The sequence below is a fragment of the Achromobacter sp. 01N37 genome (assembly GCF_056399725.1).
In genome coordinates, this window is the sequence record NZ_JBFTRX010000010.1 from 1 (window position 1) to 55689 (window position 55689).

The following is a 55689-nucleotide window of genomic DNA, read 5'->3' on the forward strand; positions in this document are numbered from 1 at the left end:
AAGACCGGCCAACCCGCTCCACGCGCCGGCCGATGGCGCGCCGACGAGAAAGGATCGATCTTGTATCTTGTGCACCGTCGCTAAGGATGAACCGCTGCCGGCTTATCAAGGCCAGCCGGTGACGTGGCATTGGATGCAAGACGATACGACCACCGAGCCGACCACCCCCGTGCGCGTACGCTCAGGCCAACCCTGCCCCTACCCCGGCACCTGGACCTGCGAAGAATTCCCGACCGGCCCGCAAACCTTCATGCATCAAACCCTCATGCCCCGCATCAACGGGCAGGACGTGACGTGGGTGATGGTGAGGTTTCTACGTTGACACTCCTTCCCCCTTCAACTCCCTATCCACCACCTCCCGCGTCAGCGTAGGCACGAACATTTCAATGAAATGAAACGCATACCCGCGCAGCCACGCGCCGCGGCGGATTGCCAGGCGGGTCAGGTTGATCTCGAATAGATGGCGAGCGTCGATGGCGCACAGGCGGGTGTCGCGTTCGGCGTCCCAGGCTACCGCGGCCACGATACCCACGCCCAACTCCAGTTCGACGTAGGTCTTGATGACGTCCGCGTCCATGGCGGTCATGACGATATCCGGCGTGATGCCGGCGCGCGCGAAAGCTTCGTCGATGTGGGCGCGGCCGGTGTAGCCGCGTCCGTAGGTGATGATGGGGTAGCGCGACAGCTGCGACAGGCTGATGCCGTCGTGCTGGTGTTCCAGCGGATGGCCGCGCGGCACGATGATGCTGTGGCTCCAGCGGTAGCACGGCAGGTTCACCAGGCCGGGATAGTCGGCCACGGCTTCGGTTGCCACGCCGATGTCGGCCTCGCCTTCCAGCAGCATTTCCGAGACTTGCTTGGGCGAGCCCTGGTGCAGATGCAGCACCACATCAGGGTAACGCTGGCGGAATTCCTTGATGACGGGGGGCAAGGCGTAGCGCGCTTGCGAGTGCGTGGCCGCAATCGACAGCACGCCCTTGCGGCTGTCGGCGTACTCCGCGCCCGCGTGACGGATGTTGTCCGCGCATTGCAGAATCTGCTCGACCAGCGGCAGAATCAGTTCGCCGGGCGGGGTCAGGCCGATCAGGCGTTTGCCTGAGCGCACGAAGATATCCACGCCCACCTCTTCTTCCAGCTCACGGATCTGCCGGCTGACGCCGGGTTGAGACGTGTGCAGGCTTTCCGAGACGTCGGTCAGGTTGAAGTCCTGGCGCACGGCTTCGCGCACCGAACGCAGTTGCTGGAAGTTCATCGCGCGCCTTCAGCCCAGAAAGGCCAGTTGATTGCCGGACGGATCTTTCACATACATGACGCGCGGCAGCGCGTCGGGCAGCGAACAGACCGGGTAGTGGCCCGCCTGGCGCAGGCGCGCCAGGATCTCGTCGTAGGCGTGGGTCTTGATGGCGAGGTAATCGGGTTTGACGCTGCGGCTGACCTCGTCAACCGGAGACAGCGACAAGGTGGCGTCGCCCAGCGCAAAGAGCAGGCGCTGGTCACCAGCGCTTGCCATTTCGTCCAGGCCGATGACGCGATGATAGAAATCCCGCACGGCTTGCTCCCGATGCGACAAGAACGGAAGCTGTACGGATTCGATCGAAATAGAAGGTGTCATGCCCTGCTGCCAGCCATGGAACAGGGCAAATTCTAGTACCCGAAGGTACAACCGGACAAAGAGGTTGTAATTGCTTCTACATAGCCAGAAACCCTAAAGCGCGAGGCTTATTTGCATATGCGTTATGCGCTACGGCGCAAGGCGTCACGGGTGACGCTGAAGGCGCGTTCCAGGTCGCCGATCAGGTCCTGCGGGTGCTCCAGTCCGATGTGCAGGCGCACGACGGATGGCTTGCCCGCCCCTTGTTGCCAGACGCTGTGTTCGGCCAGCCGTTCGGGCGCAGCTTCAAGCGCCAGGCTTTCGTAGCCGCCCCAGGAAGCGCCGATCGAGAAGTAGCGCAGCGCATCGATGAAGCGAGAGGCCGCCGCTGGGTCTGCGTTGCCGAACGCGAACGACACCAAGCCGCTTGCGCCGCTGAAGTCGCGCCGCCACAAGGCATGGCCGGGGTCTTCCCGCAACGCCGGGTAGAAGACTTGGGCGACATCCCCATGACCCGCCAGATACTCCGCCACGGCCAGCGCATTGGTCTGATGCCGCGCCAGGCGCACATCCAGCGTGCGCAGGCCGCGCAAGGTCAGATAGGCGTCGTCGGCGCCCACCGACAGGCCCAATGCGTCGTAGGTAACGCCGATCTTGCGCGCGAGTGCGGCGCTGTCGACGGTGACCACGCCCATCATCACGTCCGAATGCCCGGCCAGGTATTTGGTGGCGGCCTGAATGGAGATGTTCGCGCCCAGCGCCAGCGGCTGGTAGTACAGGCCGCCGCTCCAGGTGTTGTCAGCGGCCACCAGCACGCCATGCCGGCGCGCAGTGGCGGCAAGCGCGGGCAGGTCCAGCACTTCGAACAACAGCGAGCTGGGGGATTCCAGATACAGCAGACGCGTGTTCGGGCGTATCAGGGACTCCAGCGTGTCTTGCGAGGGCGAAAAGTATTCCACTTGGACGCCGTAGCGTTGCAGCAGCGATTTATCCACCTTGCGCACCGGCGAATACACGCTGTCGGCCACCAGCGCATGGTCGCCGGGCGCAAGCGTGGCCAGCAACACCAACGTAATCGCCGACAGGCCCGACGGCGCCAGCACCGTGCGATGCCCGCCTTCCAGCGAGGCCACGGCTTCCTCCAGCGCCTGATGCGTGTCCAGGCCATGGCGGCCATAGGTGGCCACGCGATCGCCGGCGGCACGCAGCTTGTTCAAGGCGGCCTGCGCGGCGGTGTCGGCAAAACGTACCGTGCTGGTGCGCACGACGGGCACGTTGACCGGCCCAGCGCCGTTCTTCAATTCAGGCGAGCCGGCATGCACGAGCCGCGTCTGGACGTGGGCTTGTGGTTGATCGTGCGCTTTGCCATGGGCTTGGGCTTGGCCGTGCACTTGGCCCTGGGCTTGGGCTTGGCCGTGCGCCTGGCCCTGCGCCTGGCCTTGGGCTTGGCCTTGATCTTGGCTCATGCGCGCACCTCTTGGCCCGGTTTCATCTGGGTGGCGTTGTAGTTCAGGATCTGGCCGGTAGCCAGGTCGATACCAATCCGGCCTGACAGGGTCTCTAAAGGCTGACCGTACAGATGGAAATGCAGCGTAGGCGATTCGCCCGTGACGTGGATGCTGTGAATGTCATCGGGCAGAAACGACAATGACTGCCCCGGCTGCACCACCACTTCGCGCACTTGTTCCAACGTCGCCCGGCCCGCCTGCGAACCATCGTCGCTGCGGCGGTAGACGCGGTTCAGCTCTTGCCCGGACAAGGCCACGATCACCGCCCAGGTCGTGTGGTTATGCGGCAAGGTGGTCTTGCCCGGGTTGATGGAATTCAGATACAGCGCCGGCACGCCCGGCGCGTCGTCGGGGTTCAGCCGGTAGCGCGTGGACGCGCCCACGCCCTGCCCGGCTGCGGGCGGCGGGAAGTCAGACGCGGGAAACAGCTCGCGATGTTGCGCCAGTTGCTCCAGGCGCGTGGTAACCGCTGCCAGTTGTTCGCGGGTCACGATGTCGGACTTCAGCAGTTGGCGGATGTCAGACAGCGCCGCTTGCACCTGCTGGCGGCGGCGGGCGGAAATTGCGGATTCGGTGGTCATGATGAAGATCGCTCCAAAGGGGTCATACCGCCAGACGCAGCGGGTCGAACGTCAGATAGTTGGCGATGGGGTCCGGCGCCGGTTTGCGCGCGGCAGCCGCGCCGGATGAACGTTGCAGGAACGCGCGGGTGCGCTCGCTTTGTGGCGCGCCAAAGATGCGCGACGGCGGGCCGTGCTCGACGATGCGGCCGGCTTCGGTGAAGTACACGGTGTCGCTGACCTCTTCGGCAAAGCGCATTTCATGGGTGACGAGCATGCAGGTCAGGCCGTCTTGCACCAAGTCGCGAATCACGGTCAGCACTTCGCCGACCATTTCAGGGTCCAGCGCGGACGTCACCTCGTCGAACAGGATCAGTTCAGGTTGCATCGTCAACGCGCGCGCAATCGCCACGCGCTGCTGCTGGCCGCCCGAGAGTTCACCGGGATAGGCGCGTTCCTTGTGTTCCATCCTGACTTTGGCCAATAGCTCGCGCGCCTGCGCCTCGGCCTGCGCACGCGGCTGGCCGCCGACTTTGATGGGCGAGATCACCAGGTTTTCCAGCACGCTCAGGTGCGGAAACAGGTTGTACTGCTGGAACACAAAGCCCACGCGTTTGCGCAGCGCGATGAAGTCGGATTCTGTTTTCAGGGCATCGACTTGCACGCCGCCCACTTGGATGGCGCCGCGCTGCGGACGCAGCAGTCCCGTGATGCAACGCAAGATGGTGGATTTGCCCGAGCCCGACGGGCCGATGATCGAGACCGCCTGGCCCTGCTTGACCTCGACGTCGATGCCTTTCAAGACTTCGGTGTCGCCAAAGGCCAGATGTACGTCGCGCAGGCTGACCAGCGGATTAAGTTCAATGATGTTCATGGCGTCGTTCCAGATACCGCGTCCAACGCGCGATGGGATAGCAATAGGCGAAGAAAAGCGCCAATAGCGTGAAATAGACCAGGATGGTGAAGTCGCTGCGCGCGACGGTGTTGCTGGCCACGGTGGCCGTGTCGACCAGATCGTGCACGCCCACCAGCGAGGCCAGCGACGTGCTCATCGTGATGCTGGCCATCAGGTTCATCCACGACGGCAGCATGCGCCGCATGCATTGGGGCAACACGATCATGCGAAAGATCTGCGTCCGGCGAAACGCCAGCGACTGCGCGGCTTCCCACTGCGCGCTGGGTATCGATTGAATCGCCCCGCGAAAGATCTCGGCCACGTTGGCGCTGGCGGGCAAGCCCAGCCCGATCACCACCTTGATCCAATCCGGAAACGGCAAATACCAGCCCGCCAGGTTCACTTCAAACGGGAACACATACGTTGTGAAATAGACCAGCACCAGAATGGGCGCATTGCGAAACAGCAGCACATAGGCTCGCGTCAGTCGGCGCAGCACGGCGGACGGTGATAGCGACAACGCGCCCACCACCAGCCCCGCCACCGTGCCCAACGCCATCGCCAACATGCTGATCTGGATGTTCATGCCCAACCCGCGCAACAAGGCGGGCGACCAATGCCACAGCGCCTGCACGGCGGCGGGCGTGGTGCCGGTGGCGGCCCACGTCAGGCCCAGCGCGGCAAGCGCCAGCAACAGCACGAACCAGGGGTCGCGCATCAAGGCGGGCAGGAATCCGCCAGACGTGCGGCCACGGCTGGCGTTCAAGGCAAGTTCATTGGCCATAGCCGGGCATCCTCAAACGGTCTTCCAGCCACCGGCCCGCCACGCTGACCAGCCACGTCAGCAAGCCGAAATACAGCAGGATCAGCAGCAGAAGCTCAAGCACGTTGTCGCGGTGCGACCAGATCATGATGGATTCATACGTGACGTCGCCCACCGCAATGGCCGAGGCAATGGCCGTCATCTTCACCAGGTCCACCAGGTTGTTCACCAGCGCGGGCAAGGCGAAGCGCACCGCCAGTGGCAGCTGCACCTGCGTCAGGATCTGGCGGCGCGAAAACGCCAGCGAACGCGCCGCTTCCATCGTCACCGACGGCACGGCTTCGATGCCGGCGCGCAGCGCTTCGGCGTGGAACACGCCTTTGTGCAGCGCCACCACGATCACCACCCAGGCAAACGGGGTGATGGGATTGCCGCCGCCCAGCTTCTGCGTGATCAGCATGTTCAGCACCAGAAACGCGCAATACAGCTGCACCAGCGTCGGCGTGTTGCGCGTGACTTCCACAAACGCCCGCAAGGGCCGCGCCAGCCACGGGCGGCCGCTGGTCAAGGCGGCTGCGATCAACACGCCGAACAACAGGCTGACCGGGATGGTCCATGCGCACAGTTGCAGCGTCACCCACAGCCCATGGCCGAACGCGGACAATTCAGCCGGGTCCTGCACGAAGCTGTAGTTAAGGCCCAGCGGCTTGAAGAAGCCGACCCAGGCCTGCAAGACCGATTCGATCATGCGGCGGCCTCCAGCACGTCAGGCGGCGCCAAGGCCGCCACCGCGCGCGCAATGCGTGTGATGGCGGCATCGATGTTCGCGTCCGATGCGGCGAACGACAGTCGCAAATACGGCGACAAGCCATAGGCCGCACCCCGCACCACCGCCACGCCTTCGGCTTCCAGCAACCAATCGACGACATCCCCATCATGTTCGATGCGTTTTCCATCGGGGCGCGCGGTGCCGATCAGGCCCGCCACCCCAATCCATGCAAAGAACGAGCCCTGCGGCGCATGCACCTGCAAGCCCGGCACGCTGCTTAAGCCTTGAACTACCCGCTGCGCGCGCCGCTCGTAAGCCTGTCTTGCGGTATCAACGAAGTCATCCGCCACGCCTTGCAACGCCGCCAGCGCCGCGGCCTGGCCCAGTGAACTTGGGCCGGACGACACCTGCGACTGCACCGCCTCCAGCGCATGAATCAAGGCTTGCGGGCCCGTGCCCCAGCCGATGCGCCACCCCGTCATCGCGTACGCCTTGGATACCCCGTTGACGACCAGCGTACGGCCGGCCAGATCGGGCGCCACGCGCAGCAGTTGCGCGGGCGGCTGGCCAAACCAGATTTCTTCGTACATCTCATCCCACAACACCAGCACATGCGGCGCGGCGCGCAGCACGCCGGACAGGGCTTGCAGCTCGGCCGCCGAATACACCGCGCCAGACGGATTGCCCGGCGAGTTCAGGATCAGCCACTTGGTGCGCGGCGTGATGGCGTCGCGCAGGGCCTGCGGCGTCAGCTTGAAGCCGTCTTCGGCCAAGGTATTCACCACCACCGGCACGCCGCCATTGATGCGGACGGCATCCGGAAACGTGGGCCAGTACGGGGCGGGCACGATGACTTCGTCTCCATCGTCCAGCGTGGCGTTGAGCGCCAGGTAGATCACCTGCTTGCCGCCGTTGGAGATGATGACGTTGGACGCGTTGACGTCCAGCCCGTGCCGGTTGCGATAGCCGTCCGCCACCGCGCGGCGCAGCGCCGCCGTGCCCGCCGTGGGCGTGTACTTGGTCTGGCCTTGTTCCAGCGCTGCGCGCGCGGCGTCCTTGATGGGCGCCGGCGTGTCAAAGTCGGGCTCGCCAGACGTCAACACGATGATGGATCGGCCTTCGGCGGCCAGCCGCGCCGCGCGGGCTCCGGCGGCGGCAATGGGAGACAGCTCGGCGCTGCGGGCGCGGCGCGATAAGGCGCCGGGAAACAGGGTTGCGGTCATGTCAGCACCTTTCCGGGATTCATCAGGTTCAAAGGGTCCAGCGCCTGCTTGATACGGCGCATCAGCGCCAGTTCCAGCGGGCTCTTGTAAAGCGGCAACGCATCACGCTTGACCTGGCCGATGCCATGCTCGGCGCTGATCGACCCGCCTTGCGCATGCGCCTGGGCATGCACCACGTCATGGATGCGGTCTTCAAGGTCGAACAGATGGCGCACGGGGCGCGCCAGGTTGTGCGACACGTTGTAGTGCAGGTTGCCGTCGCCCAGATGGCCAAACGCCATGGGGCGCAGGCCGGCGTCCAGCGTGTGCAGCGCATCGGCCGTGGCCCGCAGAAAGGCCGGCACGCGAGAGATTGGCACCGAGATATCGTGCTTGACGTTGCCGCCGTCGCGCGCCTGCGCGACACCAATGGCTTCGTCACGCAAGCGCCAGAAGGCGGCCGATTGCTGCAAGTTGTGCGCGATCACCGCGTCGGCCAGCAGGCCGGCTTCCAGCGCTTCCTGCCCCAGCCGCAGCAATGCCGCGCCCGCGCCTTCCGGGCTTTCCGACGCCGCTTCCAGCAAGGCATACCAGGGCTGGCCCAAGCCGGGCAAGGGCTGCGGCTGCTCCGGCACGTGCAGCGCCACCAGGTCCAGTACCGGCTGGCTGATCAGTTCGAACCCCGTCAACGACGCGCCCAGCCGCTGCCGCGCCAGCGATAGAAACGACAGCGCTGCGTCGATGGACGGAAAGGCCACGAACGCGCTGCCCTGCCCGGCCGGCAAGGGATATAGCTTGAGCGTGGCAGCGGTGATGACACCCAGCGTGCCTTCGCTGCCGATGTACAAGTCCCGAAGCGAATAGCCGGTGTTGTCCTTGCGCAGCCCGCGCAAGCCGTTCCAGATGTCGCCTTCGGCCGTCACCACTTCCAGGCCCAGCGTCAGTTCGCGTGTGTTGCCGTAGCGCAGCACCTGTGTGCCGCCGGCGTTCGTCGACAAGTTGCCGCCAATGGTGCAACTGCCCTCTGAGCCCAGGCTCAAGGGAAACAGCCGGTTCGCCTGGCGCGCCGCATCTTGAACGGCGGCCAGCACACAGCCGGCCTGCACGGTGATGGTGTCGTTGTCCGTGTCCAGCGCCAGCACGCGGTTCAAGCGGCCCAGCGACAACAGCACCGCCTGCCCGCCCGCATCGGGCGTGGCGCCGCCCATCAAGCCCGTGTTGCCACCCTGCGGCACGACGGGCACGCCGGCCGCGCGGCACAGGCGCAACACGGCAGCCACTTCTTCGGCGTCTGCCGGACGCGCCACCGCCAGCGCCTGTCCGTGCAGGCGGCCGCGCTGGTCGGTCAGGTACGGCGCGGCGTCCGCGCCTGTCCAGACCCAGTCGTGGCCCAGGCGGGCGCGCAACGCGGCCAAGAGGGAATCGGCAACGGCCGCCGTCATGGTTTGGCCTGCGCCTCGGGCGGCGCGCTGTCGAACTTGCCCGTCTGCGCCTGCGCGGTGGCTTGTTTCAGGTAGTCGGCCGGCACGCCGTAGCGGTCGGCTTCCTTCACCAGCAGGCCCGTCTTCAGCCAGTCGCGAATGACGCCGTCAACAAAGGCGCGCGTGTCGGCTTCGTTGCGCCGCGTCCAGATCACCGTTGGCGACGGAATCAGCTGGTCGGATGTCGCCAGTTCAAAGTCCTTCCATTCCCCGCCATTGGGACCGTGCAGCGTTTCATACAGCGCGGGCTGGATGTGTACCGACGCGTCGCAACTGCCGCCCTTCAGCGCCAGCAACGACTCGGGAATATTGCGCAAGCCCTTGACCACCGCGCCGTACGTGTCCTGCAAGGGCTTGGCGAAGTTGCTGCCTTGCGACACGCACGCGACCTTGCCCTTCAGGTCTTCCCAACGCTTGATGCCGCTTTGCTTGGACACCATGGCCGCGCCGCCCACCAGGTTGTAGGGCGTGGGCGCATAGCTCAGGATTTCGCTGCGTTCCTGCGTCCACTGAATGTTGGCGATCAGCAGATCCACCTTGCCCGCCTGCAAGAACTGCACGCGCGTGGATGCGGTGACGGACACGGTCTCCAGGCTGACGCCCAGGCGCTTGGCGATGTCCGCGCCCAGGTCCGTCTGAAAGCCGCCCACCTTGCCGGTGGCCGGGTCCAGAATGCCAAACGGCGGGCTGGCGCCATCCACGCCGATCACGATCTTGCCGCGCTGCTTGATCTTGTCCAGGGTCGCGTCAGCATGCGCGGCGCCGGACACGGCCAACGCGGCCATACCCGCCAACGCCAACACGGCGCCCATCTTGTTGCCAAGGTGCTTCATCTTGTTCTTCCGTTCTGGTCGGGCAAGCGCTTAGCTGCCCTGCTTGAATTTCGCGTTCAGTTCTTGCAGCAGCGGTTGCGCCGGTTCGAGCCCCAAGCGCTTTTCCGTGGCGATCAGCCAGCCGCTGCGGTGCCAGTCCTGCACCACGCGATCGACAGCGGCGATGGTGTCGGCTTCACCCTTGCGGGTCCAGACCACCGAGTTCGCGGGCAGCACTTCGGTCTTGATGGGCGCGTGGTAGTCCGCCCATTCCGGGTTGTTGCGCAGCAAGGGGTGGATGAGCGTGGAGTCGTGCACAGCGGCCACGCACTGGCCGCCCCGCAGCGCCAACAACGAATCCGACGAGCTCTTGTAGCCCTTGACCACTGCGCCGTAGTCGGTCGACAAGGGTTTGGCGAAGCTGCTGCCTTGCGACACGCACACGGGCTTGCCGCGCAGGTCTTCCCACGTTGTGATGCCGCTGGTCTTCAAGGTAGCGGCCGCGCCACCCACCCGGAAGAACGGCGTGGGCGCGTAGCCCAGAATCTCGGCGCGCTCGGGGTTCAGTTCCATGGACGCGATCAGCAAGTCCACCTTGCCCGAGATCAGAAACTGCGTGCGCGTGGCCGTCTGCACTTGCACGAGTTCCGCCTTCACGCCCAATCCCTTGGCCAGTTCCCGCGCCAGTTCCGGGTTCCAGCCCACCAGCTGCTGCGTGGCGGGGTCCAGCGATCCAAACACACCGCCGTTGGCCAGCACGCCGATGGTGACGGTGCCACGCTGCTTGATCTTGTCGAGCGTGGCGTCGGCGTGGGCCGCGCCTGCCGCGAACGTCAGCGCCAGCGCCAGGGCGTGTGCGGCGCGGGGCCTGCCCGCTGTCTTCTTATGAGTAGCCATGAGGGTTCTTGTCATTTGCATTGAACGGATGTCCATGCTGCTTGCGCCGTCCCGGCAAGACAAAGAAGACTTTCAGATATCAATATGCGGGGGCCGCCGCGCGCGCCTGCATGCGCGCGCCTGCATGCGCCCGACTTCATGCGCGGACTGCGTGCGCCTGCGGTGTGCGGCCGCTGCGCGCGCCTACTTCAACTTCACGTCTGCCGACGCGATGACGCGCTGATAGGTCGCGATGTCATCACGCACGGTCTGGTCCACCGCGTCGGGCGATGTGGCGGCAATCGTGAAACCCAGGTTTTCCAGCAATGCGGCCGTTTCGGGTTCGCGTAGCACGGCCACCACATCGCGGTTGATGCGGTCCACCACGGCGCGCGGCGTGGAGGCCGGCACCGAGAAGCCTTGCCAGCTCTCCACCACGTAGTCCGCCAGCCCGGCCTCCTGGATGGTTGGCACATCGGGCAGTGCCTTCGACCGGTACGGTGTGGTCACCGCCAGCGCCACCAGCTTGCCGTTGCGCACGTTTTCCGTGGCGGCAGCCAGGGTGATCAGCATGGCGTCGACGTGGCCGCCCAGCACGTCCAGCGTGGCCGGCCCCCCGCCCGGATACGGAATCTGATTGGTCTTGGCGCCCATGCGCTCGTTCAGCAGTTCAACCGCCAAGTGCTGCAAGCTGCCTGTGCCGCCCGGCAGCGCCAGCGAAATTTCGCCTGGCTTCTGCTTCACCAGCGCCACGAATTCCTGGAAGGTCTTCACCCCCAGGCCAGGGCGCACCACCAGCAATTGCGGGTTCACAACGGCCTTCGTCACGCCCTGCAAGTCCTTGACCGGGTCATACGGAAGCTTGCCCGGTTGCAAGGCGTTCAAGGACAAGGCGTCGCCCGCCAGCAGCAAGGTGTAGCCGTCGCCGCGCGCATGCGCGACCGCGGCGTTACCGATGGCGCTGCTGGCGCCCGGCTGGTTTTCTACGACGACGCTCTGATGCCATTTCTCGCCCAGCTTCTGGGCGACGGTGCGCGCCAGCTTGTCGGCGCTGCCGCCTGCCGACACCGGCACCACGATCTTGACCGGCCGGTTCGGATAGCGGTTGGCGTCTTCGCCCGGCACGGGTGCGGAGCCCGCAAAATTGCTGAGCAGCCCGGCGCCTAACACCACGCCGCCCAACAACCCCAAGCCGGCACGCCATGCGGATTTGCGTTTGATGCTCATGCCACGGCTCCCGTGTCCACGCCGAAGGCGCTGAACGGTTTGCCCAACACGGCGTTGGAATGGCGGCCATCCACGCCCACCGGCACGTCGCCCTCAAGCGTGATGCGGTACAGCACCCGCTCCACGTCCAGGTAGGCGAAGTCGCCCGGCCCTTGATGCGCGGTGGCGCGGTTGTCCCAGAAAGCGATGCTGCCGGGTTGCCAGCGGAAGCGCACGGTGTATTCCGGCCGCGTGATTTCCTCGAAGAACAGGTTCAACAGATGGCGGCTTTCTTCTTCGTTCACGTCCTTGATGCGGCGGGTGAAGCCCGGGTTCACGAAGAGTGCGCGCTCGCCCGTTTCAGGCAGCACGCGCACCACCGGATGCTCAGACACCAAGGGGCTGGCCTGCACCCGTTGCGCGTAGACGGTTTGGTTATCGAAGTCGCCGTTGAATCCGCCAAATTGATGGCGCGCCCACAAGCCGTCAGCCAAGGCGCGCAGCGCGGGCGACAAGTGTTCATACGCGGCCACCAGATTCGTGAACAAGGTGTCGCCGCCAAAGGCCGGCACTTGCCGGCCGGCGCGCAGGATGGAGCCCGCGGGCGGGTTCACCACGCCGGTCACATCGGTGTGCCAGCGTTCGCCACGACGCCCCGTGGTGGACGCGGAAGAAATGGTGCGGATCTGCGGATAGCCTTCCGGCGGGTTGGCGTCGTAAGGATGCGCCGATGTCGGCCGCCCGAAACGCCGCGCAAAGGCCAGATGCTGCGCGTGGTCGATATGCTGATCGCGAAAAAAAATGACCTTCCAGCGCAGCAGCGCCGCCTTGATCTCGTCGACCTCGTCCTGCGTCAACGGCTGCGTCAGATCCACGCCGTGAATCTCGGCGCCGGTAAAAACGGAAAGCGGCCGGACGTCCAGCCGCGTGTGTACCAGTGTGCTCATGTGCCGCCCCTATCTGTTCGGTAAAAACAGCATAGGGGCCGCGTACTCGCTCAACAAATACCGATACGCAATGTGAAAATACTGTGTTTTTCGCGTATATCGTTAGCGCTTTTCTGACAGAAAGGCCAGCATGCGCCGAGCCAATTCGCGCGGCTGTTCCTCTGGCAAATAGTGGCCGCACGCCTCCAGCACCCCGCCTTGCAGGTGCAGCGCCAGCGGCTTCAAGGCGTCGTGCAGATCGGGCGCGCTGCCTTGCGCGCCACCCAGCGCCAGCACCGGCACGGTCAAGGGCGAATCGCGCAAGACGCGGTTTTGCGCGGCGCTTTCCTGCGCGGCCCGGTAGTAGCCCAACATGCCACGCAAACCGCCCAAGGTTTGATACACGCGTTCGTACTCGTCGATATCCGCGCGGCTGAACACGCCCGGCTTGTTCGCCGTCTTGCGTGAGAAAAACCATTCGATCAGGATGCGCTCGCGCCCCGCCAGCAAGGCTTCGGGCAGATCCGGCACGCTGTTGAACAGGAAGTGCCAGCTTTTCCAGTTGTCAGGCCCCAATTCAATGGCGGGTTTGAGCGTCACGCCGGGAATGTTCGCGTCCAGCAACACCACGCGTTCCACTTCGTCGGCGTAGCGCGCCGCATAGGGATACGCGATCCACGCGCCGATGTCGTGGCCGGCCAGCGCATAGCGCGTCAGCCCCATCGTGTGAAACAGGGAGCGCAGGCGCTCACCGGCCTTGCGCGTGTCGTAGCCATCCAGCGGCTTATCGGAATCCCCCTGCCCGGGCAGGTCGATGGCGAACACGCGATAGTGCGGCGCCAGCAACGGCATCACGCGCCGCCACGCGTACCAGCTTTGCGGAAAACCGGCCAACAGAATCAGCGCGGGGCCTGCGCCGCCCGCTACGACGTGATACCCCAGGCCGTCCACCATTACCCTGCGATGCTGAAACGCCACGCCATCCAGGGCGAACGCGTCAGCGGTGGTCAATGTCGTGTTCATCGTTTTGCCCCGATCAATGCAGCGCGCCCGCGCCCAGTTTGATGTCTCGGTTCACGGCAAGCGCCGTCGCCACCATGGTCTTCACGCCGCGCACCAGCACGTCCAGCGCCAGACTGGGCGCGCCAGGATGGCGGGTGGCCATCTCGGGCAGATACGGCACGTGGACGAAGCCGCCACGCAATCTTGGGCGCTCCGTTGCGATCAGATGCGCCAGCCCGTAGAAGATGGTGTTGCAGTTATAGGTGCCGGCCGTGGACGATACGGACGCCGGCACGCCCGCCGCACGCAAGTCGCGCACGATGGCTTTGATGGGCAGCGTCGAAAAGTACGCAGCCGGCCCGCCTTCCACGATGGGTTCGTCGATGGGCTGATGGCCTTCGTTGTCCGGGATGCGCGCATCCACCACGTTGATCGCCACGCGTTCCACCGACACATCGCTGCGCCCGCCCGCCTGCCCCAGGCAGATCACCAGGTCCGGTTCCACCTCGTTGATGGCGTGGCGCAACACGCCCACCACTTTGCCAATCACACAAGGCAACTGGCGCGCCACCACGCGAGCGCCAGCGATGATGCTGCCGTCCAGCTGGCGGGCGGCCTCCCAGGACGGGTTCAGCGTTTCGCCATCAAAAGGTTCGATTCCAGTAATCAGTACGGTAGGCACGGCCACTTCCTTGTTGGTATCCATGCGGGTCATGGTAGAAGCAGCAAGCATGATTCTTGAAATCGATAATGACTATTCGTACTATTGACCATATGAATCTATCTGCCGTAGACCTGAACCTGCTGGTCGCCTTCGAGGCGCTGTTCGAAACGCGCAATGTGACGCTGGCCGGCCAACGCATTCATCGCGCCCAACCTTCCGTCAGCAGCGCGCTGAACCGTTTGCGGCGCGTGTTCAATGATGAATTGTTCGTGCGCACCTCCGATGGCATGCAGCCCACCGAACACGCCGTCGCATTGATGCCCGCCATCAGCAGCGCACTGGACCAGATTCGAGGCGCCTTGGCGCAAGGCACGGTATTCGACCCGGGCGCGGCGCAGGGGCGGCGCTTTACGCTGGCCGCCAGCGACTACGCCGACATTGTGCTGGTGCCGCACATCGTGGCCCGGCTGCGCCGCGAAGCGCCCGGCGCCGACCTGCGCGTCGCCCGCCTGGACCGCGCCACCCTTTACGAACAGTTGGACAACGGCACGGTTGACGTCGCCATCGGCGGGCATCTGACGCCCCCCAAACGCATGCGCGTGACGCCTTTGTACGACGAGACCTTTGTTTGTATCGCTGACAAGCAGCACCCCGGTTTGCGCGGACGCAAGCTAACGCTGGACCGCTATGTGGCGCTGCCGCACGCCTTGTTCGTGCCTAGCGACGACGGCTCGGCGCGCGGGGTGGTTGATGTCAGCCTGGCGCGTCTGGGGCGCAAGCGCCGCGTGGCCTGCACGTTTGCGCACATCGTCGCCCTGCCCCATGCCGTGGCGGGCACGGACCTGATCGCCACGCTGGCGCGCCGTGCGGCGCTGCGCTTGGCGGGGCCTGAATTGAGCCTGCGCGCCTTGCCAACGGAGGTGGACCCGGGGCCATTCGCCGTCGACATGATCAGCAGCCGCCGAACATCGGGCGATGCGGCGCAGACGTGGCTACAGGGGCTGATCGAGCAGGCCGTGAAGGACATGGCGCGCTGAGTGCGACGCCAAGACGGCGTCGATGCGGCGTCGATGCGCCGTCGATTCGGCGTCAATGCGGCGTCAATGCGGCGCCAATACGGCGTCGATGCGGCGTCAATGCCGCGCTATTTCGCCAGCACCGACGCCACATCCGCACCGAACGCGCAGTATCCCGGGTACCCCGGCCGTGCGTCGCACGCCTTCAGGCACCCCGGCTTGCCGCCCGGAAAGCTTGCCGCGACTGACATGCCAAACCCGTAGGTCGGCGTAGTGACGTCGAAGGCGCTGTCGCAGACCAGCTTGTCGCTGTAGGCAAACGTCATGCCTTCCCGGCGGCCGTTGACGGCGAACGACACCTGGAAACTCTGGTAGCTGTTCCAGCCTTGTCTGGGCAGCACGACGAAGCGGTAATGCGTGGCGTCTTGGCRTACCCCAAAGATCTGCAAATGCGCCGACGTGGTTCGCGTGGCGGGCGATGGGTACGGCAAGGCGAGCAACGCCCGCGGATCGCCCACCACACCTAGGTCGAACCCGATTCCTTTTTGATAAAACGGCACATCGATGCTGGGGTAGCCGGAATACTCCACGCGCTCAGGCGTGGCCTGCCGGGACGAACCCGGCTTGGCCGGGCCGCCGAACACATTCGTCTTGGGGTCGTAGTCGGGCGCCTGCGCAAAGGCGACATCCAGCGTCAGCACCACATCGGCGGGGTTCGCGTCTTCAGTGCGGACGTGCCGTTCATAGACATCGGCGCTGCCGGCGCATCCGGCCAGCGATACCACGGCGGCGTACGCCGCGATACGCGGGACGAACGAGAACGTAAAAGGCGACATCACGTTATTGCTCCTTGCGGGACGTCGTGGACGACAGCGCAGGCAGCGCTGCAGACGTCAAGCCCCGCCCTTGCAGCCGCCATCCGTCTTTGCCTTCTTGCCAACTGAAATTCCGGTTGATCCAGGCCGCCTTCAGATTGGCATACAGGCGGCGCTGGTCAATGCGCTGGCCGGCGTCCAGCGCCTTCTTGGCGGCCTGCGAACTCTCGTCCCACAAGGATTTGAAAGCGTCGCTCTGCATTGGCTTCGTGAACGGCACCGTCGCGTACGGACCTGCGCCCGCCCGGCTAAGCCGGATCTCGTTGTCCAGCAGCAGCGCGCCGGTTCGGTTGTCGGGTGACACGGACACCAGCAAAGGGGTGCCATGCACATATTCTTTCGGCCGCGCATGTTCGAACCACAACACCTGCCCGGTCGATGTGACCAGCGCCCGCGACCCGGCGGTGAACAGCAGCAAGTCCTGGCGGCCCGGCTGCGCCAGGCCCATGTCCGGGTCTCGGATATCCACCGTGGGACTCAGCACGCGGGCAAGCGGCGTGCCGTTTTGCACGGCGATCAAGATGGTGCCGACGCCCATGAAATCGTTGGACACCGCCATCAAGATCGGCTGCCCGTCTTGCTTGGGGCCAAGCGCCTTCACCTGAACAAACTCGTACGCATTCAGGGGCCGATAAAGTTTCTCGCGGAAGAGGATCTGGCGCAGCTGCGACGCCGGATAACCCCACAGCGCGAAGTCGCCGCCGATGGGTTCGGTGACCTTCAGGTAATCCTTGGCCGGTTCGGCCGGCTGCGCATGCGCCACTGCGGGCATCCACAGCGCCAACGCCAGCGCGGCGCATCGCCAGATCAGGCGAAGGGAAAAACGAGGGGCGTTCGAAGAATGAGGCAAGGTGATTTCAGCGGACGGCGTCCCGTGCGTAAGGTGCCCGCATTCTATGACAGTCTTAGTGGGCGAGTCCTAGTCGGCACGTCTTAGTCTTCCACGCCATCCTCTCGCCTCTCACCCACCCTCTGCACGCAGTCCCCGTTGACGCCGTTCAAGTCCACCACGCCCAGCAAGCCCATATTGCGGCGCACCTCTTCGACGATCAGGCTGATGGCATGGGCCACGCCGCGTTGCCCCGCCACCGTTGCCGCGTAGTTGAACGGCCGGCCCACGAAGACGCAGCGCGCGCCCAAGGCCAGGGCTTTCAGCACGTCCGTGCCGCGCCGCACGCCGCTGTCCAGCATCACGTCCATGCCGCCGGCCGCGTCCACCACGGCAGGCAGCGCCTGTAACGGCGACACGCTGCCATCCAGTTGCCGGCCGCCGTGGTTGGACACGATCACGCCGTCCATGCCTTGCGCGCGCGCCGTGCGCGCATCGTCGGGATGCAAGATGCCCTTGATCACCATCTGCCCTTTCCAGCGGCGGCGAATGGCCGCCACGTGCTGCCAGTTCAAATGGCCCCGATCCGAAAAATCCCGCAGCACGTTGGCCGACAGGATCGGCGCGCCGCGCGTGGCGTAGTTGTTCTCGAAGTGCGGCATGCCATGGCGCCACAACGTGCGCAGAAAGGTGCCGAACAACCAGCGCGGATGTGTGATCCCTTGCCATGCCAGGCTGGCGCTGGGCCGCAGCGGGGTGGAAAAGCCCGCGCGCACATTGTTCTCGCGATTGGCGGCAACGGGCGTGTCCACCGTCAGCACCAGCGTGGTCACGCCAGCCGCTGCCACGCGGTCAATCAAGGCGGCGATCTGCGCATCGTCCCCTGGCAGATACGCCTGGAACCAGGTGCCGGGCGCCTCCTGCATCACCGTTTCCAGCCGGATCAGCGACGACCCGCTCATGATGCACGGCACGTTCGCCTCGGCCGCCGCGCGCGCCAGCACGATGTCGCCGCGGTAGCTGGACAACGCCGAAATGCCCATGGGCGCCACGCCAACCGGCGCGGCGTAGTCGCGGCCCAACACGGTTGCGCGTGTGCTGCGGCGGGACACGTCAACCAGCACCTTGGGCCGAAAACCGTACTCGGCAAACGCCTGCCGGTTGCCGCGTTCCGACTGCCCGTCTTCCACCGCGCCCGACACATAGGCATAGATGGGTTTAGGCAAGCGCTTCTTCGCGGCCGCCTCGAAATCGTGCAGGCTGAGCAGGTGGCGCAGGGGGTCAAACATCCGGGCTCCTCGCCGCGGTCGGCCCGCACTGGGGGCCGCCGCGCTGTTGTCATGGGGGTATGGGGTAATGGCGGATGACTATAGGCGGGCAGCCACTTTGAATAAAGTGACTTTATCGATATTGGTTATTACACTTTTATTCGCCCTCGCCCTCTGCACACGCCAACCCCAACGCCATGACGCTCAAACAACTCGAAGCCTTTTACTGGGCCGCAACCTGCAAGAATTTCGCCATCGCCGCCGGCCGGCTGAATATCTCGGTGTCGTCCCTATCCAAACGCATTGGCGAATTGGAAGCGTCCATTGGCGCCGACCTGTTCAGCCGCAGCGCGCGCAGCGCCACGCTGACGGCATTGGGCGAACAGTTGGTGCCGCACGCGAAAGACCTGTTGCGCAACGCCGACCAGTTCATGCAGCAGGCCAGCAACAACCTGACCTACTCCGGCCGCTGCCGCTTCGGCGCGGGCGAGTTGACGTCGATAACGTGGATGCCAAGGCTGATCGAAGAAATTCAGCGCGCGCACCCCAACCTGTTGGTGGAACCCTATGTGGGCGTGGGGGAATTGGTGGAACGCGGGCTAGAGGAAGGCGACCTGGACTTTGCTGTTATCGCGGGCCCGTCGTCGCGCGCGTCGATCGCGTCGCACCTGATCGGCAGCGCGGCGTTCGAATGGGTGGCTTCGCCGCGCGCCGTACCCAACCCCGCCACGCTGACACCCGCCGACCTGCCCGGCCTGACGCTGATCACGCAACCGCAAAGCTCCGGCGTCATCCGCATGCTGGACGACTGGCTGACCGAGCAACGCATTTCACCGGGCCGCATGCAGTGCTGCAACAGTTGGGGGGCCATTGCCGGCATGCTGCGCCAGGGACTGGGCCTGGGTTTCCTGCCCACCGCGTGGGCGCAGATTCTGATTCAACGCGGCGACTTGCACGCCTTGCCCGGCCTGCCTGCCTTGCGCCCCCTGCCCTACACCTTCCAGTGGCGGCGCGACGACACCCGGCCCATGCTGGAAAGCTTGCGCGTGCTGGCGCAAGACACGCTGGACTTCGACGCGCCCTCCGGCATGGTGTGATCGGCTGATAGTTTCTAAAAAGTCGCGCTTAGCTCAGAAAATTATTCGCTTTATCTCCGGTTTCGGCACGGGTAGAGTCGCCTCAAAAGCAGACCATCCCAGATACGGAGACAACGCAATATGCCGGATGCCGGTTACCCCCAACACGATTTCCCCAAGCGCCTGTGCCGCCTGGACCTGTGGCTGAACCCGGCGTTCGACCAGATCATCGGCAAAGAGGCGGATATTGCCTTGTCGGTGCTGCCGGCGCGTGGGGATGATGCCCGCACCTTGGCCGGCTTGAAGACGGCCCATGCCTACCACGTGTCCGCCGCGAAAGACGAGCTGCCGCGCCCCTGGTTCGTCAGCGCCGAGCTGATCGCGCAATGCCCGGATCTGGTCTGCGTGTCGTCTGGCGGCGCTGGGTATGACACGGTGGATGTGGCCGCCTGCACGGCGGCCGGCATCGCGGTCGTCAACCAGGCGGGCGGCAACGCTGCGTCGGTGGCCGAGCACACGTTCGCGTTGCTGCTGGCCGTGCAGCGCCGCGTGGTCGAATCGCACAACCGTTTGCGCCACGACACGGGATTCACGCGTGAAGACCTGATGGGCCACGAGATCCACGGCACCACGATTGGCCTGGTTGGCATTGGGCAGATCGGCTCGCGCGTGGCCCGCATTGCGCAGGGCTTTGGCATGCGCGTCATTGCGCATGACCCGCTGCTGGACGCCGACACCATCCGCCGCCGTGGCGCCGAACCGGTGTCGTTACCCGACTTGCTGGCCCAGGCGGATGTGGTGTCGCTGCACTGCCCGCTGGATGCATCCACCCGTGGCCTGATTGACGCGCGGGCCTTTGCGGCGATGAAGCCGGACGCCGTGTTCGTATCGACGGCGCGTGGCGGCATTCATGACGAAGCGGCGTTGCATGACGCGCTGCGTGGCGGCCATCTGCGTGGCGCCGGGCTGGACGTCTGGCAACAAGAACCGCCGCCGCGCGACGCGCCGCTGCTGGCGCTGCCCAATGTGGTCGCCACCTTTCACACGGCGGGTGTCACGCACGAAGCCCGCCGCAACGTGGCGCAGTCGTCCGCCAATCAATTGGTGATGATGCTGCGCGGCGAACGGCCGCCGCAGTTGGTCAACCCTGAAGTCTGGCCTGTCGCCGCCGCGCGCATCGCCAAATTGAAGTAAGGGGCTGGAAGCCGGGACGTGAAGCAACGGAATTGAAGCCCTGAACCTGAAGCAATACCCCGGTGCCCGCACCGGAACACACAGTGCGGCATGAAGCCGCCGACATCCCCACGAGGAGACAACATGCAACATCCCAACAAGCGCCGCACGCTGCGCGCGCTGGCCGCGTCCGTGGCCCTGCTGTCTGGCGCTGCCGCGTTCGCAAGCGGCGCGCAGGCTGCCGGTTACCCCGAACACCCGATCAACCTGATCGTGTCCTACGGCCCGGGCGGCGGCACCGATCTGGTGGCGCGCATGATGGCGCCGTTCCTGCAAAAGTACTTGGGCAACGACGCCCGCATCGTGGTGCTGAACCGCCCTGGCGCGGGCGGCGCCATCGGCTTCACGGAGCTGGCGCGCGCGCAGCCCGACGGCTACACGATCGGCTTCATCAACACGCCCAACCTGCTGACGATTCCCATCGAACGCAAATCCAACTTCACATGGAAAAGCTACGACCTGCTGGGCAACCTGATCGATGATCCGGGCGCGTTCACGGTGCGTAACGACAATGAATTGAAGACGCTGGCCGACCTGTCGGCCTATGCCAAGAAGAATCCGGGCAAGGTCACGGTGGGCACCACTGGCACGGGGTCCGACGACCATCTGGCCATGTTGCGCTTTGAGCGCACGTCAAACACCAAGCTCAGCCACATCCCGTACAAGGGCGCGGGCGAAGTGCGCGGCGCGCTGGCGGGCGGTGAAATCGCCATCGGCGCGATCAATGTGGGTGAAGCATTGCAGTACCAGAAAGGCGGAACGCCGCTGCGCTTTTTGGGGCAGATGGGCAAGACGCGTTCGGCGGCGTTGCCGGACGTGCCCACGTTCAAGGAACAGGGTTACGACTTTGAATTGGCGTCGCTGCGCGGGCTGGCCGCGCCCAAAGGCTTGCCGGACGCGGTGCGCGAGAAACTGGTGGATGCCGTGAAGCGCACGGTAGACGACCCGGAATTCCAGGCCAAGGCCCGCGACATGTACGCCCCGCTGCGCTATCTGCCGCCCGCCGCTTACGCGAAGGAGCTGGAGGCAGGCGAAGCGGAATTCCAGCAGTTGTGGAAAGACGCGCCCTGGCTGGATAAGTGACACGCGCTTCCGGGCGTGCGCCGGGGTGGGTATTGGATAGGCCCGCCCGCCTGGGAAGGCCTGCCCGGGTTTACTTCGGTTTGACGTCTTCGCCCGCGTAACCGTCGATGTAGGCGCGGCCCGAGCAGCGCACCATCGCCACGCACGACGGCGCGCCGGTCTTGGCGGTGCACGTCGCGCGCGATTCCTCGCGTGCTGACACCGGGTCGGGGTTCAGCGCCGTAAAGCGCGTGCCCCGGCCTTCGCTGCCCTTCACCCACGCCATCCCGGCGCAGGTTTCCTGATAGGTCAGGACCTTGCGGCAGTCCTTGCAGTCTTCCCATTTGCTCAGCGCGCCGACTGCGTCGTCTTCCTTCGGGTAGCCGTCAGCGTAGATCAGGCCGCCGTCAGCGTTCTCCATCACCGCGCCCCAATAGGCGCGGTCATTCATCTTGGCGGACAGCGCTTCCACGTCGGCCGGACGGGCGCGCTTGGCGGCCTGCATGTCTTCGGCGCTATAACCGGGGCCCGCGCACTGCGGCATCGTCATCAAGCGGCACTTGCCGTCCGGGCTGCCCGCCGTGCAGCGGCGCATGGCCTTCTTGGCGGCCAGTTCGGGCGACACGCTGTTGCCCGGGAACAGATCGTGGTTGGTGTTGCGCGCATAGGCCATGCAACTGTCCGAGAACCAGGACAGCTTCTTGCAGTCCTTGCCGCCCTGGCGGCGGCACTCGGCCAAGGCGGCGGCTTCCGCGTCCTTTTGCGACGTCTCGGGCAAAGCCCAGTAAGTCTTGTCGTGCTTGCCATCGGTGGCAATGCCGCCGTACATCACGTCGGCTTGCGCGGCGGGAGACGCCAGGCCAGCCATCAAAGCAAGAGCGGCGAATGCGGCGCGGATCAGGGGTAGAAAGCGGGCAGGCATCATCGTCGTCGGTAGAAGGTGGAGTGGAGAGCGGGACCGATCTTAGCAAGAAGCCCAGCCGGTTCCGTCCCCCTGCGAAAGCCCGCGCGGGCATATTACGTAACAAATTTCACATCTCGCGAAAGGGATGCTGCCCCCGTTTTCCGGTAAAAATGTCGAACTTTTCTTAAGCGCGCCGTCAGCCTGCGGGGTATGCCCCTTCAGCCGAGACATCTTGCATCGCACGGCGCCTGTCACGAAGAGAAACAAAACGCGTTACGCCACGCCCATGTCTTGCCCTGCGGCAAGGCCAACGCGAAGGCCAGACCCGCCACGGAGCATCGACCGCAAGCCATGAAGTCGCCATCGCACACCTTGAATCGCCGGCCCCTGTTGCTGTCGGCCAGCTTGATTGCCGCTGCGGCAACGCTTGCCGGCTGCGCCCCGATGCCCACCGGCGGAAGCTCGACCCTGCCGTCGCTGGGCAATGTCTTCAAGTCAGGCCTGTCATTCTCGCCAAGCGTGAACGTGGCCAAGAACATGGAAGGCCGGTCCATCAACGACGCGATTGCCGCATTGGGCGAGCCGTCGAAAAAGCGCGCCGTCGGCAACACGATGGAATTGGAGTGGTCTGACTATCAGACGGCCCCCTACACGGAGTGGGTAACGACGGGCTCCAGCCAGCAGGTCGTGGGCATGATCCCCGCCACCAACACCACCGCCGCGACACCGGTGTTCCAGACGAACACCACCGGCCACTACCAGAACCGTTCGCGCGTGTACGAATGCACGGTGCTGATGCGCATGCAAAACAGCGTCATCACCAACGCCAGCGTCGACGGCAACGTGTGCCCAGAGTTCATTGCAGCGCTGCGTAAGTGGGCCGGGGAAAACGAGGCGAATAACTACGTGGTGAAGTAAGCAGGCCTGAACAAGGTTTCATAGCCGCGCCTCTCGCAGGCTTTTGAGATAGACGTCGCATGTCGGGAACGTTGACGGTCGTTGTTTGGCGCGTTCGGCCTTCAGGGCTTCCCGGACGCCGGTGGGAAGCTCGGCCTGTTCAGCGTTATCGGCGACGACGAACCCCTGGGCCAAAACTTGTACCGTGATATCCCGTTCCCGGTCCTGCGCGGCGTTCGTACCCCGCTCGTAGTACCGCAGATACGACAGCTCCATCGTGGTGTAGTAATAGGCACTGGACGTTCGCTCGGACGTTCTGACCGCGTGGGTCCGGATATACGGATCTTTTTCTTCCCCCGCCGGCACCCGGCGAATGACAAGCTCGCGAATGTTAGCGAAATCCGCACCGTCAATATTCGCTCTCAGGAAATTGCGCATGGGTCCGTCGGAGGTCGCAGTCGCCGTAACAGCGCGACGCGGCCTCTGATCAGGGCCGACGGCTGGCTTGGCCTGTGCCGCAGAGGAATCATCAACGCGAGAGAGCAGCAGAAAATTATCGAATCTCGCATTCTTCAGGTTCGCGCAGATGAAGTTGGGGTCGCCAGTGCGAAGATTATCCAGCACACGCGGCAGCCGTTCAGGATCGTTAGAGCCAATGCCGTTGGCAGCGACATACTCCTCTCGATATGAGTCGAACGGACCCGCACTGAAATCAGCGCCTTCCAACTCGGCCCCCGTGAAATTCGCTCGCGTAATGACGGCGCCTTGAAAATTACTACGGGCAAGGCGCATCAGGTTCCATTGCGATCGCGGCAGTACCGCATTCTGAAAACTGACATCCGAAAAGTCCCCGCGCAGGCTATCGAAGGCGCAGTCGGGGCAGTAAATATGGTCCATGGCACGGGTGCGTCCGCCTGCCTTCAGCACCGCCATCAGCGCGGCACTCAAGCTTTCAAGCCGCACGAACGTCTCGTCGACCATTTGTTGATCCAACGGTATGGCGTCGCTTGCACGCGGAATGAAGTAAATGCCGCGGTTGTCCTTTTGTGCGGTGGAAAGTTCGAAGGGCGTAAACCCGGCCGAGTGCACAAGCACCCGATGAAGGTCCACGATGTTCTTCAACGTGGCATCCAATGTGGGCTGGCCGACTGACGCGTCCATGGTGGAAAAAACACTCAATATCGCACTTCGAACGGCCGGGTTCGGGTCCAGCGCAAGCTGATTTGCCAGCGCGATCAGAATATCCCTGTCGCGCTCGCCCCCCGCCGCATGCAACAGGGCCGACGCCTGCGCCACACCCGTGACCCGTTCGCTGGGCACGCTGCTGCCCAGCTTGGCGAATGCCCGTTCAAATCGCGCACTTTCCGCGTCCTTACGTTGCGCCTCTTGCTGGTTCAGCCCCACAACCACCGTCCACACCAGGCTCAAGATCGCCAGGATCGGCACCACGCCCTGCAAGATTTCGGTCAGCCTTCCCAGCCGGGATTGCTTGAACGTCAGCGCCTTGATCTCGAGTTCAAGCTTGCGCAGTTCAAGCGCGGCTTTGCGCGGATCGGCGGGTGGCGTTCCGGGGGGCTTTTTTCGGGTGGCGTCGCTGTCGCTCATGCATCCCTCTCAGGCACTGCGCGAATCCGGCTGGCCCGAAAATAGTACTGCCCGCCAGCACGAGATTCGTGCGCGCCGCGTCACCCAAAAGCATGAGTCTGGGTGTAATCCTGTCCTCATCCGTTCGAATGACCCCTTGCCATCCGGGACCTAAAGCGGATCACGGCCCCTCAGAAAACTCGGGTTAATCTTGCGCCTTCATCGAATGATCACGCCGCATCCATGAACCGCTTCATCGCCCTGCTCTGCGCAGTGTTTCCCGCGCTAAGCAGCGCAGCATATTCCCCTACCCTGACTGAAACCGCCGTGTTCGAGGCCGTCTTGCGCGATGAGTTCAACGCCTTTCTTGAAGGTGGCGAGACGGTCATCGGAAGCCGCCTGGGGCTGGCCCGAGCGCCGGCCGTAGCGGTTGCGATGGCCTACGCCCGCGGCGCCAGCGCCCCCTACCCGGCCTCAATGGACAACGCCCTGCTGATCTCGGGCGCCGTCGCGTCCATCGAGCGCGATGCACGCGGCAAGCATATGGCCGTCTTCGCGACCCCACAGCCAGTAATGGTGCGCGCCGAACTTCCCCTGGGGATGTCGCCGGCAGCAAGCCTGACGCTCGTGTGCGGCAAGATGCGCGTAGTGGATAGCTCCCCCACCTTCTCGGATTGCCAGGACGCCGCCGTCGTCGGGCGCCAGGCGGTGGCTGCGCTGAAAGCCGATGTGGCCAACTTCTATGAAGGCAAGCCGACCGAGGCCAGCGTGTCGCGGATGGCCATCAATGTGGCGTTCTACGCAAGTCAGCTGCCCGCTGACCACGGTTGCCCCGATGAGATGGCGCAATGCCGGCAGCACATAGAAGCGGCCACCGCGTCCGCCTCACGCTCGCAAGCGCTGCGTGCGGTGGTGCGGCGGTTTCAGGATGCCGGTGTGGACTTGAGTCCGTATGAGGGTGGCGCGCCTTCCGCGGATTAATCCGCCCCGCGATGGGGCGCATGGCGGGTTGGGTGCAACGCTACGCAGACGCGCGCGTTACGCGGCAGATGGTTCGCAGCACTTCCGCCGGATCAGCCGGCTTAGACAGATACGCCGCGTAGCCTTCACAGGCTGCATCAATTTCATGCTCGGGACGGCCGCTTAATACCAGCACTGGCGTGTCGCTCAAGTAAGCGTTTTCGCGCATGGCGGTCAGCAACGCGGCGCCGTTCATGCCGGGCATGGAAAAGTCGGTGATCACGAGGTCGGGGCGCAGATCCAGCATCTGCTGCAACGCTGTCAACCCATCGGTATGCGTCGTGACGTTGTAGCCTTCACTGCRCAGGAACTCGCTCAACATGTCGATCAGCATCGGCTGATCATCGACCAAAAGAATTTTCATCATACTTATTCAGTCCGCGTGAGGCGGCAGTAGTGTTCTGGTTCTGGCCGGCCTGAAGAACCCGCGATGGTAGGGCAAGCAAGCCGTATAGGTGTAAAGCATTTGTATCGGCACGAAACCGCTATTTTGCATGACTGCCAAGTGCGCGCGCCGGATTGCCCGCCACGGTGGCGCCCCTTGGCACGTCGCGCGTGACGACGCTGCCCGCCCCAATGATTGCGCCATCACCCACTGTGATGCCGGGCAAGATTATCGCCCCTGCCCCGATCCAGACACTTTTGCCGATCTGAATGGGCCGGCCATATTCCAAGCCCGCGTCGCGCGTTGCGGCATCGCGGGGGTGGTCTGCCGCCAGAATCTGCACGCCAGGGCCGATTTGCGTGCGGTCGCCAATAACAATCGGCACCACGTCCAGAATGACGCAATTGAAGTTCAGAAAAACGTCGGCGCCCAAACTGATATTGAAACCGTAGTCGCAATGGAACGGCGGCCGGATCACCGCGCCCTGGCCCACCGCGCCCAGCCGCTCACACAGAAGCTCACGGCGCTGCGGCAAGGGTTGCGACAGGCTTGCGTTATAGCGGGCAAGCCACGACAACGTGGCCGCCTGCGCTTGCTGAATCTCGGCGGCCGAGGGGTCATAGAGTTCGCCTGCGAGCATTTTCTTCAGTTCACCAGTGAGCACGGGAAGGGACATCGGGTTCCTTTATTTATCGGCGGGCGCCAAGCTCTTGGAGGCAACAACGGACGCTACGACGCCGGCTTGTCGCGCGCGTCCGGAGGAGTCGGCCGGCCAAACGCGTCCTTGCCTTCTTGCGCTTGGGAGCCGCCCGCCGGATAGCCGGAATTGGTATTGGGATCGGTATTGACGTCGCCCTGCGGCGGGCCATCGGCTACGGGCTGGCCCGTCCCGCCCGTGTCGCTGCGATCAACATGGGGTGATGGCGGCGGATTGGGCGCGGGTGCGGGTTTGGATTCGGTCATGGTTGTCTCCTGGGGTATGCGTATCTCGGCTGGCGGGTCGCGGCTTGCCTATTGCGGCCTGCGTATCGCGTATCGCGGGTCGCGGGTTGCGGGTTGCGGGTTGCGGGTTGCGGGTCGCAGCTTGCGGCTTGCGGCTTGCGGCTTCCGTGATGCCACGCGGCCGACGCACGCAGCAACTTTCGTTCCTGACACCCCGCCGCCCGCAAAAAAGCCCCCTCCGTATTCAGCGTACAATCCCGCCGGCTTCCCCCCTCCCCGCCTCATTCCGGCGTGCCCGGATGCGTCATCACCCCCTCCCGCCTTCGAGAATTTCATGTTTCGGCAGTTGTTGGCCTTAGTCCTTGGGCCGCTTCTAGGTTTGTTCGTTGTCTGCATCGGCAACGCGTTCATCTCCTCTCTGACTACGCTGCGTCTGGACGCTGCGGGCGAATCGGCCACCGTCATCGGGATCATTTCGTCGTCGTACTTCATCGGCCTGACGCTGGGCGCCATCTTCAATGACCGGCTGATTGCGCGCATCGGCCACATCCGCGCCTACAGCAGCTTTGCGTCGCTGATCGCCGTCACCGTCTTGCTGCAAGGCCTGATCTACGGGCCGACCGCGTGGTTCGTGCTTCGCCTGATCAATGGCTGGGCCTGCGTGGGCGTGTTTCTGGTGGTGGAAAGCTGGCTGCTGCTCGCAGGCGACCCGAAGATGCGCGGGCGCTTGCTGGCGCTGTACATGATTGCGCTCTACGGCTCGGGCGTGCTGGGCCAGCTTCAGCTGGGCGCCCTCACACAGCTGGGCGACATGGCGCCCTTCATGGTGGCGGGGCTGCTGGCCTCGTTGTCGGTAATGCCGATGGTCATCATTCCGCGCATCTCACCGCTGGTTGAACGCGTTGAACCGCTAATGCCACAACACCTGATCCGCATGACGCCCACGGGCGTGATGGGCTGTTTCGGGTCCGGGGTGGCGATTGCCGCCGTGTATACCTTGCTGCCGCTGTACTTGCAGCGCATCGGCCTGGACGTGGCCGACGTCGGCAAGATGATGAGCGCCGTGATTCTGGGCGCGATGGTATTGCAGTATCCCGTGGGCCGTTGGTCTGACCTGCGCGACCGCCAAGTGGTGCTGATTGCGCTGGCCGTGTTCTGCACCGTGTTGAGCCTGCTGATTCTGCTGCTGCCCGCGGGCTCTCCGTTGCTGATCGTGTTGTTGTTTCTATTGGGCGGCGGTGTGTTCGCCATCTATCCGGTGGCCGTCAGCCACGCCGCCGACCGCGCGCCGGCCGATGCGTTGATCCGCATGATTCAGGGGCTGCTGCTGATCAATTCGCTAGGCTCGGCGCTGAGTCCGCTGGCCATTTCACCCGTCATGTCGACGTTCGGCGCCGCCGGGTTTTTCTGGTGTTTTGCAGTGCTGAACCTGAGCTTGATGGTCTTCTTCATCTGGCGGCGCGGCGAGCGCCCGGCCCCCGCACCGGTGGCCCCCTTCGCCGCCGCCGCGCAAATGTCGCCAGCCGGCGTCGAGATGCGCGTAACGGAAGACCTGGTGCAAGGCGCGCTGGATCACGAAATGACCGAAGACCTGACAAACGTCGTGCCGGGCGCGGAAGCAGCGGAACCGGTGCTTTCAGCAGCGCCGAATCCGGTGCCTGCGCCGGGTGGGGACTAGAAAATCAACGCGCGTTTCCTGATATGTAACCGCCCAGCAATACCTGAAATATCATGAAGCCCAATGGCAATCACGCGCCCTTATACTCGCCTCCGCACGGCGTGGCACCCCATCTTGCGGCGTTTTAACCCGCCTTGGCGCGTGACAGATAATCAGCCTGCAATATAAAAACCAGCACCCTTGCGTTGCAAAAAAAATCAACAGGAAAGCGCCTACTCCATGACCCAGACCCTGAAGGCCAGCCCGACGCTGCGCAGTACCTTGGCCGGATTGCTTGTGGCCGCGTTTGCGGCGCTGTCGGCGCCGGCCGCTGCTGCCCCCGCTGCGCCCGCCCCCATCTCCAAGGAAGCCGCTGCGGCGGTCACTCCTCCCGATGCGCCCACGGTGATGTACGCCATTTATGACGTGGACGGCAAGGGCGAGACCACGTATGAGGTCACGAACGGCAGCGTCGCCACGTACTGGTTCGGTCATGCCTTTGAATCCGAAGGCACGCACTATTACACCGGCTTCGCGTGGGACACGGCGGATCGCTATGGCAAACCGGGCGAAGATCAGGTCGGCCCCGGCACGCAGGTCAACCTTACGGAAGTCACGTTCACGCTGACGGACCCGGCCTCCGACAAGCCGTGGAAATTCCGTGGCATGGAGCCCACCATCGGCACGTTCGGCGCGTACGAACGGGGTACCGACGTGGACCCCAAACGCAAAGCGATCGAACACCGCACGCCCGGCGGCAAGCTGCTGTTGGCGGTGCCAACCACCAGCTTTGACAATGGCATCACCAGCGACGGCTACGACTTGCTGGTCTTCAATCCGGACCGCCTCAAGCGCGACGGTAACGACCATGTCTGGACGTACGTGGGCGGCGTGTTGACCGGAGAAGACAACAGCGCGGCGTGCGCCGATGGGGAAGTCATGCCCTGCACGGGCAGCTCCGGTGAATTGGAGTTTATGCCCGACGGCAAGACCGATATGCCGGCGTTGAAGATCACGCCCAAGGGCACGACGATTTCGGGCCCCAACAAGACCCGCCATCTGGGCGCCGCCGACATCACGACTTATGTTTTCGACCCGGCGAAAAAGGCGTACGTCAGCAAGTAAGCAACTGCTGAAAAGCAGGCGGCCAAAACGCGCCCCATACCACCGCAATACAGCTGCAATACAGCTTGCGTACAGGTGCAATTAAGGCCGCCTGCCTACAATTTCCGCATAGCATCTCTACCGCATTCGCGGTTCGAATTCCATGCGGCTTCTTCAGCAGGTCACGACTCCTCCGCCCGTGGGCGGCATTCGTATCGAGTCTTCAGATTCCCGTCAGGCAAACATCGCGCGGCAAGACCTGGACCGATTTCTATCGGAATCCGGGCTGCATGATGCGGCCACCGGCGCAGGCTTGACCGGCGCGTCACCGGGCGCGCATGCCTGGTTGCGTACGGCCGTGGCCGATGTCATCGCCCCCGGCTACGACACTACTGGCATCGCGCAACGGCTGGGGTTGCGGACCGACGTTGATGACGGCGATCTCGACCGCGAGATTCTGCTGGCGATGTTGGCCAGCCCCATCGCCTTCACGTTTCCCGATGTCGCGGAGTTGAAATCGGCGGTACGCATCCGCCGCTATATCGTCCAAGCCGCGCGCAAGACGGCCCTGGCGTTCGACACCGAACACGCCGAGCGTCCCGAGGACTTCTGGACGTATCACGAAGACAGCGGCTTTACCGTGCTGCCAGGACGCTCGCTGATCGAGGGCTTGCGCCGCGCCACGCAGCCTGACGCGTCGGGCCAGTTGTATGCGTTCTCTTGCTACCGGGCGACGGAATACGTGACGGTGCTGGGCCTTGCTCAGGAATTGCAGCAGGCCAACCCGGAACTCGCGCGCCGTTTGCAGCGCCAATGGGAAACGCGTGCGGTCATGTCCGGGCGTTTTCATGACGCCTTCCTGCACGAATACGGATCGCTGGACGCGCCTTTGCCGCAACGCTTTTACGTGCCGGGTGACCGGCTCTGGTTCCGCAACCCGGACGCTGCGTCCTCCGATGTGGAAGGCTACGAAGGGTCGTGGGTGTTTTATCTGGGCAATGGCCAGTTCAATAATTTCTGGGAACACGGCAGCCCCTATACGTTGACGTCAAAGTGCGTGGAGATTTTCCACTGGCGTCACGGCCTGCGCAAAGACGCATCCGGCAAGCTGTTCATGGACGAGCAAATCGTTCACGAACGCGTGCAGCAGACACTGGCCGACGCGGATGCCACCGCCGCCATCCTTGAACGCATGGCGCGCATCCGCGACCCGCAAGGCGTCTACGCGGAAGGAGGCTGCATTGACGCCACGCGTGAGCGGGTGCGTTGGGTGCGGCCAGGCCATTGCGACATCGTGCTGCCGGAATTTCCGAGGCCGTCGCCGATGTCCATCGCCGCCTGAACTGACGCGCGAATCGCGCGCCCGCCGGGCGTGAAGATCATGGCAAAATCGCGCCATGAACCTCTACCTGGTTGGCGTTATCGTTCTGCTTGCGGCCGCGGCCGTCATCTATCGCTGCCTGCACCGCCGGCCGGATGACACGCCTGGGTCCATCACCCGAACCCTTATCACGGGCGCGCTGCTTTACGGCGTGATCGGCCCGCCTGTCGGCTTGCTCGTCGTGACGCTCACGATGTCGATTCCGCAATTGATGCGCGACCTGGAGGGGTTGCAGGTGGCCTATCTGGTGGGCGGTTTACCGGCAGTGATGTGCGGCGTGACCGCCGGGGCGCTAAAGCCCGCGCGATCCTCATCTTCATGGTCCGCAGAATCTACCTGGCCCGCGTTTGCACTGGCCTGCGCCGCCGGCGCCGTGTACGGCTTTGCGCTGGTCTTGGCGATTGTCAACAGCGACAGCCTGCGCTTTGCCGGCGAGGCCTTGCGCGCGGGCGCCGCACCCGGCTTGGCCGCCGCCGCAGTCTGCACCTTGCTGTTCCATGGCAGGCCCTGGATGGCTCACAAGCCGCGTCCCACCTAGCGCGGCATCGTGGCGCATTGCCCACATCGCGCCGTGCCGCTGCCCACGCCGCGACGTGCTACTGCCCACATCGCAACGTGCCGCTGCCCACGCCGCAACGTGCCGCTGCCCACGTCGTAACGTGCTACTGCCCACGTCGCACCGTGCAGCTGCCGTTAGCCCGCTTCCGGCATCACCCCAACATATCGTCCTCGTGGCCGGATCACCTGCGCCACGCTAAGTTGTTCCAGGCTGTGCGCCAGCAAGCCAATGCTGCGCGCGGTGGCGAATAGCCCAAACGCCGCATCTTCCGGCAAGCGGTAATGCGCCACCAGCGCCGCCAGCGCCACATCAATATTCGGCGGCAGGCCCGTCAGCTGCGTGGCCTTTTCGATGAAGCGCGCGATGACGTCGGGCGGTTCGAACTGCGCCAGCAACGCCGCTGCGCGCGGATCGCCGTCGGGGTACAGGTGGTGCCCAAACCCCGGCAGCGGCAGGCCGGTAGACAGGTAATGCGCAATCACCTGGTCTTCACCCAAGCGTTCCACCTCATTGAACAGCGCCTTGACGCGCCCCGAGGCATCGCCATGCAGCGGGCCTGACAACGTCGTCAGCCCAGACAGCAGGCACGCCGGCAATGACGCGCCCGTCGACGCCGCGATGCGCGCCGCAAAGGCGGAACTGGTGAGTTCGTGGTCCACCAGCAAGACCATGGCGGTGCGCAACCCCTCAGCCACGTGCGCGGGCTGCTTCCACCCTTGCGCAAAACGCAGATGCAACGGCTGCTTGCCCGGCTGCGCGCCAAACGCATTGGCCAACTGCCCGACCAAGGCCTGGCATTCGCTATGCAGCACGCGCGTCATGCGCCCATGCGTGGAATGCCCGGTGGCGGCCAGCGCCGCCAACGTCGTGAACGCTGCTACCCGCCCGGGTGACGACACACGCGTCGCGGATGAAAAATCAACCGGGTGCTCGGCGTTCCACAACCACTGCGCCGCGGCTTCCAGGCTGGCCGTCTGCGCGAAGGCCACCGCATCCTGCCCGCGATACACCAAGCGCTGGCGAATGAAGGCCGAAATGGCGGTTGGGATGCTGGGTTCAGCGCCGAACAGCGTGTTGGTGGCAAGCGTTTCGTGCTTGCGCCCGGCCTGCTTGCGCTTGGCCAAGCCCGCCACATCTTCTGCCCGGTACAGGCTGCGCCGCGTGTCGGCCGGATCTGGCATCACTTCCAGTTTGCCGCGGCTGACATACGCGTAGATGGTCTGCGGCCGCACGCCCAATTGGCTGCACACCTCGGCCATTGAAATCCAGGAACCCATGATGTCTTGTTGCAAGTTTATATGTTGATTTTATAGATCAATATTGCTTTGCAAATCAATCATTAAATACGATGGGATCAATCATCCACGCACGCATGTTTCGCCATGCCGCCCACTTGAGCTGAACCCTATGAAGCCCCAGGTCCTGCAACTGAACCCCATCCTGATTCCCGCCATCAATGACGAGCTGGCCTCGCTTTACCAGGTACACAAGTTCTTCGAGATTGCCGATCAGCCAGCCTGGATGCGCGAGCACGGCGCGTCCATCAGCGCCGTCATCACGGGCGGGCACACGGGGATATCCCGCGGCATGCTGGAACAAATGCCCAACGTCAAAGTCGTGGCCGTGAACGGCGTGGGTACGGATGCGATGGACCTGGCGTATTGCCGCAGCCGCCACCTGCCCGTAACCGCCACACTGGGCGCGCTGACCGAAGACGTGGCGGATCTGGCCATCGGCTTGCTGATCGCCGCGTGCCGCAACCTGTGTGCCGGCGACCGTTTTGTACGCGACGGCTTGTGGGAACTAAACCCCCAGCCCAGCGCCATTCCGCTTGCGCGCCGCTTCAGCGGCATGCGCGTAGGCATTGTGGGCATGGGCCGCGTCGGCCGCGCCGTGGCCGTGCGCGCCGCCGCCTTCGGATGCCCGATCCGCTACACCGACCTGCGCGCGATGGACGACGTGCCGCATGAATTCGTGCCTGCGTTGCTCGACCTGGCGGCGGCTTCCGATGCGCTGGTGTTGTGCGCCGCGGCCGACAAGGCCGAGGGCATCATCAACGCCGCCGTGCTGGACGCATTGGGCCCGCGCGGCTTCCTGGTGAATGTGGCGCGCGGCCGGCTGGTCAATGAGGCCGACCTGACGCAGGCGCTGGCCGACGGCCGCATCGCGGGCGCGGGCCTGGATGTATTTGTTGACGAACCACGTGTGCCGCAGGCGTTGCGCAACACCGACCGCACGACGCTGCAAGCACACCGCGCCAGCGCCACGTGGGAAACCCGCCACGCCATGGGCCAGATGGTGCTGGATAGCGTGGCGCAGGCGCTCGCGGGCGAACGCCCGGCGATGAGCCTGACCACCTGACCCGCAAGCGCCCGCCATGTCCGACTTCGTCTTTCCCCCTGCCGCCCCCGTCACGTTGGCCGTGGCGGGCAGCGCCTTGCGCTTTCCCGTGGCGCGCGTGTTCTGCATCGGCCGCAACTACCGATGGGATGCCAATGAACCCGCGCCCCAAGCCATGCCCGCGTGGTTCATGAAACCCGCAAGCGCGGTCGTGCCAGCAAGCGGGCCGCTGCCCTACCCGCCCGAGACCGCCGAGTTCTGCCATGAGGTGGAACTCGTCGTCGCCATCGGCCAAGGCGGCCGGAACCTGACACCAGAACAGGCGCAAGCGGATCACATCTGGGGCTACGCCACGGGTCTTGACCTGACGCGGCGCGACTTGCAGCAACAGGCCAAGCTTGCGGGCGGCCCGTGGGAACCCGCCAAGGCGTTTGATTATTCAGCACCGTGTACCCCCATCGTTCCCAGCAGCCGCGCTGGCCGCCTCACACACGGCGCGATGTGGCTGGCAGTGAATGGCGTTGAGCGTCAGCGCACGGACCTGTCCCAACTGTTGTGGCCGGTGCCGGCGCTGGTGGCGATGCTGTCTCGTTCAGTGGCGCTGATGCCGGGCGATCTGATCTACACCGGCACGCCTGCGGGCGTGGGGCCGCTCGTGCCAGGTGATGTCATCACCGCCGGTATTGCCGGCATTGGCGAGCTGTCCATGACCGTCGCCCCATGCGCCGCGTAATGCCCAAGAGCTACCCCAACGAGCGGCCCCAACGAGCTGCCCCAACGAGCTACCCCAACAAGCTGCCCCCACGAGCGGCCCCAACAGGCCGCCCAACAGACCGGCCCCAACAGCCATCACGCCCCTAGTCTTCCCTTCGTTTTCTGACATCAGGAGTTCACCCTTGAACGCAAGCTCGTCCCAAAAAATTGCCCTGGTCACCGGCGCTGGCAGCGGCGTCGGCCGCGTTACCGCGCTGGGTCTGCTGAACGACGGCTGGACCGTCGTGCTGGCGGGCCGGCGTGCCGACCCCTTGCACACGCTGGCCGCCGACGCCACCGCGCGCGGCCAGACTGCGGTGGCGGTGCCTACCGACGTCACCGACCCGGCCAGTGTGCAAGCGCTGTTCGACACCATCGAACAACGCTTTGGCCGGCTGGATCTGCTGTTCAACAACGCCGGCGTCAACGCGCCCGCTGTGCCGATGGATGAGCTGCCGCTGGACAAGTGGTTCAGCGTCATCAACACCAATGTGACCGGCGTATTTCTGTGCGCGCGCGCCGCCTTCGGGCTGATGCGCCGGCAGACACCGCAGGGCGGCCGCATCATCAACAACGGCTCGATCTCGGCGCATACGCCGCGCCCCTACACCGCACCCTATACCGCCAGCAAGCACGCCGTCACCGGGCTGACCAAAGCGCTATCGCTGGACGGCCGCGCCTTCAACATCGTGGCCAGCCAGATCGACATCGGTAACGCGTTGACCGAGCTGTCAGAACGCATGACGCGCGGCGTCTTGCAAGCCAACGGCACGACGGCGCCGGAACCCATGATGGACGCCACGCACGTCGCCAATGCGGTGCGCCACATGGCCGCCCTGCCGCTGGACGCCAACGTGTTGACCATGACCATCATGGCAAGCGCCATGCCCTTTACCGGGCGCGGTTAGCGCGGCACACAAGCACCGCAAGCACACAGCGCACTGCAAACCCAGAGTTGACTGAAGTTGACCATCACCCCCGAAGGAGACAAGCATGCAGATCACCACACTGGCCAAGGTTCTTGCCAAGGCCCTACCTAAAACCCTGGCCCTGTCGCTGGCCGCCGTGGCCATCACGCCCACGCAGGCCAGCGCGCAGAGCTACCCCACGCGCCCCATCAGCATCATCGTCCCCGCGCCGCCGGGCGGCGGCATCGACATCATCGCCCGCGTGGTCGGCGAGAAACTGTCGCAGTCGCTTGGGCAGCCGGTCATTGTGGACAACCGGCCCGGCGCATCCAACAACCTGGGCACCGCGCTGCTGGCCAACGCCAAGCCCGACGGCTACACCATCGGCATTGTGGGCGGCAGCCACAACATCAATAAGTACCTATTCAAAAACCTGGGCTGGGACCCGCAAAAGAGTTTCGAACCCATCGTCTACACCCACGAAATTCCGCTGGTGTTTGCGGTGTACCCGAAGGTGCCGGCCAAGACCTTGCCCGAGCTCGTGAGCTGGATGAAGGCGAACCCCGACGAGGCCAAGGTGGCGACGTCGGGCCGAGGCMGCGCGCAGGAGATGGCCGCCGAAATGTTCCGCATGGTCAGCGGCGCGCCGATGCTGATGATTCCCTACAAGGGCTCATCAGCGGCGCATCCCGATCTGCTGGCCGGCCGCACCGTGCTGTATATCGACACGCTGAGCGCCATGCAGGAACAGGTCAAGGCCGGCAACGTCCGCGCCGTGGCGATCTCCACCGCCAAGCGCGCCCAGGCGCTGCCTGATGTGCCGACCGCGCAAGAGCAAGGGCTGGCTGGCTACGACGCCAACACCAATGGCGGCTTCCTGGCGCCTGCCGGCACGCCGAAAGAGATCATCAACAAGCTCAATACCGAAATCAACGCGGCGCTGAAGCAACCCGCCGTGCGCGCAAAACTGGAAGCCGCCGGGATCGAGGTCCAGGGCGGCACACCGCAACAATACGCGGCAGTGATTCAGTCTGATTTGACCAAGTGGGGCAAGGTCGTGAAGGAAGCGGGTATTCAGCCCGAGTGACGTCGTCTGCGTAGCCGTTCCCTGTGCGCTGCGGCCATCAGGGAACGGCAAGCACAGGGACGCCTAGCCCGCCAACAACGTACATGCGGGCCACAAAAAATGTGTTGTGAGAAAGGGAAAACATAGAAAATCAGAAAAAGGTTATGTATCCTGATTTTCGCGAACATTATTCAGGGGCACCTCCCGCCCTTCGTTTCGCAAGCGTTAATTCAATCCCAGCATGACTAGCAATTCGTGGTAACCCTAGATCATTGATCGGCATTCCGTTTTTGAAGTCGGAAGTTTGGAGGGCACGTGACGCAGCATTTGCAGGTTGATTGGCCGCAGACCAGGCATTGCCTGGCACGCCGGCAACACCATGTCTCTGTTCCCTCGCCGGGCTTTCTTGCCCCCGCTGCGCCTCTGCCGCGCACACCGCGCTTCCTGCCCCACCCCTGAATGCCCACGTATCGCGCGAGCGGCGAACGCCCCCCCCCCCGCGCCATTGACCAGCAGTCCTGAATCGAACCGCATTGAAGCTATTGAGAGACCCAGGAGTTACACAGCCTGCGAAGGCAAGGAGGGGTGTCATGAAAGCAAGGCGATGGTTGGGAGCGGCGTTAATCGCCGTCGGCGGATTTTCCGTGATGGGTGGCGCCCTGGCGCAAACCAAAGACGCGGCGTCCGGCACGCAAGGACAGGCGTCTGGCAAGAAACCAAATATTCTTGTTATTTTCGGCGATGACATCGGGCAGGCGAACATCAGCGCCTACACACGTGGCGTGGTGGGATACCGAACCCCCAACATTGATCGCATCGCCAACGAAGGCGCGATCTTCACGGATTACTACGCCGAGAACAGTTGCACCGCCGGGCGGTCAACGTTCATTACCGGCCAATCCGCCCGCCGCACCGGCTTGTCGAAAGTGGGCATTCCGGGCGCGCCCGTCGGCCTGCAAGACCGCGACATCACCATCGCCCAGGCGCTCAAGGGCCAGGGCTACAACACCGCCCAATTCGGCAAGAACCACCTGGGCGATCGCGACGAATATCTGCCCACCAAGCACGGCTTTGACGTGTTTTTCGGCAACCTTTATCACTTGAACGCCGAAGAAGAACCCGAACGCCCCTACTTCCCGAAGAACTCCACGGACCCCGCTATCAAGGCCTACATGCCGCGTGGCGTGATCAAGGCATCGGCTGACGGCAAGATCGAAGACACTGGCGCCTTGACCACCAAGCGCATGGAAACGATCGACGACGAAACCGTGGGCGCCGCGCTGGACTATCTGGACAAGCACGGCAAGGACGACAAGCCCTTCTTCCTGTGGATGAACTCCACGCGCATGCACTTGTTCACGCACATCCGGCCTGAACACAAGGGCAAGAGCGGCATGCCCGGCAATGATTACGCCGACGGCATGTGGGAGCACGACCAGGACGTGGGCAAGCTCCTGAAAAAGCTCGACGACCTGGGCATCGCCAACGACACCATCGTGATCTACACGACGGACAACGGCCCCAACCAGTTCTCGTGGCCGGACGCCGCATCCACGCCGTTCCGCAGTGAGAAGGACACGAACTGGGAAGGCGCGTTCCGTGTGCCAGCGATGATCCGTTGGCCGGGCCACATCCAGCCGGGGTCGGTCAAAAACGACATCGTGTCCGGTATGGACTGGTTCCCGACGCTGCTTGCCGCCGCCGGTGACGATGGCGTGAAAGAACGCCTGCTCAAGGGCTGGAAACCCAACGGCGCCAACCGCGACTTCAAGGTGCACCTGGACGGCTACAACCAGATCGATTACCTGACCGGCAAGAGCGACAAGAGCGCACGCGAAGACTTCTACTACTTCAACGATGACGGCCTGCTGGTCGCCATGCGTTACGAGAACTGGAAGGTGGTGTTCTGCGAGCAGAAGGCGCCGGGGGGCTTTGCGGTCTGGAAGGAACCCTTCGTCTGCCTGCGCGTGCCCAAGGTGTTCAACCTGCGCATGGACCCGTACGAACGTGCCGACATCGTTTCCGATCAGTACAACGACTGGCTGACGAAGAACGCGTATCTGGCCTTCGTAGGCTCGGCCAAGGCATCGGAATTCCTGGAGACCTTCATCGAATGGCCGCCCAGCCAGAATCCGCCCAGCTTCAGTACTGACCAGGTACAGCGCGACGTGGACAAGAAGATCGAACAGTATTTCGAGGAACAGAAAAAGCAGGGCAAGGGCCCCAAGTAAGCCAGGAAACCTGGTGAATAGCGCGCCGCGCAAGGGAGCCTCCCACGCGCGGCGCGTGTGCGTTTCGGACAAGGAAAAACGGTGCACCAGAACGCTGAAGCCAGAGGGCACGCCCGTTGGACACACGCATGGCTGATCGCTGCATTGGCCTGCGCGGCCGCGCCTGACGCCCTGGCCCAACCCACCCTGCGCTTGAGCCAGGACGATTTGCAGAAGCGCGCCAATGGGGTGCTTGCGCTGATGTCGTTCTCTATCGTGCCCGACATCACGACGAGTTCCTTATCCATCGGTGGCGGTGGCGGCACGACGTCGGGCTCCTCGGAATTTTTCATGACGCAGCTGGGTGGCGGCGACACGATCTCGAAATCGGTCCCCATCTATCTGGAAGGCGTGCTGGCCGGCAGCCGCTACGACCCGACCTTCATCGCCACGCAAGGCGCCGAGACCCGCAACATCCCCACTAAATGGAACAGCGTATCGGCAACCGGCGGCATCGGCTGGGACTTCAAACTGACCGACGAACTGAAGCTGCGCCCCATCTTCAACTTTGCGCTGGGCAACGTCACCAGCGACCTGCGGGCTGCAAGCTGGTACGTCGGCCAAAAGACCGGCACGGACGTCACATTCCTGGACAAGGGTTCGCTGAACGCCTATGGGCTGGGCGGTTCAATCATGCTGGACTACGAACACTACCGCCCCGGCTACGAAGTGGATGTGGAATTGCGCTATTCCGACATCCGGCTAAAAAGCTTCGACAGCTCGGCTGCGGTGCAAGGCAACGCGATTGCCCAATCCGCAAACCTGTGGGCGCGCTACCGAGCCCCCACCGGTTTTGTGATGCTGCAACGCCCGCTGCGCTACGTGCTGGAGCTGACCCATTCCGAGTTTCTGGGCGACCAGCGCGGCGTGCTGGGATTCGACCGCCTGACATCCGTTGGCGCCGGCCTGGAGCTGGATTCCAGCGCCTACGACATGATCATCACCCGCACCCGATTGGTGGGGCGGTATGTGTTTGGAACAAACGTGTCGGGGTTTTCGGTGGGGCTGGCGGTGAGTTTTTGAGGGTGGCTCAGCGCCACCGGCGCGTTGCCAACATCACCGCCCCCAGCACCAAAATGCCCGCCAGAATGCCCGATAGCCGCATCAGCGCTGGCGCCGGATCGTTTGCCCAATGGTGGTCCTGCACGAACACCATGATGAAGGCGATGGTGAACTGACGGCCGACATAGCTGGCGCCTTCCTGGCCCGACTGCACATGGCATCCGACCCACACGCCCAAGGACAGCACCAGCATGTGCCAAACGGGTTGCTCGTGCATCAGCGGCAAAAGCGCCATGCCCACCACCCCGGCCAACAGGCAGCCCGCCACGCGTTGCACCATTTTTTCAATGATGGGCTGGCGCGTGCTGTCCACCAGCTTGCCCGCCGGCAGGATCAACACCGCAATCGTCGTCACCATCGCTTGCGCGAAGCCGGGCATATCGAACCAGTAGGTGCACGCGGCAAGAATGACGATGGCCAAGGCCGCCTGCACCCCCAGCAGCAAACGGTTTCGCCGCAAGACGTCAGGCGGCGGCGCGCCGGCTTGTGCCGTGTCCGCGCCTTCACCAATGGCCAGCGGTGTCGCCGAAACCGGTGGCGGCCGCACACGCCGATACCACTGCGGCCCGAAATGAAATGCGCTGGCCACCAACACGCAAGCCAGCGTCCCCACAATGACCTCCGCCGCGCGCAACGCCGCAAACACGGCTGTCGCCTCCCATGACGCCAGCACGTGCGCTTCATACGTCACCATCAAGGCCGTCACCCCACCCAGCATCCAGGCATACGGCGCCTTGGACCCATTCGCGTAATACGCCGCCACCCCGCCAATCACGCCCAGCATCGGCACGAACAACGCAGGACGGTCGCCAATCAACGGCCCCGCCAGCGCCCCCAGCGCCGCGCCCAGCAAGGTGCCGGCCACCCGATGCGCCGCGCGCTCAAGCGAGCTGTTGAAGCTCGTCTGCATGACGGCAAACCCGCTGACCGCCGCCCACCACGTGTACGACAAATGCAGCGCATTCGCGAGCGCGACCGATAGCGCGACGGACAGCACCGCCTCGATCGCAAACGTGGCGCGCGCCCGGGATGGCTTCCACGCGGCAAGCTCACGCCCCAGCGCAAACATCGCCGCGCGGATGGTGTGCAAGAGCGAATCGGCGAGTGTCATGCGATGAAGGGGGTTAGACGCTGCGGGTTGCCGGCGGGATGAAGTCAAATAATAAGGAGCTTCCCCCGCCTTGTCGAAACGCGCCTGCCAATCAGCGCGCGATAGATGTACGGTATTCTCGATCCGGCCAAATTCTGCTTATCAAGCTGACCACCAAAGGAGTCAACATGAAACGCCATCCGCGCGTGATCGCTATTGCCGCTTTCGTCTCTATGCTTGCCGCTTGCGCCGCCCCGCAGACCAAAGCGCCCATCACCGGCAACACGCACGCCGGCGCCACGTTGAAAGCCGACGTCGCCCAGAACATTTCGATGCAGGCCCAAGTTCAACTGAATTGCCAAAAGGTCGACGCGATTCAAACGGAAGTCGTCAAGGTCAACCCGATTGGCACCGGCAATTCCGCCGCGTCCCGGCAGTATGGAAGCGTGGATGAACGATGGATCGTGCAACTGTGCAATCAGCAGATTCCGTTCAAAGTGACGTTGACGCCCGATGGAAAAGGCGGAACGTTCTTTTCGACATCGCGCGAAACGTATTGATGATGGCGCAGTGATCGGTCACGCACGACCAACATCCGCTATTGCCCAGACCGTTGCGCGCTGCACCTCTCCGACGAGTTAGCGTAAACGTGTAAATGCACAAGCGCACAATCGAAAAGGCGCGCAAGCGCACACCGCCCCGACGCCCCACCACCGTATGCCGATTGCCGCCGCCCGGGCGGCAGCAATTCGGCGGCCCCGCAGCACTCGTCACCTAGGCACGCCCTAGCAGCGCGCCAATCCAAGACACCGGCAGCCTGTTGCCGTGGTGGCCCAGACGGCGCGCAGCCTCGATGCGCCCGAGGGAATCTGAAGGGAAGGCCAAAGGCCTGGACGAAGATGACGACGGGGGAGTCCGGAGCGAAGGCTCCGGACCGCAATCGTGGGCGCGCGCCGTCTGGGCCACCACGGCAACGGGCGACCTACGAAGCAACGGCAACGGGCGACCTACGAAGACACGGCAACCTACGAAGACAAACTCTTCCCACCAACCCCAGCCAACTCCCCCGCCAACCCCAACGCCCGCAACAAAAACTCCGACCCATCATCCTTCCGATAGCTGACAATCACCGGAGACACAAACCCATCCCCTTCGATCCGCACATGCACCACATCCTGCCGCTGCAACCGTTGCACCGACGCCGGCACCACACTCACCCCTAAGCCTGCCGCCACCAGCCCAATCGCCGTCTGCAACTCGTTCGCCTCCTGCACCACCTGCAACGAATACCCCGCTGCCCGAAACAACCCCAGCACATGATCCGCAAAATTCGGCCGCGGCCGCGCCGGATACAGCACGAACGGCTCGCGCGCCAAACGCTCCACCGACACGCTTCCCATCCCTGCCAGCGGATGATGCAACGGCACGGCAGCCATCAGCGGTTCGGTCATCAGCACGCGCCGCTCAATCGCCGGGTCATCCAGCAAAATCCGCCCGATACCCAGATCAATCCGCCCGGCCTTCAACGCTTCAAGCTGCGGCAACGTCGTCATCTCCATCAGCCCCACCTCCACCTGCGGATCGGCGCTGCGCAGTTGCCGGATCAGCTCCGGCACAAAGCCATACAGCGTCGACGGCACAAACCCAATGCCAAACCATCGGCGCTGCGTCTGCCCCAAACGCCGGGTGCCTTCCAGCACCTCATCCAGCCTAGCGGTCAGCAGCCGGGACTGCTCCAGCAGAAAGCGGCCGGCCTCGGTCAAACGCAACGCCCGGGTCGTGCGCTCAAACAGCACCACGCCCAGCTCCTCTTCAAACTGGCGAATCTGACGGCTAAGCGGGGGTTGAGCGATGTGCAGGCGGGCGGCGGCGCGGGTGAAACTGCCCTCTTCCGCCACGGCCTGGAAATAACGCAAATGCCTGAGTTGCATGGCTAATTCAGACTTGAAAGGTATTAATCGGAACCTATATAGTCTTGGACCTTTCAGGAAACTGCAAGCGATACTGCCACCATCGCTCAATCCCTGGCAGTAAAAGTATGAATCAGCCCAGCATTCTTTCCGTCGAAGCCATTCTGGTGGACCTGCCCACCATCCGCGCCCATCAGCTGGCCATGGCTGTCATGCAGCGCCAGACGCTGGTGATCGTGCGGCTGATGTGCAGCGACGGCATCGAAGGCATTGGCGAAGCCACCACCATCGGCGGGCTGTCGTACGGAGAAGAAAGCCCCGAGGGCATCAAGCTGGCGATTGATACCTATCTGGCGCCCGCACTGGCTGGCCTGGACGCCACCAATATTCACGCCGCCATGCAACGCCTTGAGAAAGTGGCGCGCGGCAACCGCTTCGCCAAATCCGCGCTGGAAACCGCGTTGCTCGACGCGCAAGGCAAGCGCTTGAACGTCCCCGTGTCCACGCTGCTGGGTGGCGCCGTGCGCACCCGGATGCCGGTGCTGTGGACGCTGGCCAGCGGCGACACCGCCCGCGACATCGAAGAAGCCGAATCCCTGCTGCAAAGCCGCCGCCACAACACCTTCAAGCTGAAAGTCGGACGCCGCGCCGTGTTGGAAGACGTGGCCCACGTGTCGCACATCAAGCAGGCGCTGGGCGACCGCGCTCGCGTCACCGTGGACGTCAACCAGGCCTGGAACGAGGCCGATGCAGCTGGCGCCATTGCACGCTTGGAAGCCGCTGGCGTTGACCTGATCGAACAACCGATTCCCCGCGCCAACCTGGCGGGCATGGCGCGGCTGGCTGCCCGCTTCGTCGTGCCGATCATGGCGGACGAAGCCGTCAACGGCCCCGAAGACGCGCTGGACATCGCGCGCCAAGGCGCGGCTGATGTGTTGGCGCTGAAGATCGCCAAGTCCGGCGGGCTGTATGAAATGCTGCGCACCGCCGCCGTCGGCGATGCGGCCGGCATGGCGCTGTATGGCGGCACGATGCTGGAAGGCTCGGTCGGTTCCATCGCGTCGGCGCACGGATTTGCCTGCCTGCCGCGCTTGTCCTGGGGCACGGAATTGTTCGGCCCCCTGCTGCTGAAGGACGACATCGTCGCCAACCCGCCGCGCTACGCCGACTTTGAACTGGAACTGCCCAGCGGCCCGGGGCTGGGCCTGACGCTGGACGAAGACAAACTGAATTTCTATCGGCGCGACCGCGCAACGGCGACCTGATCCCAAGACTCGGCCGCGCCCGCCATGTAGGGCGCACCCCACAATAATTCAAGCATCACGGAGACAACCATGCGCATGCGCCATGTATTCAAACCCTTTGCCCGCGCCGTCCTGGCGCTGTCCCTGCTGGGCGGCGCGTCCGCCGCGCTGGCCGACAGCTACCCCGACCGCCCCGTCAAATGGATCGTGCCCTTCCCGCCGGGCGGCGCCATGGACAGCATCGCCCGCACCTTGGGCGAATCCATGGGCAAGCAGCTGAACACGTCCTTCATCGTGGAAAACCGCGCGGGCGCAGGCGGCAACATCGGCGCGGCCAGCGTGGCGCGCTCCAAGCCGGACGGCTACACGATCCTGATCGTCGCCAACGGCATGGCGGTCAACCCGGCCCTGTACACCGACCTGAACTACCACCCCATCAAGGACTTCGCGCCGATCTCGCTGCTGGCCGTGGTGCCCAACGTGCTCGTCACCAACCCGGCGCGCACGGGTGCGACCAGCGTGCAAGACGTCATCACCAAGGCCAAGACGCAGCCCAACCACTACACCTACGCCTCGGCCGGCGTGGGCACGTCCATCCATCTGGCAGGCGAACTGTTCGTGTCGATGACGGGCGTTGAGATGCTGCACGTGCCGTACAAGGGCAGCGGCCCCGCCGTCGCCGACCTGCTGGGCGGCCAGGTGGATTACATGTTCGACAGCATCACGTCCGCCAAACCGCACATCGCCGCTGGCAAGCTGCGCGCCTTGGCCGTCACCACCGCCAAGCGCTCCGCCGCGCTGCCCGACGTGCCCACCTTGCAAGAAGCTGGCGTGCCCGGCTACGAGCTGATGCCCTGGTTCGCCGCCTTCGCCCCCGCCGGCACGCCGCCGGAAGTCGTGGCCAAGCTGAACGAAGCCATGCGCAACGCACTGGCCGAACCGAAGGTAAAAGCCACACTGGATTCGATTGGCGCAGAGTCGATCGGCAGCTCGTCGGACGCCCTGCGCGATCACCTGGCCAAAGAAACCGCGCAATGGAAGACGCTGGTCAAGGAACGGAATATCAAGATCAACTGATGCGTGTGCCGCGCCTGGCATCACAACGCGCGGAACAAAGAAAAACCGGAGCAATGCTCCGGTTTTTTTATGCTTGCTGCCCTTGCGGTGGGCCGTAGCAAGATTGTGGTCGGCCACAAAACAAAAGCCCCGCCTCTAGGGCGGGGTGGGACTAGGTCTTACATGATGGGTCTTAGGCTTGCGCCCATTGGAAGCCATCACCAACCTGTTGGGGATTCTATTCAAAGGATGTTGGATCAGTCAACACGACGGGTCCGGTCCTTTCTTCCTTGAGGCCCACTCCATGCCGAAAACGCTGCACTATCGCCCCCTGTTGATAGACAAATTCATCACCAACGAACGCATCCAGAGTTATCAGACCATTTTCCATCCCACGAATGACGTGGAGTTGATGGGCGCGTACTTGTGGAACGGCCGAGTATGCGGCGCGCTTTACCCCCTGCTTGCGGCCGTTGAAGTCACGCTCCGCAATGCCATAGACCAGTCATTAGCGGCGGATCTCGGCCAATTCTGGTGGGCCGGCAGCAAACTGCGCTATCGATCATTCAAACCGGATATCAATGCGCCGCACGCCGTGCAAGCATTACGAGAGAATTTTTCCAAGGCCACCCGCAGCTACATCGCCGAAAGCCGGCGCCGACACGGAGTACATGGCCGCATCGCCCCGCGCCATGATGGTGTGATTGCTAAGACAACGTTCTCAACCTGGGAGTTCTTACTGAACCCGGAATTCCAAGGACGCGGTTTGATTTGGCCTAAGCACCTTTCAACCATATTCCGGGGGCCGTGGCCGACTCGTCAGACGCGAGCGCTACTGACCTACGCTCATGATCTCGTCGCCACCTTGCGCGACTTTCGTAATCGGCTTTTCCATCATGAACCTGCCTGGAAGCGATATGACGTTCTGAATCAGGCTGATGCGCTACGGCACCTGCACGAGAAAATTGGCAAGGCCGAAAGCCTGCTGACGCTGATCCATCCAGAGAACCTGCGGCTGCTCAATACGAACGGCCTGCTTCGCGATGCTCGCCGAGCATGCTGCCCAACGGAGATTCAGCGGTTCCAACATCTGGCGCACGTGCACCCCATCAAATCGCTGCGCGAACTTGCAGCGCTGGTGGACCGGTCGGCCGTTGATAACCGGATACTGGCCGCGCAAATCAGTCAGGGCCAGCCGCAGCCCTTTCTGATCTGGCCTCAGTAGCCGGACGGCAGACTACTCCACCGTCGCCCCCGACTTCTTCACCACYTCCGCCCAGCGCGGAATCTCGGTTGCCATCAGGGTGCGTAATTCGTCCGGCGTGCTGCCGACGAGTTCCATGCCCATGGTTTTCCCGAGTTTTTCCTGTACGTCCGGTTCCTTCAAGATCAGCGCGATTTCGGCGGCCAGCTTGTCCAGGATGGGTTTGGGTGTGCCCTTCGGAGCGTAAACCGCTTGCCAGGATGCCATTTGGAAACCTGGCACGCCGGCTTCCTGCATGGTGGGGACCTCCGGCGCGAGCGAGATTCGGTCTTTGGTGGTGACGGCCAGCAGCTTCAGTTTGCCGGTTTGCAGCAGCGGCAAGGCGGCGGTCATCTGGTCGAACATGAAGGTTACGGCGCCCGATGACACGTCCACCATGGCGGGCGGCGTGCCCTTGTATGGCACGTGCGTGAGCGGCACGCCGATCATGCTTGAGAACAGTTCGCCGGCCAGGTGCGTGGACGTGCCCGCGCCGGAGGACGCGAAGGTGCGCTTGTTGGGGTCGCGCTTGAGCAGCGCGATCAGGTCGGCCACCGAGTTCACGCCCAGGTTGGGGTCAACCAGCAGCACGTTCGGCAGGTAGGCGATGAGCGACACCGGTTCGAAGTCTTTGACCGGGTCGTACTTCAGGTTCTTGTACAGACTGGCGTTGATGGCGTGCGTGCTGATCGTGCCGCCGAACAACGTGTAGCCATCGGGCGGCGCTTTCGCGACGTAGGTGGCGCCGATGCCACCGGCCGCGCCGGGCTTGTTTTCGACGATGACGTTCTGGTGCAGGCGGTCACCCAGCTTCTGGGCGAGCACGCGGCCAACGACGTCGGTAGACCCGCCGACGGTGAACGGCACCACATAGGAAATCGGCTTTTGCGCGGGCCAATCGGCGGCGCTGGCCGGCATGGCCAGCGTGCCTAGGACGGCACTGGTCAGCAGCGCGGCCAACGCGCTGCGTCGTTGCGTATTCATGGTTGTCTCCTGCCTTGATTTATTGCTTTATAGGTATGGGGTCGCAGGCGGCGGGACGTCCGGCCGCCTACAGCAAGGCTCAACGGCCTTGTTCTTTGCGCCAGGCGGCGAATTTGTCTTTGGTGCCCGGATCGGTGGGCGGGTACAGGCCCAGGATGGACGCGCCCTGCTGCACCTGGCTGGTCACGAAGTCTTCGAATGCGGTCATCTCCACCGCTTCGATCGAGATCTCGTCGGCCAGATGCGCGGGGATGACGACCACGCCTTCGCGGTCGCCCACGACGATGTCGCCCGGCCACACGGCGACATCACCGCAGCCGATGGGCGCGTTGATGTCCAGCGCCTGATGCAGCGTCAGGTTGGTCGGGGCCGAGGGGCGCTGGTGATAGGCGGCAAAGCCCAGTTCGGCAATTTCAGGGGAATCGCGAAAGCCCCCGTCCGTGACCACGCCAGCCACGCCGCGCTTCATCAAGCGCGTGATCAGGATGGAACCGGCGGACGCGGCGCGCGCGTCCTTGCGGCTGTCCATGACCAGCACCGCGCCTTCCGGGCAGGTTTCGACAGCGACGCGTTGCGGATGCGAGCGGTCTTCAAACACCTTGATGGTGTTCAAGTCTTCACGCGCGGGGATGTAGCGCAGGGTGAACGCCGGGCCGACCATGTTGGGCAAGTTGGCGTTCAGCGGGCGCACGTCCTGGATGAACTGATTGCGCAGGCCACGTTTGAACAGCGCCGTGCACAGGGTGGCCGTGCTGATGCCGGACAGGCGGGCACGGGTTTCGGGATTCATTTGGGACACGATGACTCCGGACAAAAAACAGAATGAAAGAAACGCGCGGCGGGCCCTGCCCGCCTGCGCGCTTAGAAGATTTCGGGTTCCGGCACGGGTGCGCCGAACTCGGTTTCCAGGAAATCGAAATCGCAGCCGTCGTTGGCTTGCAGGATGTGCTTGGAATACATCCAGCCGTAGCCACGCTCGTAGCGCTTGGGCGGCGGCGTCCAGGCGGCACGGCGTGCGGCCAGTTCTTCGTCGCTGATGTTCAGATGAATGCTGCGAGCCGGCACGTCCACCGTGATCAGGTCGCCGGTTTTCACAAAGGCCAGCGGGCCGCCCACATACGACTCGGGCGCGGCATGCAGGATGCAGGCGCCGTAGCTCGTGCCGCTCATGCGGGCGTCAGACAGGCGCAGCATGTCGCGCACGCCCTGCTTCACCAGCTTCGTCGGGATGGGCAGCATGCCCCATTCCGGCATGCCTGGGCCGCCTTGCGGGCCGGCGTTGCGCAGGATCATGATGTGTTCGGGGGTGACGTCCAGGTTCTCGTCGTCGACCGCCGCCTTCATGCTGGGGTAGTCGTCGAACACCAGCGCCGGGCCCGTGTGTTGCAGGAACTGCGGCGCGCACGCGCTGGGCTTGATCACGCAGCCGTCGGGCGCGATATTGCCGCGCAGCACGGCCAGCGCGCCTTCGTCGTAAATGGCGGTGTCCACCTTGCGGATGACGTCGTCGTTGTAGACCTCGGCGCCCGCGATGTTCTCGCCCAGCGTCTTGCCGGTGACGGTCATGGCGGACAGGTCCAGGTGGCCGTCCAGGCGCGTCATCAGTGCCGGCAAACCGCCTGCGTAATAGAAGTCTTCCATCAGATAGGTGTCGCCGCTGGGCCGGATGTTGGCAATGACGGGCACCTTGCGGCTGGCGGCGTCAAAGTCTTCCAGGCTGACGGCATGGCCTGCGCGGCGCGACATGGCCACCAGGTGAATGATGGCGTTGGTGGAACAGCCCATGGCCATGGCCACGTTGATGGCGTTCTTGAACGATGCCAGGCTCAGGATGCGCTTGGGCGTCAGGTCGTCCCAGACCATCTCGACCACGCGGCGGCCGCACTCGGCGGACATGCGCATGTGGCCGACGTCAGCTGCGGGAATCGAGGACGCGCCGGGCAAGGTCATGCCGATGGCTTCGGCAATGGCCGTCATGGTGCTGGCCGTGCCCATCGTCATGCAGGTGCCGTAGCTGCGGGCGATGCCGCCTTCAACTTCGGTCCATTGTTCCTGGGTGATCTTGCCGGCGCGGCGTTCGTCCCAGAGCTTCCAGGCGTCCGACCCCGACCCCAGGATCTTGCCCTTCCAGTTGCCGCGCAACATGGGGCCGGCCGGCACGTACACGCACGGCAGCCCGGCGCTGATGGCGCCCATGAGCAACCCCGGCGTGGTCTTGTCGCAGCCGCCCATCAGCACCGCGCCATCCACCGGGTGGCTGCGCAGCAGCTCTTCGGTTTCCATGGCCAGGAAGTTGCGGTAGAGCATCGTCGTGGGCTTGACGAAGGATTCCGACACCGAAATGGCCGGCAGCTCCACCGGAAAACCGCCCGCCTGAAACACGCCACGCTTCACGTCTTCAACGCGCTGCTTGAAATGGCTGTGACAGGGGTTCAGGTCAGACCAGGTGTTGATGATGGCGATGATGGGCCGGCCAACCCAGTCGTCAGGCGCATAGCCCATTTGCATCATGCGGGAACGGTGGCCGAACGAACGCAGGTCATCCTTGGCCATCCAGGCGGCGCTGCGCAGACTTTCGTAGGAACGTTTCATAGGGGAAATGGGGGTGAGGCGTGGTGGGGATGAACGCATTTAAACACTAATACATTAGTGCGTCAGCTAGGTGAAAACCCGCTACACTGCGGGCTTTACTACCGTACTCCCGTCAGGCCCCCTGATGCAAAGCCCCAAGCTCCGACTCGACCGCTCCCGCCACGCCGCGCCCCAGGTTTTCGAACATCTGCGCGAACAGATCGTGTCGCTGGAACTCGCCCCCGGCGCCCCGCTGTCGCGCGTGACGCTGGCCGAAACCTATGGCTTGAGCCAGACGCCTATCCGCGACGCCCTGATGCGGCTGGCCGAAGAAGCGCTGGTGGAAATCTATCCGCAACACACCACCGTCGTCAGCCGCATCGACATCCCCGCTGCCCGGCAGGCGCATTTCCTGCGCCAGTCGCTGGAGCTGGAAATCGTGCACATGCTTGCGCAACGGCCTGATCCGATGCTGCACAAGCGGCTGCAAGCCAGCATCGACCTGCAACGCACGAGCCACGCCAGTGGCGAATACCAGCAGTTCATCAATGCGGATCAGGCGTTTCACCGCGACATGCATACCGCTGCGGGCGTGACGAGCCTATGGGAATTGGAGCAGCGCTACAGCGGCCACCTGGACCGTCTGCGCCGGCTGCATCTGCCGGAAGCCGGCAAGGCCGAGCGCATCATGGACGACCATCAGCGCTTGCTGGACGCCATCGTGGCGCAGGAACCCGCGCGGGCGCAACAGGTGCTGCGCGAACATTTGTCTGGCACGCTGAGCCAGGTTGCCGAGATCTGCAAGCGCTATCCGGAGTACGTGCTGGCGGAATGACGTGGCGTGAACGGGGCCATCGCGCGGTCCGGCGGTCCGCCGATCTGGCGATCCTGCGATCCTGCGATTTCGCGACCGCGCAGTCAATCCAGCAGATACCGCCGGATGATCGTCTTGCCATCCTTGTCCGCCAGCGACAGCAACGCGTCACCCGACGCATCCATGCCCAAGAGTCCCGTCTCGACGTCTTGCGGCAGTTGGAACGGGCGCCAGGTCTTGCCCTGATCGCGCGTATAGAAATAGGTCTTGGTGTACTCGTTGAACGAGAACAGGTGGTCGGCGTAGGTCTTGATCACCCAGGCGCGGCCGCTGAACCAGGCGTCGCCGATCCAACTGGGCTTGCCCTGCACCAACGGAGAATCGGCGCGCCGATGCCAGATACGTTCGGCCTTGTCCAGCTCATAAATGGCATCGCCCGAGGTCTCGAACACGGGTTCATCCCGCGTCACGCGCGCGTCCGCCGCTTGGGGCGGCACCGGAGCCACGCCCTGCGTGATGCGAAAGGCCGGTGACACGCCATCTTGCAGCTCGACTTCAAAGCGCCGGGTTTCCAGCACCTCGTTCTTGTCCGACGCGCTCAGGCTGATCCGCGTGCGCCAGCTCCAGCCCACGGCGCGCCGCTCATCCAGCGGATAGAGCGACCAGTCATAGGCCAGTTGGTCTTCGGCGCGGGCGCCGCCGTCCTTGGCCAGCATGTCGCGAAAGGCGCGTTCAAAAGCGGCCCCATCCGGCCACACCTGTTCATCCAGCGAGATCCCCGACCACTGGCGCGCCCCGTCCTGGCTGACCAGCAAGCGGTAACCCGCGTCATGGCGTTCCATTGCGATGACGCGGTCTTGCGTCAGAAACACGGTGTGCTGCTGCCCGGGGCCCAGCACCACGTCCGCGTCCCGCGCCCACGTCTTGCCCAGGTCGTCCGAGCGCAAGGTTTCAAACGCGGCGGGCTGTTCGCCTGCTTCGGGTGTGCGTTCAATGGCGGTGATCAGATACAGCGCGCGCCCTTCCGGCGTGCCGATCAGGCTGACCCCGGCGTCACCGCTGATCGACCCCAGCAGATCAAAAGCACCTGTGCCCTGCCCGCCATAGATCAGGTTGCGCGTATCAGCCTGCAGCCAGGGGTTCTGCTGGCGCGTGCCAAGCGCGGGCACTTGCGCATCCAGCAGCGGGGCCTTTTCAAGCGCGGGCATGTCCTTGGCCGACACCAGACGCTGCCCGATCAGCAGCTGCCGTTCGCCGTAACGTTGCAGCGCCACCCGCGAGGACGAGGCCAGCGCCGGGCCATTGAGTTCGCCGATGATTTCGCTGCGCGCCAAGGGTTTGCCCATGGGAACCAGTTGGTAGATGCCATAGCCGATCACCGCGGCGACGGCGATCGCGGCAGCGCTGGCAAGCAGTCTAAGGTTCATGAAGGCAACGCATCCAGAGGCGGCAGCACCAGCCATTCGGCCAGTGACGTTTGGGGGAACGGACGAAACTATAGCGTGTCACGCGCGGTTCTCTATACTGGCGTGACATACTCTTACGCCGCATTGGCCCATACACGGAACCCGGACATGATCGCTAGGCACACCCCCGTCACCTTCGCCCTGGTTGTTCTTGGGGCAATCGCATGGGGGCAGCCGGCGCTGGCCGCTACGCCTGACGTCTGCGCGGCGGTGACGGTGCGCGAAGGCGACCCGATCCCCCCCGACGCCTGCGCCGTCAACATCGTGCCTCGCAGCCTTGACGTGTCGGGCATCACCTTCGGCGGCGGCCCGGCCTGGACGCCGCTGGACCCGCAGGCCATGCCCGGCGTGTTCTACGACAGCGCATCGATTGCCCCCGTATCCGAGCGCCCCGTGGTGATGACGGTGACCGTGGCCTGGTTCTATGCGCAGCCGCGCGTGTCCGAAACCAATGGCCAACCGTACGCGTCGGTCTCGCAGCCCATCACCTTGAATTGCACCGCCAACACCTACACCGTCACCCACACCCAGCACTATGCCGGTAACGACGCCACCGGGGCGCTGGTGGAATCGATACCCGTGGCGGGCATCCATAACGCGCCTGTCGCGCGCGACCCCGTGCAGCGCAAGCTACGGGGCGTGGTCTGCCCCACGCCGGGCAAGAACGCACGCAAGTAGTTGCCCTGGAGCGCGGCGGCCACGCCGCGCCCTACCCCCGCCAGTACCGGTACAGCCCGCGCGCCGCGGCGTCCAGCAGAAAGCCCAGCACGCCGATCATCAGCACCATGGCCATCAGTTCGGAATAGGCCAGACGGTCGCGCGTGTCCAGAATGAAATACCCCATGCCCGCCGACACGCCCAGCATTTCGCAGGGCACCAGCACAATCCACAGAATGCCAATCGCCAGCCGCACGCCCGTCAGGATGTGGCCAAGCACGCCCGGCAGGATCACGCGGCGCAAGGTCTCCCAGCGCGTGGCCGCCACGCTTTGCGCCAGTTGCAGCCAGCGCGGGTCCAGCTGCTGCACGCCGGCCGCCGTGTTCAACACGATGGGCCACACGGCCGCGAACGTCAGCAGGAAGTAGACCGGGTCATCGCCCACGCCAAACACCATCACGGCGATGGGCATCCACGACAGCGGCGAGATCATCCGCAAGAATTGCATCGCGGGCGACACCGTGGCCTCCAGGCGGCGCCAACTGCCAATCGCCAGGCCCAGCGGCACGCCGATCGCCAGCGCGAATCCCAATCCCACCGCAATGCGCCGCAGGCTGACCAGGATATGCAGCGGCAGATCGGACGCAGTCAGCAGCTCGGCCAGGCTGACAAAGGTGGCGCCCGGCGAAAAGCGCCGGGCCATGCCGCCGGCGGGCGACAGCACATCCGTGCCCAGCCACCACAGCGCCAGCAATGCAGCCAGCCCGCCCAGGCCCAATGCGCAACGCGCGAGCAGGCCCAGGCCCCCGGCGCGTGCGCCACTCGCAGGCTTGGCGGGCTTGGCGGGCTTGGCGGGCTTGGCGGCTGGCGCCGCCTGTCCGCCAGCCGGCGCTTGTGCCACAGACTCCCGTGCCGTCACGCCTGCACCATTTCAGTCCGGCTGTAGGCGTTGGGGAAGCCGAAGCGGCTCAGGCCGCCCACGGATTCAATCGCACGCTTCACGTAACGGTCATCCACCAGCTCGCTTGCGGCGCGTGCGGGGTCCAGGCCGGCCAGGAAACCCCGGTCGGCCTCGATGAGCGTGTCACGCAGGCGGCGCACCAGTTCCTCGGTGTAGCTGGGAAACGGATAGGGCTGGAAGTCGATGCGGCGTTCGTCCCAATCAGCATGGCGGATGGCGCCGCTGGCCAGGTACTGCTCGCGGTCGGATGCGGGCGGCGCCAGCACCTTGGACAGCGCGGGCAACGCATGCGGCGTATAGCGGTTGATGCCCTCTTTGGACAGCAGCTGCGCCGTCTCGGCGCGATTGTCGCGTATCCACAGTTGCGCCTGGACGATGGCGTCCACCACTTTCTGCGACCACTCCGGGCGCTGTTCCAGGTCGCGCTCGTGCATGAACACGACGCAGCACGCGTGATTGCGCCAGACGTCGCCCGTAAAGCGCAGCACTTTGCCCACGCCCAGCGTTTCGGCAACCGCATTGAACGGTTCCGCCACGATGTAGCCCGCGATGCGGTTCTGCGCCAGCGCGGGCGGCATGTCGGCGGGCGCCATGACGATCAGGTTGACCTCGTTGGCGCCCACGGCGCCATCCTTGCGCGCCACCGGTGTCAAGCCGCTTTCGCGCAGCAGGTACTGCAACATGACGTTGTGGATGGAATACCAGAACGGAATGGCGACCGTCTTGCCGCCCAATTCCTTCACGCTGTTGATGGCGGGCGCCACGGTCAGGCCCGAACCGCCGACGTGATTCCACGCCACCACCTTGGCCGGCACTTTGCTGCCAAACCGCGCCCATACGGTCATGGGCGACAACAAGTGCACCACGTTGACCTGCCCCGAAATAAAGGCTTCGATCACCTGCGCCCAGCTGCGCAGCAACGTGGGCTTTTCGGCCTTGACGCCCGCCTTGTCGAACAAGCCGTTGTTATGCGCCACCAGCAACGGCGCAGCGTCGGTAATGGGCAGATAGCCGATGCGCACGGGCGCGTCCGGGTCGGTTTGCGCTCGGGCGTTGAACGCCGACAGCAAAGACGCCGCGCCACCTGCCGTCAGCAGGGCCGAGAGTTTCAACCAGTCGCGACGCGACATGTGTTCCAGGCACATCAATAAGCTCCTTGCTTGGGGGGTGGCGAACCGGTCAGGCCGGTACGGCGTCAATACGCCCGGCCCGCAGCGCGCTGCGCAGACGGGTCAGGATTTCCAGGC

56 protein-coding genes (1 of these 56 only partly in view) are annotated in these 55689 nt (G+C 64.3%); 23 read left to right on the plus strand and 33 right to left on the minus strand.

Translation table 11 applies throughout. The features are described 5' to 3' along the window. Nucleotides 1-67: 67 nt before the first annotated feature. The gene (locus AC1DSJ_RS20160) at nt 68-322 is read left to right on the plus strand and encodes a hypothetical protein (protein WP_476760375.1); all 255 of its coding nucleotides are present in this window, start codon (nt 68-70) and stop codon (nt 320-322) included. Here the strand turns inward: AC1DSJ_RS20160 and AC1DSJ_RS20165 are convergent. From AC1DSJ_RS20165 to pcp, 15 genes are all read right to left on the minus strand, one after another. Next, entirely contained in the window at nt 314-1252 is a 939-nt protein-coding gene (locus AC1DSJ_RS20165; RefSeq protein WP_054427604.1) for a CysB family HTH-type transcriptional regulator, read from the minus strand. The two genes, AC1DSJ_RS20160 and AC1DSJ_RS20165, sit on opposite strands and share 9 nt — an antisense overlap. A 9-nt stretch (nt 1253-1261) precedes the next feature. Beyond that, nucleotides 1262-1612, minus strand: a complete 351-nt coding sequence (locus AC1DSJ_RS20170; protein WP_054427605.1) for a glyoxalase/bleomycin resistance/dioxygenase family protein — start codon at nt 1610-1612, stop codon at nt 1262-1264. Between the two features lie 122 nt (nt 1613-1734). Beyond that, nucleotides 1735-3057 (minus strand): cystathionine beta-lyase, encoded by a 1323-nt coding sequence (gene metC, locus AC1DSJ_RS20175; protein ID WP_441371991.1) that lies wholly within the window; start codon nt 3055-3057, stop codon nt 1735-1737. After that, the gene (locus AC1DSJ_RS20180) at nt 3054-3680 is read right to left on the minus strand and encodes a cysteine dioxygenase family protein (protein ID WP_346551886.1); all 627 of its coding nucleotides are present in this window, start codon (nt 3678-3680) and stop codon (nt 3054-3056) included. Before AC1DSJ_RS20180 ends, metC begins: the two co-directional genes overlap by 4 nt. A gap of 22 nt (nt 3681-3702) precedes the next feature. Then, nucleotides 3703-4533: an amino acid ABC transporter ATP-binding protein gene (locus AC1DSJ_RS20185; RefSeq protein ID WP_441371992.1), complete on the minus strand. Its 831-nt coding sequence runs from the start codon at nt 4531-4533 to the stop codon at nt 3703-3705. Next, entirely contained in the window at nt 4520-5338 is an 819-nt protein-coding gene (locus AC1DSJ_RS20190) for an amino acid ABC transporter permease (protein ID WP_346551887.1), read from the minus strand. The genes AC1DSJ_RS20185 and AC1DSJ_RS20190 overlap by 14 nt, the downstream gene beginning before the upstream one ends. Further along, nucleotides 5328-6065, minus strand: a complete 738-nt coding sequence (locus AC1DSJ_RS20195) for an amino acid ABC transporter permease (RefSeq protein ID WP_346551888.1) — start codon at nt 6063-6065, stop codon at nt 5328-5330. Before AC1DSJ_RS20195 ends, AC1DSJ_RS20190 begins: the two co-directional genes overlap by 11 nt. Continuing rightward, complete coding sequence (locus AC1DSJ_RS20200; RefSeq protein ID WP_346551889.1) at nt 6062-7309, minus strand: pyridoxal phosphate-dependent aminotransferase; 1248 nt, start codon at nt 7307-7309, stop codon at nt 6062-6064. The genes AC1DSJ_RS20195 and AC1DSJ_RS20200 overlap by 4 nt, the downstream gene beginning before the upstream one ends. Then, entirely contained in the window at nt 7306-8730 is a 1425-nt protein-coding gene (locus AC1DSJ_RS20205; RefSeq protein ID WP_441371993.1) for an FAD-binding oxidoreductase, read from the minus strand. The genes AC1DSJ_RS20200 and AC1DSJ_RS20205 overlap by 4 nt, the downstream gene beginning before the upstream one ends. After that, a complete protein-coding gene (locus AC1DSJ_RS20210; RefSeq protein ID WP_427945034.1) occupies nt 8727-9602 on the minus strand; it encodes a transporter substrate-binding domain-containing protein in 876 nt (291 codons plus the stop codon). The genes AC1DSJ_RS20205 and AC1DSJ_RS20210 overlap by 4 nt, the downstream gene beginning before the upstream one ends. Nucleotides 9603-9632: 30 nt before the next feature. Next, nucleotides 9633-10478 (minus strand): transporter substrate-binding domain-containing protein, encoded by an 846-nt coding sequence (locus AC1DSJ_RS20215; protein WP_441371994.1) that lies wholly within the window; start codon nt 10476-10478, stop codon nt 9633-9635. Between the two features lie 183 nt (nt 10479-10661). Then, nucleotides 10662-11684, minus strand: a complete 1023-nt coding sequence (locus AC1DSJ_RS20220; RefSeq protein WP_082387294.1) for a Bug family tripartite tricarboxylate transporter substrate binding protein — start codon at nt 11682-11684, stop codon at nt 10662-10664. Beyond that, nucleotides 11681-12610, minus strand: coding sequence for a TauD/TfdA dioxygenase family protein (locus tag AC1DSJ_RS20225; RefSeq protein ID WP_054427619.1), 930 nt, complete (start codon nt 12608-12610; stop codon nt 11681-11683). Before AC1DSJ_RS20225 ends, AC1DSJ_RS20220 begins: the two co-directional genes overlap by 4 nt. 102 nt (nt 12611-12712) lie before the next feature. Continuing rightward, a complete protein-coding gene (locus tag AC1DSJ_RS20230; RefSeq protein WP_441371995.1) occupies nt 12713-13612 on the minus strand; it encodes an alpha/beta fold hydrolase in 900 nt (299 codons plus the stop codon). Between the two features lie 13 nt (nt 13613-13625). Continuing rightward, on the minus strand, nt 13626-14273 hold the full coding sequence (gene pcp / locus AC1DSJ_RS20235; protein WP_441372079.1) for a pyroglutamyl-peptidase I: 648 nt from the start codon (nt 14271-14273) through the stop codon (nt 13626-13628). Nucleotides 14274-14341: 68 nt separating this feature from the next. Between pcp and AC1DSJ_RS20240 the strand changes: the two genes are divergently transcribed. Continuing rightward, a complete protein-coding gene (locus AC1DSJ_RS20240) occupies nt 14342-15292 on the plus strand; it encodes a LysR family transcriptional regulator (protein ID WP_441371996.1) in 951 nt (316 codons plus the stop codon). Between the two features lie 107 nt (nt 15293-15399). On the opposite strand, the gene AC1DSJ_RS20245 is transcribed toward AC1DSJ_RS20240, so the two are convergent. The 3 genes from AC1DSJ_RS20245 to AC1DSJ_RS20255 all read right to left on the minus strand — a co-directional run bounded on the left by AC1DSJ_RS20245 (nt 15400) and on the right by AC1DSJ_RS20255 (nt 18264). Continuing rightward, on the minus strand, nt 15400-16107 hold the full coding sequence (locus AC1DSJ_RS20245) for a hypothetical protein (RefSeq protein WP_476760387.1): 708 nt from the start codon (nt 16105-16107) through the stop codon (nt 15400-15402). A gap of 4 nt (nt 16108-16111) precedes the next feature. Then, a complete protein-coding gene (locus tag AC1DSJ_RS20250) occupies nt 16112-16996 on the minus strand; it encodes a hypothetical protein (RefSeq protein WP_441371997.1) in 885 nt (294 codons plus the stop codon). Between the two features lie 83 nt (nt 16997-17079). Continuing rightward, nucleotides 17080-18264 carry an alpha-hydroxy acid oxidase gene (locus tag AC1DSJ_RS20255; RefSeq protein ID WP_441371998.1) on the minus strand — a complete coding sequence of 395 codons (1185 nt, stop codon included), beginning with the start codon at nt 18262-18264 and terminating at the stop codon, nt 17080-17082. Nucleotides 18265-18440: 176 nt separating this feature from the next. Between AC1DSJ_RS20255 and AC1DSJ_RS20260 the strand changes: the two genes are divergently transcribed. From AC1DSJ_RS20260 to AC1DSJ_RS20270, 3 genes are all read left to right on the plus strand, one after another. After that, a complete protein-coding gene (locus tag AC1DSJ_RS20260) occupies nt 18441-19340 on the plus strand; it encodes a LysR family transcriptional regulator (protein WP_175168601.1) in 900 nt (299 codons plus the stop codon). Nucleotides 19341-19460: 120 nt separating this feature from the next. After that, entirely contained in the window at nt 19461-20513 is a 1053-nt protein-coding gene (locus AC1DSJ_RS20265) for a hydroxyacid dehydrogenase (protein ID WP_441371999.1), read from the plus strand. A 123-nt stretch (nt 20514-20636) separates the two neighbouring features. Next, nucleotides 20637-21635, plus strand: coding sequence for a tripartite tricarboxylate transporter substrate binding protein (locus AC1DSJ_RS20270; RefSeq protein WP_346551895.1), 999 nt, complete (start codon nt 20637-20639; stop codon nt 21633-21635). A gap of 70 nt (nt 21636-21705) precedes the next feature. Here the strand turns inward: AC1DSJ_RS20270 and AC1DSJ_RS20275 are convergent, their stop codons facing one another. Beyond that, a complete protein-coding gene (locus AC1DSJ_RS20275; RefSeq protein ID WP_054427635.1) occupies nt 21706-22539 on the minus strand; it encodes a DUF4189 domain-containing protein in 834 nt (277 codons plus the stop codon). A 330-nt stretch (nt 22540-22869) separates the two neighbouring features. Here AC1DSJ_RS20275 and AC1DSJ_RS20280 point away from each other — a divergent pair, with 330 nt between their 5' ends. Continuing rightward, on the plus strand, nt 22870-23436 hold the full coding sequence (locus AC1DSJ_RS20280; RefSeq protein WP_054427638.1) for a hypothetical protein: 567 nt from the start codon (nt 22870-22872) through the stop codon (nt 23434-23436). An 18-nt stretch (nt 23437-23454) separates the two neighbouring features. Here the strand turns inward: AC1DSJ_RS20280 and AC1DSJ_RS20285 are convergent, their stop codons facing one another. After that, entirely contained in the window at nt 23455-25020 is a 1566-nt protein-coding gene (locus AC1DSJ_RS20285; protein WP_441372000.1) for a pentapeptide repeat-containing protein, read from the minus strand. A gap of 222 nt (nt 25021-25242) precedes the next feature. Here AC1DSJ_RS20285 and AC1DSJ_RS20290 point away from each other — a divergent pair, with 222 nt between their 5' ends. Continuing rightward, the gene (locus AC1DSJ_RS20290) at nt 25243-25980 is read left to right on the plus strand and encodes a hypothetical protein (protein WP_054427642.1); all 738 of its coding nucleotides are present in this window, start codon (nt 25243-25245) and stop codon (nt 25978-25980) included. A gap of 40 nt (nt 25981-26020) precedes the next feature. Here the strand turns inward: AC1DSJ_RS20290 and AC1DSJ_RS20295 are convergent, their stop codons facing one another. The 3 genes from AC1DSJ_RS20295 to AC1DSJ_RS20305 form a co-directional block, all read right to left on the minus strand. Then, on the minus strand, nt 26021-26386 hold the full coding sequence (locus AC1DSJ_RS20295; protein WP_476760376.1) for a response regulator: 366 nt from the start codon (nt 26384-26386) through the stop codon (nt 26021-26023). A gap of 118 nt (nt 26387-26504) precedes the next feature. After that, nucleotides 26505-27080: a sugar O-acetyltransferase gene (locus AC1DSJ_RS20300; protein ID WP_342065642.1), complete on the minus strand. Its 576-nt coding sequence runs from the start codon at nt 27078-27080 to the stop codon at nt 26505-26507. Between the two features lie 53 nt (nt 27081-27133). Continuing rightward, nucleotides 27134-27367, minus strand: coding sequence for a hypothetical protein (locus AC1DSJ_RS20305; RefSeq protein ID WP_054427648.1), 234 nt, complete (start codon nt 27365-27367; stop codon nt 27134-27136). A gap of 358 nt (nt 27368-27725) precedes the next feature. On the opposite strand from AC1DSJ_RS20305, the gene AC1DSJ_RS20310 reads away from it, so the two are divergent. The 4 genes from AC1DSJ_RS20310 to AC1DSJ_RS20325 all read left to right on the plus strand — a co-directional run bounded on the left by AC1DSJ_RS20310 (nt 27726) and on the right by AC1DSJ_RS20325 (nt 32026). Further along, nucleotides 27726-29024: an MFS transporter gene (locus AC1DSJ_RS20310; RefSeq protein WP_245636494.1), complete on the plus strand. Its 1299-nt coding sequence runs from the start codon at nt 27726-27728 to the stop codon at nt 29022-29024. 219 nt (nt 29025-29243) lie between these two features. Next, nucleotides 29244-30128, plus strand: a complete 885-nt coding sequence (locus AC1DSJ_RS20315; RefSeq protein ID WP_082387296.1) for a hypothetical protein — start codon at nt 29244-29246, stop codon at nt 30126-30128. Between the two features lie 142 nt (nt 30129-30270). Continuing rightward, nucleotides 30271-31449, plus strand: coding sequence for a hypothetical protein (locus tag AC1DSJ_RS20320; RefSeq protein WP_441372002.1), 1179 nt, complete (start codon nt 30271-30273; stop codon nt 31447-31449). A 55-nt stretch (nt 31450-31504) separates the two neighbouring features. Continuing rightward, on the plus strand, nt 31505-32026 hold the full coding sequence (locus AC1DSJ_RS20325) for a hypothetical protein (RefSeq protein WP_175168596.1): 522 nt from the start codon (nt 31505-31507) through the stop codon (nt 32024-32026). 155 nt (nt 32027-32181) lie between these two features. On the opposite strand, the gene AC1DSJ_RS20330 is transcribed toward AC1DSJ_RS20325, so the two are convergent. Then, on the minus strand, nt 32182-33324 hold the full coding sequence (locus AC1DSJ_RS20330; protein ID WP_441372081.1) for a citrate/2-methylcitrate synthase: 1143 nt from the start codon (nt 33322-33324) through the stop codon (nt 32182-32184). 130 nt (nt 33325-33454) lie between these two features. On the opposite strand from AC1DSJ_RS20330, the gene AC1DSJ_RS20335 reads away from it, so the two are divergent. From AC1DSJ_RS20335 to AC1DSJ_RS20360, 6 genes are all read left to right on the plus strand, one after another. Then, entirely contained in the window at nt 33455-34408 is a 954-nt protein-coding gene (locus tag AC1DSJ_RS20335) for a 2-hydroxyacid dehydrogenase (RefSeq protein ID WP_441372003.1), read from the plus strand. 16 nt (nt 34409-34424) lie between these two features. Continuing rightward, a complete protein-coding gene (locus tag AC1DSJ_RS20340; protein WP_441372004.1) occupies nt 34425-35120 on the plus strand; it encodes a fumarylacetoacetate hydrolase family protein in 696 nt (231 codons plus the stop codon). Between the two features lie 163 nt (nt 35121-35283). After that, nucleotides 35284-36048 (plus strand): SDR family oxidoreductase, encoded by a 765-nt coding sequence (locus AC1DSJ_RS20345; protein WP_054427667.1) that lies wholly within the window; start codon nt 35284-35286, stop codon nt 36046-36048. A gap of 85 nt (nt 36049-36133) precedes the next feature. Then, the gene (locus AC1DSJ_RS20350; protein ID WP_476760377.1) at nt 36134-37135 is read left to right on the plus strand and encodes a Bug family tripartite tricarboxylate transporter substrate binding protein; all 1002 of its coding nucleotides are present in this window, start codon (nt 36134-36136) and stop codon (nt 37133-37135) included. Between the two features lie 569 nt (nt 37136-37704). After that, entirely contained in the window at nt 37705-39345 is a 1641-nt protein-coding gene (locus AC1DSJ_RS20355; RefSeq protein ID WP_175168592.1) for an arylsulfatase, read from the plus strand. A 132-nt stretch (nt 39346-39477) separates the two neighbouring features. Beyond that, entirely contained in the window at nt 39478-40407 is a 930-nt protein-coding gene (locus AC1DSJ_RS20360) for a hypothetical protein (protein WP_181953232.1), read from the plus strand. Nucleotides 40408-40414: 7 nt separating this feature from the next. On the opposite strand, the gene AC1DSJ_RS20365 is transcribed toward AC1DSJ_RS20360, so the two are convergent. Then, complete coding sequence (locus AC1DSJ_RS20365) at nt 40415-41557, minus strand: FUSC family protein (RefSeq protein ID WP_441372006.1); 1143 nt, start codon at nt 41555-41557, stop codon at nt 40415-40417. A 167-nt stretch (nt 41558-41724) separates the two neighbouring features. On the opposite strand from AC1DSJ_RS20365, the gene AC1DSJ_RS20370 reads away from it, so the two are divergent. After that, on the plus strand, nt 41725-42096 hold the full coding sequence (locus tag AC1DSJ_RS20370; protein WP_054427683.1) for a hypothetical protein: 372 nt from the start codon (nt 41725-41727) through the stop codon (nt 42094-42096). Nucleotides 42097-42561: 465 nt separating this feature from the next. Here the strand turns inward: AC1DSJ_RS20370 and AC1DSJ_RS20375 are convergent, their stop codons facing one another. After that, nucleotides 42562-43467, minus strand: a complete 906-nt coding sequence (locus AC1DSJ_RS20375; protein WP_054427686.1) for a LysR family transcriptional regulator — start codon at nt 43465-43467, stop codon at nt 42562-42564. 107 nt (nt 43468-43574) lie between these two features. On the opposite strand from AC1DSJ_RS20375, the gene AC1DSJ_RS20380 reads away from it, so the two are divergent. The 3 genes from AC1DSJ_RS20380 (at nt 43575) to AC1DSJ_RS20390 (ending at nt 46971) form a co-directional block, all read left to right on the plus strand. Further along, a complete protein-coding gene (locus AC1DSJ_RS20380) occupies nt 43575-44711 on the plus strand; it encodes a muconate/chloromuconate family cycloisomerase (RefSeq protein ID WP_441372007.1) in 1137 nt (378 codons plus the stop codon). A 69-nt stretch (nt 44712-44780) separates the two neighbouring features. Further along, nucleotides 44781-45767, plus strand: coding sequence for a Bug family tripartite tricarboxylate transporter substrate binding protein (locus AC1DSJ_RS20385; protein ID WP_441372008.1), 987 nt, complete (start codon nt 44781-44783; stop codon nt 45765-45767). A gap of 187 nt (nt 45768-45954) precedes the next feature. Next, nucleotides 45955-46971 carry a CAAX protease gene (locus AC1DSJ_RS20390; protein WP_245636496.1) on the plus strand — a complete coding sequence of 339 codons (1017 nt, stop codon included), beginning with the start codon at nt 45955-45957 and terminating at the stop codon, nt 46969-46971. A gap of 12 nt (nt 46972-46983) precedes the next feature. Here AC1DSJ_RS20390 and AC1DSJ_RS20395 read toward each other — a convergent pair whose 3' ends face one another. The 3 genes from AC1DSJ_RS20395 to araD all read right to left on the minus strand — a co-directional run bounded on the left by AC1DSJ_RS20395 (nt 46984) and on the right by araD (nt 50565). Further along, nucleotides 46984-47973: a Bug family tripartite tricarboxylate transporter substrate binding protein gene (locus AC1DSJ_RS20395; protein ID WP_441372009.1), complete on the minus strand. Its 990-nt coding sequence runs from the start codon at nt 47971-47973 to the stop codon at nt 46984-46986. A 79-nt stretch (nt 47974-48052) separates the two neighbouring features. Next, nucleotides 48053-48763 carry a ribonuclease activity regulator RraA gene (locus tag AC1DSJ_RS20400; protein WP_175169461.1) on the minus strand — a complete coding sequence of 237 codons (711 nt, stop codon included), beginning with the start codon at nt 48761-48763 and terminating at the stop codon, nt 48053-48055. Nucleotides 48764-48834: 71 nt separating this feature from the next. Then, on the minus strand, nt 48835-50565 hold the full coding sequence (gene araD / locus AC1DSJ_RS20405) for an L-arabinonate dehydratase (RefSeq protein ID WP_342065657.1): 1731 nt from the start codon (nt 50563-50565) through the stop codon (nt 48835-48837). Nucleotides 50566-50689: 124 nt separating this feature from the next. Between araD and AC1DSJ_RS20410 the strand changes: the two genes are divergently transcribed. Then, a complete protein-coding gene (locus tag AC1DSJ_RS20410; RefSeq protein ID WP_054427700.1) occupies nt 50690-51379 on the plus strand; it encodes a GntR family transcriptional regulator in 690 nt (229 codons plus the stop codon). Nucleotides 51380-51462: 83 nt separating this feature from the next. Here the strand turns inward: AC1DSJ_RS20410 and AC1DSJ_RS20415 are convergent, their stop codons facing one another. Then, nucleotides 51463-52785 (minus strand): hypothetical protein, encoded by a 1323-nt coding sequence (locus tag AC1DSJ_RS20415; RefSeq protein ID WP_054427702.1) that lies wholly within the window; start codon nt 52783-52785, stop codon nt 51463-51465. A gap of 147 nt (nt 52786-52932) precedes the next feature. On the opposite strand from AC1DSJ_RS20415, the gene AC1DSJ_RS20420 reads away from it, so the two are divergent. After that, a complete protein-coding gene (locus AC1DSJ_RS20420) occupies nt 52933-53502 on the plus strand; it encodes a surface-adhesin E family protein (protein WP_346551917.1) in 570 nt (189 codons plus the stop codon). 31 nt (nt 53503-53533) lie between these two features. On the opposite strand, the gene AC1DSJ_RS20425 is transcribed toward AC1DSJ_RS20420, so the two are convergent. The 3 genes in view from AC1DSJ_RS20425 to AC1DSJ_RS20435 are tightly spaced (at most 34 nt apart) and all read right to left on the minus strand, a layout consistent with a single transcriptional unit that may run on beyond the window. After that, complete coding sequence (locus tag AC1DSJ_RS20425; RefSeq protein WP_441372010.1) at nt 53534-54382, minus strand: ABC transporter permease; 849 nt, start codon at nt 54380-54382, stop codon at nt 53534-53536. 14 nt (nt 54383-54396) lie between these two features. Continuing rightward, the gene (locus tag AC1DSJ_RS20430) at nt 54397-55587 is read right to left on the minus strand and encodes an ABC transporter substrate-binding protein (protein ID WP_427947185.1); all 1191 of its coding nucleotides are present in this window, start codon (nt 55585-55587) and stop codon (nt 54397-54399) included. Nucleotides 55588-55621: 34 nt separating this feature from the next. After that, a protein-coding gene (locus AC1DSJ_RS20435; protein WP_054427707.1) for an ABC transporter ATP-binding protein crosses the window boundary here: on the minus strand, nt 55622-55689 show its end. 730 nt of this gene lie beyond the right edge of the window; 68 of the gene's 798 nt are visible here — the last part of the coding sequence; the start codon falls outside the window, past its right edge; the stop codon is at nt 55622-55624.

Coding starts and splice junctions, on each gene's coding strand:
- AC1DSJ_RS20335 (WP_441372003.1), top strand. CDS start 33,455: ATGAAGCCCCAGGTCCTGCAACTGAACCCCATCCTGATTCCCGCCATC.
- AC1DSJ_RS20230 (WP_441371995.1), bottom strand. CDS start 13,612: ATGAACACGACATTGACCACCGCTGACGCGTTCGCCCTGGATGGCGTG.
- AC1DSJ_RS20200 (WP_346551889.1), bottom strand. CDS start 7,309: ATGACCGCAACCCTGTTTCCCGGCGCCTTATCGCGCCGCGCCCGCAGC.
- AC1DSJ_RS20380 (WP_441372007.1), top strand. CDS start 43,575: ATGAATCAGCCCAGCATTCTTTCCGTCGAAGCCATTCTGGTGGACCTG.
- AC1DSJ_RS20205 (WP_441371993.1), bottom strand. CDS start 8,730: ATGACGGCGGCCGTTGCCGATTCCCTCTTGGCCGCGTTGCGCGCCCGC.
- AC1DSJ_RS20210 (WP_427945034.1), bottom strand. CDS start 9,602: ATGAAGCACCTTGGCAACAAGATGGGCGCCGTGTTGGCGTTGGCGGGT.
- AC1DSJ_RS20305 (WP_054427648.1), bottom strand. CDS start 27,367: ATGACCGAATCCAAACCCGCACCCGCGCCCAATCCGCCGCCATCACCC.
- AC1DSJ_RS20290 (WP_054427642.1), top strand. CDS start 25,243: ATGAACCGCTTCATCGCCCTGCTCTGCGCAGTGTTTCCCGCGCTAAGC.
- AC1DSJ_RS20180 (WP_346551886.1), bottom strand. CDS start 3,680: ATGACCACCGAATCCGCAATTTCCGCCCGCCGCCGCCAGCAGGTGCAA.
- AC1DSJ_RS20410 (WP_054427700.1), top strand. CDS start 50,690: ATGCAAAGCCCCAAGCTCCGACTCGACCGCTCCCGCCACGCCGCGCCC.
- araD (WP_342065657.1), bottom strand. CDS start 50,565: ATGAAACGTTCCTACGAAAGTCTGCGCAGCGCCGCCTGGATGGCCAAG.
- AC1DSJ_RS20415 (WP_054427702.1), bottom strand. CDS start 52,785: ATGAACCTTAGACTGCTTGCCAGCGCTGCCGCGATCGCCGTCGCCGCG.
- AC1DSJ_RS20170 (WP_054427605.1), bottom strand. CDS start 1,612: ATGACACCTTCTATTTCGATCGAATCCGTACAGCTTCCGTTCTTGTCG.
- AC1DSJ_RS20325 (WP_175168596.1), top strand. CDS start 31,505: ATGAACCTCTACCTGGTTGGCGTTATCGTTCTGCTTGCGGCCGCGGCC.
- AC1DSJ_RS20280 (WP_054427638.1), top strand. CDS start 22,870: ATGAAGTCGCCATCGCACACCTTGAATCGCCGGCCCCTGTTGCTGTCG.
- AC1DSJ_RS20270 (WP_346551895.1), top strand. CDS start 20,637: ATGCAACATCCCAACAAGCGCCGCACGCTGCGCGCGCTGGCCGCGTCC.
- AC1DSJ_RS20195 (WP_346551888.1), bottom strand. CDS start 6,065: ATGATCGAATCGGTCTTGCAGGCCTGGGTCGGCTTCTTCAAGCCGCTG.
- AC1DSJ_RS20315 (WP_082387296.1), top strand. CDS start 29,244: ATGACCCAGACCCTGAAGGCCAGCCCGACGCTGCGCAGTACCTTGGCC.
- AC1DSJ_RS20255 (WP_441371998.1), bottom strand. CDS start 18,264: ATGTTTGACCCCCTGCGCCACCTGCTCAGCCTGCACGATTTCGAGGCG.
- AC1DSJ_RS20185 (WP_441371992.1), bottom strand. CDS start 4,533: ATGAACATCATTGAACTTAATCCGCTGGTCAGCCTGCGCGACGTACAT.
- AC1DSJ_RS20240 (WP_441371996.1), top strand. CDS start 14,342: ATGACTATTCGTACTATTGACCATATGAATCTATCTGCCGTAGACCTG.
- AC1DSJ_RS20265 (WP_441371999.1), top strand. CDS start 19,461: ATGCCGGATGCCGGTTACCCCCAACACGATTTCCCCAAGCGCCTGTGC.
- AC1DSJ_RS20285 (WP_441372000.1), bottom strand. CDS start 25,020: ATGAGCGACAGCGACGCCACCCGAAAAAAGCCCCCCGGAACGCCACCC.
- AC1DSJ_RS20190 (WP_346551887.1), bottom strand. CDS start 5,338: ATGGCCAATGAACTTGCCTTGAACGCCAGCCGTGGCCGCACGTCTGGC.
- AC1DSJ_RS20165 (WP_054427604.1), bottom strand. CDS start 1,252: ATGAACTTCCAGCAACTGCGTTCGGTGCGCGAAGCCGTGCGCCAGGAC.
- AC1DSJ_RS20300 (WP_342065642.1), bottom strand. CDS start 27,080: ATGTCCCTTCCCGTGCTCACTGGTGAACTGAAGAAAATGCTCGCAGGC.
- AC1DSJ_RS20260 (WP_175168601.1), top strand. CDS start 18,441: ATGACGCTCAAACAACTCGAAGCCTTTTACTGGGCCGCAACCTGCAAG.
- AC1DSJ_RS20220 (WP_082387294.1), bottom strand. CDS start 11,684: ATGAGCATCAAACGCAAATCCGCATGGCGTGCCGGCTTGGGGTTGTTG.
- AC1DSJ_RS20420 (WP_346551917.1), top strand. CDS start 52,933: ATGATCGCTAGGCACACCCCCGTCACCTTCGCCCTGGTTGTTCTTGGG.
- AC1DSJ_RS20330 (WP_441372081.1), bottom strand. CDS start 33,324: ATGGGTTCCTGGATTTCAATGGCCGAGGTGTGCAGCCAATTGGGCGTG.
- AC1DSJ_RS20320 (WP_441372002.1), top strand. CDS start 30,271: ATGCGGCTTCTTCAGCAGGTCACGACTCCTCCGCCCGTGGGCGGCATT.
- AC1DSJ_RS20355 (WP_175168592.1), top strand. CDS start 37,705: ATGAAAGCAAGGCGATGGTTGGGAGCGGCGTTAATCGCCGTCGGCGGA.
- AC1DSJ_RS20430 (WP_427947185.1), bottom strand. CDS start 55,587: ATGTGCCTGGAACACATGTCGCGTCGCGACTGGTTGAAACTCTCGGCC.
- AC1DSJ_RS20375 (WP_054427686.1), bottom strand. CDS start 43,467: ATGCAACTCAGGCATTTGCGTTATTTCCAGGCCGTGGCGGAAGAGGGC.
- AC1DSJ_RS20275 (WP_054427635.1), bottom strand. CDS start 22,539: ATGATGCCTGCCCGCTTTCTACCCCTGATCCGCGCCGCATTCGCCGCT.
- AC1DSJ_RS20400 (WP_175169461.1), bottom strand. CDS start 48,763: ATGAATCCCGAAACCCGTGCCCGCCTGTCCGGCATCAGCACGGCCACC.
- AC1DSJ_RS20215 (WP_441371994.1), bottom strand. CDS start 10,478: ATGGCTACTCATAAGAAGACAGCGGGCAGGCCCCGCGCCGCACACGCC.
- AC1DSJ_RS20370 (WP_054427683.1), top strand. CDS start 41,725: ATGAAACGCCATCCGCGCGTGATCGCTATTGCCGCTTTCGTCTCTATG.
- AC1DSJ_RS20365 (WP_441372006.1), bottom strand. CDS start 41,557: ATGACACTCGCCGATTCGCTCTTGCACACCATCCGCGCGGCGATGTTT.
- AC1DSJ_RS20385 (WP_441372008.1), top strand. CDS start 44,781: ATGCGCATGCGCCATGTATTCAAACCCTTTGCCCGCGCCGTCCTGGCG.
- metC (WP_441371991.1), bottom strand. CDS start 3,057: ATGAGCCAAGATCAAGGCCAAGCCCAAGGCCAGGCGCAGGGCCAGGCG.
- AC1DSJ_RS20225 (WP_054427619.1), bottom strand. CDS start 12,610: ATGAGCACACTGGTACACACGCGGCTGGACGTCCGGCCGCTTTCCGTT.
- AC1DSJ_RS20340 (WP_441372004.1), top strand. CDS start 34,425: ATGTCCGACTTCGTCTTTCCCCCTGCCGCCCCCGTCACGTTGGCCGTG.